At 56.3% G+C, this 57671-nt stretch carries 43 protein-coding genes and 1 pseudogene (1 of these 44 running past the window's edge); 19 read left to right on the top strand and 25 right to left on the bottom strand.

The window, feature by feature from the left end:
* The 7 genes from G6L28_RS14990 to G6L28_RS14960 form a co-directional block, all read left to right on the top strand.
* On the top strand, window positions 1–8328 hold the 3' portion of the coding sequence (locus G6L28_RS14990; protein WP_174064632.1) for a peroxidase family protein. It extends 354 nt beyond the left edge of the window; only the last 8328 of its 8682 coding nucleotides appear in the window; its start codon lies beyond the left edge, outside the window; it ends in the stop codon at window positions 8326–8328.
* A gap of 177 nt (window positions 8329–8505) precedes the next feature.
* A complete protein-coding gene (locus tag G6L28_RS14985) occupies window positions 8506–10236 on the top strand; it encodes a type I secretion system permease/ATPase (RefSeq protein WP_174064631.1) in 1731 nt (576 codons plus the stop codon).
* Window positions 10237–10268: 32 nt separating this feature from the next.
* Window positions 10269–12557, top strand: coding sequence for a calcium-binding protein (locus G6L28_RS14980; protein WP_174064630.1), 2289 nt, complete (start codon window positions 10269–10271; stop codon window positions 12555–12557).
* Window positions 12558–12630: 73 nt separating this feature from the next.
* On the top strand, window positions 12631–13941 hold the full coding sequence (locus G6L28_RS14975) for an HlyD family type I secretion periplasmic adaptor subunit (RefSeq protein ID WP_174064629.1): 1311 nt from the start codon (window positions 12631–12633) through the stop codon (window positions 13939–13941).
* 122 nt (window positions 13942–14063) lie between these two features.
* On the top strand, window positions 14064–15683 hold the full coding sequence (locus tag G6L28_RS14970) for a sulfatase-like hydrolase/transferase (protein WP_234902591.1): 1620 nt from the start codon (window positions 14064–14066) through the stop codon (window positions 15681–15683).
* Window positions 15684–15819: 136 nt separating this feature from the next.
* On the top strand, window positions 15820–17016 hold the full coding sequence (locus tag G6L28_RS14965) for a glucoamylase family protein (protein WP_174064628.1): 1197 nt from the start codon (window positions 15820–15822) through the stop codon (window positions 17014–17016).
* 180 nt (window positions 17017–17196) lie between these two features.
* The gene (locus G6L28_RS14960) at window positions 17197–17619 is read left to right on the top strand and encodes a DUF4112 domain-containing protein (RefSeq protein ID WP_174064627.1); all 423 of its coding nucleotides are present in this window, start codon (window positions 17197–17199) and stop codon (window positions 17617–17619) included.
* A 55-nt stretch (window positions 17620–17674) separates the two neighbouring features.
* Here the strand turns inward: G6L28_RS14960 and G6L28_RS14955 are convergent, their stop codons facing one another.
* Together G6L28_RS14955 and G6L28_RS14950 are read right to left on the bottom strand one after the other, a co-directional pair.
* Window positions 17675–18556 carry an SMP-30/gluconolactonase/LRE family protein gene (locus tag G6L28_RS14955; protein WP_174064626.1) on the bottom strand — a complete coding sequence of 294 codons (882 nt, stop codon included), beginning with the start codon at window positions 18554–18556 and terminating at the stop codon, window positions 17675–17677.
* 141 nt (window positions 18557–18697) lie between these two features.
* Window positions 18698–18949: a SemiSWEET family sugar transporter gene (locus tag G6L28_RS14950; protein ID WP_174064625.1), complete on the bottom strand. Its 252-nt coding sequence runs from the start codon at window positions 18947–18949 to the stop codon at window positions 18698–18700.
* 306 nt (window positions 18950–19255) lie between these two features.
* On the opposite strand from G6L28_RS14950, the gene G6L28_RS14945 reads away from it, so the two are divergent.
* Window positions 19256–19642 (top strand): response regulator, encoded by a 387-nt coding sequence (locus G6L28_RS14945; protein ID WP_174064624.1) that lies wholly within the window; start codon window positions 19256–19258, stop codon window positions 19640–19642.
* Window positions 19643–19691: 49 nt separating this feature from the next.
* On the opposite strand, the gene G6L28_RS14940 is transcribed toward G6L28_RS14945, so the two are convergent.
* From G6L28_RS14940 to G6L28_RS14925, 4 genes are all read right to left on the bottom strand, one after another.
* Window positions 19692–22676 (bottom strand): autotransporter outer membrane beta-barrel domain-containing protein, encoded by a 2985-nt coding sequence (locus G6L28_RS14940; RefSeq protein WP_174064623.1) that lies wholly within the window; start codon window positions 22674–22676, stop codon window positions 19692–19694.
* Window positions 22677–22813: 137 nt separating this feature from the next.
* Entirely contained in the window at window positions 22814–23251 is a 438-nt protein-coding gene (locus tag G6L28_RS14935; protein ID WP_174064622.1) for a pyridoxamine 5'-phosphate oxidase family protein, read from the bottom strand.
* Window positions 23252–23333: 82 nt separating this feature from the next.
* The gene (locus tag G6L28_RS14930; RefSeq protein WP_174064621.1) at window positions 23334–23531 is read right to left on the bottom strand and encodes a hypothetical protein; all 198 of its coding nucleotides are present in this window, start codon (window positions 23529–23531) and stop codon (window positions 23334–23336) included.
* Between the two features lie 80 nt (window positions 23532–23611).
* A complete protein-coding gene (locus tag G6L28_RS14925) occupies window positions 23612–24130 on the bottom strand; it encodes a 2'-5' RNA ligase family protein (protein WP_174064620.1) in 519 nt (172 codons plus the stop codon).
* 90 nt (window positions 24131–24220) lie between these two features.
* Between G6L28_RS14925 and G6L28_RS14920 the strand changes: the two genes are divergently transcribed.
* Window positions 24221–24526, top strand: a complete 306-nt coding sequence (locus G6L28_RS14920) for a hypothetical protein (protein ID WP_174064619.1) — start codon at window positions 24221–24223, stop codon at window positions 24524–24526.
* A gap of 73 nt (window positions 24527–24599) precedes the next feature.
* On the opposite strand, the gene G6L28_RS14915 is transcribed toward G6L28_RS14920, so the two are convergent.
* From G6L28_RS14915 to G6L28_RS14895, 5 genes and pseudogenes are all read right to left on the bottom strand, one after another.
* Window positions 24600–26837, bottom strand: a complete 2238-nt coding sequence (locus G6L28_RS14915) for a glycosyltransferase family 4 protein (RefSeq protein ID WP_174064618.1) — start codon at window positions 26835–26837, stop codon at window positions 24600–24602.
* Window positions 26834–30019 carry a glycosyltransferase gene (locus tag G6L28_RS14910; protein ID WP_234902595.1) on the bottom strand — a complete coding sequence of 1062 codons (3186 nt, stop codon included), beginning with the start codon at window positions 30017–30019 and terminating at the stop codon, window positions 26834–26836. The genes G6L28_RS14915 and G6L28_RS14910 overlap by 4 nt, the downstream gene beginning before the upstream one ends.
* A gap of 73 nt (window positions 30020–30092) precedes the next feature.
* Window positions 30093–31283: pseudogene (locus tag G6L28_RS14905) on the bottom strand (glycosyltransferase family 1 protein); the annotation flags it as partial.
* Between the two features lie 59 nt (window positions 31284–31342).
* Window positions 31343–32497, bottom strand: coding sequence for a glycosyltransferase (locus tag G6L28_RS14900; protein WP_174064615.1), 1155 nt, complete (start codon window positions 32495–32497; stop codon window positions 31343–31345).
* A gap of 256 nt (window positions 32498–32753) precedes the next feature.
* A complete protein-coding gene (locus tag G6L28_RS14895; RefSeq protein WP_174064614.1) occupies window positions 32754–33734 on the bottom strand; it encodes a sugar phosphate isomerase/epimerase family protein in 981 nt (326 codons plus the stop codon).
* Window positions 33735–34022: 288 nt separating this feature from the next.
* Between G6L28_RS14895 and G6L28_RS14890 the strand changes: the two genes are divergently transcribed.
* The 5 genes from G6L28_RS14890 (at window position 34023) to G6L28_RS14870 (ending at window position 39175) form a co-directional block, all read left to right on the top strand.
* Window positions 34023–34964 carry a D-ribose ABC transporter substrate-binding protein gene (locus G6L28_RS14890; protein ID WP_174064613.1) on the top strand — a complete coding sequence of 314 codons (942 nt, stop codon included), beginning with the start codon at window positions 34023–34025 and terminating at the stop codon, window positions 34962–34964.
* Window positions 34965–35030: 66 nt separating this feature from the next.
* Complete coding sequence (locus tag G6L28_RS14885; protein ID WP_174064612.1) at window positions 35031–35654, top strand: DUF2291 family protein; 624 nt, start codon at window positions 35031–35033, stop codon at window positions 35652–35654.
* A complete protein-coding gene (locus tag G6L28_RS14880; RefSeq protein WP_174064611.1) occupies window positions 35651–37195 on the top strand; it encodes a sugar ABC transporter ATP-binding protein in 1545 nt (514 codons plus the stop codon). Before G6L28_RS14885 ends, G6L28_RS14880 begins: the two co-directional genes overlap by 4 nt.
* Window positions 37192–38274 (top strand): ABC transporter permease, encoded by a 1083-nt coding sequence (locus tag G6L28_RS14875; protein WP_174064610.1) that lies wholly within the window; start codon window positions 37192–37194, stop codon window positions 38272–38274. Before G6L28_RS14880 ends, G6L28_RS14875 begins: the two co-directional genes overlap by 4 nt.
* Window positions 38275–38365: 91 nt before the next feature.
* Complete coding sequence (locus G6L28_RS14870; RefSeq protein ID WP_174064609.1) at window positions 38366–39175, top strand: DeoR/GlpR family DNA-binding transcription regulator; 810 nt, start codon at window positions 38366–38368, stop codon at window positions 39173–39175.
* 28 nt (window positions 39176–39203) lie between these two features.
* Here the strand turns inward: G6L28_RS14870 and G6L28_RS14865 are convergent, their stop codons facing one another.
* The gene (locus G6L28_RS14865; RefSeq protein WP_174064608.1) at window positions 39204–39959 is read right to left on the bottom strand and encodes a GntR family transcriptional regulator; all 756 of its coding nucleotides are present in this window, start codon (window positions 39957–39959) and stop codon (window positions 39204–39206) included.
* Between the two features lie 160 nt (window positions 39960–40119).
* Between G6L28_RS14865 and G6L28_RS14860 the strand changes: the two genes are divergently transcribed.
* The gene (locus tag G6L28_RS14860) at window positions 40120–41322 is read left to right on the top strand and encodes a mandelate racemase/muconate lactonizing enzyme family protein (RefSeq protein ID WP_174064607.1); all 1203 of its coding nucleotides are present in this window, start codon (window positions 40120–40122) and stop codon (window positions 41320–41322) included.
* Window positions 41323–41332: 10 nt separating this feature from the next.
* Entirely contained in the window at window positions 41333–42103 is a 771-nt protein-coding gene (locus G6L28_RS14855; protein ID WP_174064606.1) for an SDR family oxidoreductase, read from the top strand.
* 85 nt (window positions 42104–42188) lie between these two features.
* Here G6L28_RS14855 and G6L28_RS14850 read toward each other — a convergent pair whose 3' ends face one another.
* Window positions 42189–42548, bottom strand: coding sequence for a hypothetical protein (locus tag G6L28_RS14850; RefSeq protein ID WP_174064689.1), 360 nt, complete (start codon window positions 42546–42548; stop codon window positions 42189–42191).
* 178 nt (window positions 42549–42726) lie between these two features.
* On the opposite strand from G6L28_RS14850, the gene G6L28_RS14845 reads away from it, so the two are divergent.
* Window positions 42727–43056 carry a DUF2322 family protein gene (locus tag G6L28_RS14845; protein WP_174064605.1) on the top strand — a complete coding sequence of 110 codons (330 nt, stop codon included), beginning with the start codon at window positions 42727–42729 and terminating at the stop codon, window positions 43054–43056.
* 61 nt (window positions 43057–43117) lie between these two features.
* On the opposite strand, the gene G6L28_RS14840 is transcribed toward G6L28_RS14845, so the two are convergent.
* The 9 genes from G6L28_RS14840 to G6L28_RS14800 all read right to left on the bottom strand — a co-directional run bounded on the left by G6L28_RS14840 (window position 43118) and on the right by G6L28_RS14800 (window position 53820).
* The gene (locus tag G6L28_RS14840) at window positions 43118–44305 is read right to left on the bottom strand and encodes a glycoside hydrolase 5 family protein (RefSeq protein ID WP_174064604.1); all 1188 of its coding nucleotides are present in this window, start codon (window positions 44303–44305) and stop codon (window positions 43118–43120) included.
* Between the two features lie 14 nt (window positions 44306–44319).
* Window positions 44320–45678, bottom strand: coding sequence for a hypothetical protein (locus G6L28_RS14835; RefSeq protein ID WP_174064603.1), 1359 nt, complete (start codon window positions 45676–45678; stop codon window positions 44320–44322).
* Window positions 45679–45682: 4 nt separating this feature from the next.
* Window positions 45683–46678: a glycosyltransferase family 2 protein gene (locus G6L28_RS14830; protein ID WP_174064602.1), complete on the bottom strand. Its 996-nt coding sequence runs from the start codon at window positions 46676–46678 to the stop codon at window positions 45683–45685.
* The gene (locus tag G6L28_RS14825) at window positions 46671–47510 is read right to left on the bottom strand and encodes a hypothetical protein (protein ID WP_234902590.1); all 840 of its coding nucleotides are present in this window, start codon (window positions 47508–47510) and stop codon (window positions 46671–46673) included. Before G6L28_RS14825 ends, G6L28_RS14830 begins: the two co-directional genes overlap by 8 nt.
* On the bottom strand, window positions 47507–48394 hold the full coding sequence (locus G6L28_RS14820; protein ID WP_174064601.1) for a DUF6492 family protein: 888 nt from the start codon (window positions 48392–48394) through the stop codon (window positions 47507–47509). The genes G6L28_RS14825 and G6L28_RS14820 overlap by 4 nt, the downstream gene beginning before the upstream one ends.
* Window positions 48391–50511, bottom strand: coding sequence for a hypothetical protein (locus G6L28_RS14815; protein ID WP_234902589.1), 2121 nt, complete (start codon window positions 50509–50511; stop codon window positions 48391–48393). Before G6L28_RS14815 ends, G6L28_RS14820 begins: the two co-directional genes overlap by 4 nt.
* Before the next feature lie 3 nt (window positions 50512–50514).
* A complete protein-coding gene (locus G6L28_RS14810; protein WP_234902588.1) occupies window positions 50515–51651 on the bottom strand; it encodes a glycosyltransferase family 4 protein in 1137 nt (378 codons plus the stop codon).
* 16 nt (window positions 51652–51667) lie between these two features.
* On the bottom strand, window positions 51668–52441 hold the full coding sequence (locus G6L28_RS14805; protein WP_174064600.1) for a glycosyltransferase family 2 protein: 774 nt from the start codon (window positions 52439–52441) through the stop codon (window positions 51668–51670).
* A gap of 116 nt (window positions 52442–52557) precedes the next feature.
* Window positions 52558–53820, bottom strand: a complete 1263-nt coding sequence (locus tag G6L28_RS14800; protein WP_337795769.1) for a polysaccharide biosynthesis/export family protein — start codon at window positions 53818–53820, stop codon at window positions 52558–52560.
* Between the two features lie 696 nt (window positions 53821–54516).
* Here G6L28_RS14800 and G6L28_RS14795 point away from each other — a divergent pair.
* Window positions 54517–54981: a DUF1348 family protein gene (locus G6L28_RS14795; RefSeq protein ID WP_174064599.1), complete on the top strand. Its 465-nt coding sequence runs from the start codon at window positions 54517–54519 to the stop codon at window positions 54979–54981.
* A 2-nt stretch (window positions 54982–54983) separates the two neighbouring features.
* Complete coding sequence (locus tag G6L28_RS14790; protein WP_174064598.1) at window positions 54984–55547, top strand: TetR family transcriptional regulator; 564 nt, start codon at window positions 54984–54986, stop codon at window positions 55545–55547.
* A gap of 33 nt (window positions 55548–55580) precedes the next feature.
* Here the strand turns inward: G6L28_RS14790 and G6L28_RS14785 are convergent, their stop codons facing one another.
* The 3 genes from G6L28_RS14785 to G6L28_RS14775 all read right to left on the bottom strand — a co-directional run bounded on the left by G6L28_RS14785 (window position 55581) and on the right by G6L28_RS14775 (window position 57004).
* Window positions 55581–55838 carry a hypothetical protein gene (locus G6L28_RS14785; RefSeq protein ID WP_174064597.1) on the bottom strand — a complete coding sequence of 86 codons (258 nt, stop codon included), beginning with the start codon at window positions 55836–55838 and terminating at the stop codon, window positions 55581–55583.
* A gap of 63 nt (window positions 55839–55901) precedes the next feature.
* A complete protein-coding gene (locus G6L28_RS14780) occupies window positions 55902–56294 on the bottom strand; it encodes a DUF5615 family PIN-like protein (protein ID WP_174064596.1) in 393 nt (130 codons plus the stop codon).
* Complete coding sequence (locus G6L28_RS14775; RefSeq protein WP_180217677.1) at window positions 56291–57004, bottom strand: hypothetical protein; 714 nt, start codon at window positions 57002–57004, stop codon at window positions 56291–56293. Before G6L28_RS14775 ends, G6L28_RS14780 begins: the two co-directional genes overlap by 4 nt.
* Between the last annotated feature and the right edge of the window lie 667 nt (window positions 57005–57671).

Raw genomic sequence — 57671 nt, 5'->3', positions numbered from 1 at the left:
GGGCCGATTGTGGTGACTAATACAGATTACGGTGTCGTTGGGACACCGACTACTGGCGCCAATGGCGGTCACACCGGCAATGTGGCTGATGCCGATCCTCGCATCATTTCCAATCTCATCTCCGACATGAGCATCAACAACCCCGCCGCCGTAACGGCCTGGTTCAATAATCCGCTGTCGGTTGCGGCATGGGAGGCGGCCAATCCGGGCAAGGTTCCGGTCGCACCGGGCCAGCCTTTGGGCGAGAACGGCCAACATATTACCAATGCCGATCTCGCTTCCATTCTCAACATTTCGCCAGATGAAGGGCTATCGGCACCCTTCAACGCCTGGATGACATTCTTCGGCCAGTTCTTCGACCATGGCCTCGATCTCATCAGCAAAGGCAATAACGGCACGGTCTTCATTCCACTTCAGGCAGATGACCCGCTGGTGGTCGGCCCAGATGGTGCTCCGGGTGGCGGTGATGATCTTCCCGCCCATCTACGTTTCATGGTCATCACTCGCGCGGATCCGATCAGGGGCCCGGGTGCAGACGGGGTTATGGGTACCGCCGACGATACGAGCCATGAAGCACGCAACACGACGACACCCTTCGTCGACCAGAACCAGACTTACACATCGCACGCCTCTCACCAGGTCTTTCTGCGTGAGTATGCGATGGTCGGCGGTGTTACGGTCGCAACCGGACGCCTTCTGGACGGTCCTCCACCGGTTGATTCACCTCCCGGTACACATGGCGGATTGCCGACATGGGCTGATATCAAGGCGAATGCGCAGCAGTATCTTGGCATTCAACTGACTGACGCCGATGTAGTGAACCTGCCGCTAATCCGCACGGACCAATATGGCAATTTCATTCCTGATCCGGTCACTGGCTATGCCCAGCTTGTTACAGGTCTGGGCGCAGATGGCGTACCCAACACCTCAGACGACATCGTCGTGTCGGGAACACCGCTGGCACCGGTCAACACCTTCACGGCTGGCGCATTGCGCATCGGCCACGCCTTCCTCGACGATATTGCACACAACGCCAATCCGTTCAGCAGCCGAGGCGATGCACTCACTGCGGATGCGGACAACGTCATCAACGGCAACGGACCGCTTGCCGTACCGGGGACATATGACAATGAGCTTCTGGACCGGCATTACGTCACCGGCGATGGTCGCGGTAACGAAAACATCGGTCTGACTGCCGTTCACCACATTTTCCACTCCGAGCATAACCGGCAGGTGGATTCGCAGAAGTTGACCATTCTGGAAAGCGGCGATGTTGCCTTCATCAACGAATGGCTTGCAACCGACATCAACGGGCTTCCCATCGGCTTCGACAGCCTGTCGTCGCTGGACAAGCTTGCTTATGCGAAGACATTGAACTGGGACGGCGAGCGCATGTTCCAGGCGGCCCGCTTTGCAACGGAAATGCAATACCAGCACCTCGTGTTCGAAGAATTCGCCCGCAAAATCCAGCCGGCAGTCGACGTCTTCGTCTTCAACTCGATAACGGATGTCGATCCGTCCATCTTTGCCGAGTTTGCCCATACCGTTTATCGCTTCGGTCACTCCATGTTGACCGATGGCATGCCACGCGTCTTTTTGAACGCAGATGGAACGCCGACCGAGGCCGACGAACCGGAGCTCGATCTGATTTCGGCTTTCCTCAATCCGGTCTCTTTCGATCTGGGAAGCACGATCAGCGCCGATCAGGCCGCGGGAGCGATTGTTCGGGGCATGGTCACGGAGCATGGCAACGAGATCGACGAGTTCATCGTCAGCTCTCTACGTAACAATCTTCTGGGCCTGCCCCTCGATCTCGGCGCTATCAACATCGCGCGAGGCCGTGATACCGGTATGCCTTCGCTCAACGATGCTCGCGCTCAGCTTTATGCTGCAAGCGGCTCGAGCTTCCTGAAACCCTATGACAACTGGGTCGATCTCGCATCCAATCTGAAGAACTCGGCTTCGGTCATCAACTTCATAGCGGCCTATGGTACACACAGCACGATCACGTCTGCCACCACGCTTGCAGGAAAGCGCGCTGCCGCAACAGCCCTCGTTATGGGTGGTGACGGCGCACCCGGCGACCGCGTTGCCTATCTGACGAGCACTGGCGCTTGGGCCAATGTCGAAACAGGTCTCGGCCTGATCGATCTATGGATCGGCGGCCTTGCCGAGAAGAAAATGCCTTTCGGCGGGATGCTCGGCTCTACCTTCAATGCGATCTTCGAGCTCCAGCTGGAAAACCTGCAGGATGGGGACCGTTTCTATTACCTGACGCGTACTCAGGGCCAGAACTTCCTCAACATGCTGGAGCAGAACTCCTTCGCCAAAATGATCATGGCGAATACGGATATCGCCCAGCCCGGCGCCGATGGCATCCGTGGTACGGGAGATGATGTGATCGCCCGCCATCTCGGTGTCGATGCCTTCGCCAATTACGATCATGTGCTTGAAATCAACAAAGCCAACCAGGTCGAGGCCGATCCCGAAGGGGACGATCCTATCATGATTGGTCTCGGCCTGAACAAAGTACAGCGCGACGATCTGACCACAGGCGATATCGACGAGAGCGTGGCCGACACCAGTGCCGATCAAAGCGGCGCAACGGGGCACTATCTCCGCTTTACGGGTGGCGAACACGTCGTCGTCGGCGGCACTATCGGCAACGACACGATCATCACCGATTTCGGCGATGACGGCATCTGGGGTGATGACGGCGACGACCGCATTGAAAGTGGCGCGGGCGTCGACCTCGTCAATGGTGGCGCGGGCAACGATATCATCACCGATAGCGGCGATACCGGCGACTTCATCAAGGGCGACGAAGGCGATGACGTCATCGCCAACTCGAACGGTATCGATATCCTGATGGGTGGCACCGGCAAGGATGTGATCTTCGTCGGTGTCGACTCCACCGAAGTCTTCGGCGGCGCTGGTGATGACTTCATTCTCGGCGGTGACGGTGCCGACTTCCTTCTCGGGAATGAAGGCGACGACTGGATGGAAGCAGGCGGCGGCTTCGATACGACCGCAGGCGACAACTCCGAACTCTTCTTCAACTCCGCGATCAAGGGCCACGACGTCATGTTCGCGGGCAATGACGAGCATGATTTCGATGCCGAATCCGGTGACGATATCATGGTGCAGGGTGAAAGCGTCATCCGCAACGAAGGCATGTTCGGTTTCGACTGGGCGATCTTCAAGGGTGTGGAGCGTGATGCCTATGCCGACATGCGCGTGCCGATCTTCACGACAGAGCAGGCGGATATTCTCCGCAATCGCTTCGACAAGACCGAGGCTCTGTCAGGCTGGAAGCATGACGATACTCTGCTGGGCGACGACCGCGTTTTCGGTGAACCTGCACCCGGTGCCACTGTTGCAACGACGGAAGGCATTTTCTTCAACGACGATCTGACGCAGGCAGGGGCCAACCGTATAGAAGGTCTGCGTCAATTGCTGGGCAACCTGATCGCCGCGGCTCCGACGTCAGGCGATCTGGAAAGCGTTGTCGCATTCAACCGCGGTAATCTGCTGCTCGGTGGTGACGGCAGCGACTCCCTGCGCGGCAACGGCGGCGACGATTTCCTCGATGGCGATGCATGGCTCAACGTCCGCATCCGCATCACGGCACCCGGCGCAGATAATCTTCAGGCCAACCAGATCGCTACGGTCGACAGCCTGAAGCACGTCTTCACCGCTCAAGAAAATCCGGCATGGGCTGGAAAGTCGCTCTTCGAACTGATGATTTCACGTACCATCGTACCAAATCAGCTGCACATCGTGCGCGAAGTGGTCACGTCGACCACCTCTGGAAATGTCGATACCGCAGAATTCAACGATATCCGTGCCAACTACTCGATCGTCAAGAATGCGGACGGCACATTCACCGTCACGCACAATACGATTAGTAACGTGGTCGATCCGCTGACGGAAAGAAACCTTGTTTCAGACGGAGTGGATACGCTGCGCAATATCGAGTTCGCTCGATTTTCAGATGGCGTACAGGTGGCTCTGGTCAACGTTCCTGCAACGGGCGTCCCGGTCATCAGCGACACAACACCTACTGAAGGGCAGCCTCTGAACGCGAACACTGCGGGCATCTCGGACCTTAACGGCTTGGGAACGTTCCGCTTCCAGTGGCAGATGTCTGCCAATGGTACGACATGGACAAATGTGGGTACCAATTCGGCGAATTTCACACCGCAACAGGCACAGGTCGGTCAGCAGGTTCGCGTCGTCGTTAGCTTCACGGATGGGTTCGGTGCAGCGGAACAGGTGATATCGGCACCTACCGAAGTCGTTGGTGATTTTATCAATGGCACGAACCAGGGAACCCTCATCAATGGGACTGCCGGTGCAGACACCATCAATGGCAACGGCGGCAATGACGCCATCAATGGCTTGGCGGGCAACGACGCTATCACTGGCGGTACAGGCAACGACACGATCAACGCCGGTGCCGGGGATGACGTCATCACTTGGAACGCGAACCTCTCATTTTTCCCGTTTTTCCAACCAACAGACGGTCGTGACATCGTCGATGGTGGCACAGAAGGAACCGTGGGTGATACATTCATCGTCAATGGAAACCTGACGACCGAAACCTACCGCGTTTACACCCGCGCAGCTGCCATCACGGCAGGCATGACGGGTATCGCCGCCGCCACGGAAATCGTCATCACCCGCAATGGTGTGAATAATGCATCGATCATTGCCGAACTGACGGAGATCGAAGAGATCGTCATCAATACGGGCCTCGGCAACGACACCGTTCTCGCAATCGGCAACTTCTCGCCGACAAATCTCAACTTCAACACCATCACCATCAATGGTGGAGCAGGTGACGAAACCGTCAACATCTCAGGGCTCATGTCCGCACACCGCATTCTCTTCCGCAGTAATGGCGGTGAGGACACGATTGTCGGTACGTTGCGCCCGCAGGATGTGGTCGAAGTCGCGTCCGGCCAGCAGCTTTCGAGCTACACGCTGACCGACAACGGCAACGGCACCAAGACGTTCTCCAACGGCACACACTCTATCACCTTTACCGGTTCCGTGGTGCCGCACTTCCAGGAATCGTCTTCGGGTGAGAACTATAATGACAACGGTGTTTCCGGTGATTTCGAGTATACGGCGAGCGATCTGGCGGGTCTGAAAGCACTTGTGAACGGCCTTTCGCCGGAAGACTCGGACGACGCGGTTCCAACCGGCGTCCGCGAACTTTCCGGTCATGGCAACAATGTCGGAGATCCCGATGCCGGTGCCGTGGACATGCCTTTCATCCGCCTGACCGACGCTCATTACGGAGCGGCGGACGCAAACGGCAACCTGTCGATCAACCCGATCTTCGAAGGGCTAGATCCGCGCAATATCAGCAACATACTCGGCGCACAGGAAGCAGACCTTCCGAAAGCTGAAGATGCCAATATCTTCTTCATGGCGTTTGGGCAGTATTTCGACCATGGCCTTGATTTTCTTGGTAAAGGTGGAAACGGCTCAATCCAGATCGGCGCTCCCGGTAATGGTGCGCCCGGCTCTGGCAACCCTGCAGACCTGACCCGTGGAACCGTCGCGGGTTACGAAAACGGCGTGCCGCAGCACATCAACAAGACGTCGCCATTCGCGGACCAGAACCAGGCTTACGGTTCCAATGATCTGCTGGGTCAGTTCCTCCGGGAAGGTGATGGCTCCGGCGGTCTGGGAGCACACTTGCTGCAAGGCGGTGTGGACCCATCCAATGCCGCCTTCAAGCTGTTGCCGACCTTACGCGAACTGATCCTGCACCATTGGGAAAACAATACCGTCTTCCATTCACTAGGTTTGACCGGTGGACAGGTCAGTTTCCGTGACTACTTCCCGGGTCTAGTCGTTGGCGGCGTTATAACGCAGTCGATGGTTCCGGCCATGGCGTCGAATTTCATGGGAAGCACGCATTCGCTGCTTCTCGATACCAATCCCTACATCAACCTGCTCGACCACTACGTGGCCGGTGACGGAAGAGCGAACGAAAACGTCGCCCTGACATCAATGCACACAATCTGGGCACGCAACCATAACTTCCACGTGGAAGGTCTGGAGGCAGCAGGTTTCGATGGCACGCCGGAGGAATTGTTCCAGGCTGCCAAGATGATCAACGAGGCTGAATATCAGCGCGTTGTCTTTACCGAGTTCGCCGACAAACTTATCGGCGGAATGAGGGGCCTGGGTGACCATGGCTTCTCCGACTACAATCCGGACGCCACGGCGGCGATTAGTCATGAGTTCGCCGCTGCGGTGTACCGGGTTGGGCACTCCCTCATCGGCCAGACGCTGACCGTCATGGACGCTAACGGAAACCCGACACAGGTTGCTCTGTTCGATGCTTTCCTTAACCCGACGAATGATCCATCGGCGTTCAACGTGCCGCTCAGCCAGCTCGCGCAACATGGGTATGTACCGCAAGCGGGTTATGAACAACATGGCGTCAGCGCGATCCTGTCGGGCATTGCAACGCAGCCTGCAGAAGCGGTGGACTTCAACATTGTGGATGCGGTCCGCAACGATCTGGTACGCATCAATGCGGACTTGTTTGCGTTCAATGTGGCACGCGGTTGGGATGTCGGTCTTGGCACGCTCAATCAGGTTCGCATGGATCTGGCTGCCTCCACGGACCCTTATGTTGCCGAAGCAAGAGGCTTTGCAGGAGCCTTGACGGCTTATACTTCCTGGGAAGACTTCCAGGTCCGCAACGCCCTGTCGAACGCCGTGATCGCACAGTTCAAGCAGGCATATCCAGATCTGGTTCTCGATGCCAACGAGATTGCGGCCTTCCGCGAAATCAACCCGGGTATCGAAATCGCCATGCAGCCGAACGGCACGGGCATCGTCAAGGGTATCGACCGTGTCGACCTCTGGGTAGGTGGTCTTGCTGAAAAGCATATCAATGGCGGCATGGTGGGCCAGACTTTCTGGGTCGTCCTGCACGAGCAGTTCGACCGCCTACAGGAAGCCGACCGCTTCTATTATACGCAGCGTTTCGACAACTTCGACTTCTACGAAAACTTCATCGATGGCCAGCAGTTCGCCGACATCATTGCCCGCAACACCGGCCTGACCGACCTTCAAGAAGATATCTTCTCGCCACGCATCGACGACAACGGCGAGGATGGTGAAAACGGTGGAGAGGACGATGACGATGACAACGATGGCGATGACGACGGCCAGACCGGCGGCAATGACGATGATGATGACGGCGACAACAACAGCGGTGGCGGCGACGATAACGACGACGACACCGATGATGGCGAGGACGACGATAATGGTGGCGGCGATGATGGTGATGATGATGACACCGACACAGGCCATTGCCCGAACGATGATGACGATGACGACAATGCTGGCAACGACGATGACGATGATGACGGCGAGGGCACCGTCACGCCTCTCCCTGTCGCAGCCGTTGCGCTGATCGGTACCGCAGCAGGAGAAGTTCTTGCAGGCCAAGGTGGTGACGACACCATCCTCGCCGGTGGTGGTTCGGATATTCTTTCCGGGAATGCAGGCAACGATATCCTGCGCGGCGAAGATGGCGACGACGTTATCGTAGGTGCAGCGGGCAGGGACGTCATAAACGGCGGTGCCGGGGATGACGAGGTGCATGGCGGCGACGGCGATGATCTCGTCTTCGGCAATGCCGGGGCTGATCTCCTGTTCGGTGACGCAGGTAATGACGTCATCGAAGGTGGTGCGGGTGACGACCAGGCATGGGGCGGTGAGGGCAACGACATCGTTCTTGCAACGGCCAATGACGGCAACGACCGTTACTGGGGCGATGCAGGCACCGATACGCTGGACTACTCCGTCGCCACGGCCAACCTGACCGTCGATCTGGGTAACGGACTGATGGGCCACGGCTCGGTATCGAGTGCGACCACCGGAAGCGATACGTTCTACGGCTTCGAAAACTTCGTGGGCGGCTCCGGCCACGACGTGATCACGGCTTCGAACGCCGCGAACGTCATGGATGGCGGGCTCGGTAATGACACCTTCCGCTTCACGACGACAAGTGCGGCAGACGGTGACAGCATCTACGGCTTCCAGCCGGGCGACAAGATCGACTTCTCCGCAATCGACGCCAATACCGGCGTTGCGGGCAAACAGACCTTCGCCATCAACGGGCAGGCATCGCTGACGGCGGTGGGTGGCGTTGCTATCACCCATGAAACACGCGATGGCGAAGACTTCACCGTGATTAGGGGGCACACCGATGCCGATGGAAACGCCGATTTCGAACTGGCGATTTCCGGCAAGCATCACCTGACGACCAACGATTTCACAGGCGTCGCTTAAGAACGCTGACGGCAGGCGGGCAATGCCCGCCTGTTCACTCAGCCCAGTGCCGGTGTGGACCGGCTCCGAGGTTCATCAAGTAAATTAGTAATATCTTGAGTATTCGGCAAAGCGCATTTCAAGACATGCCAGGGTTAAGACGCCGGGTTGCGAGATATTCCGAGGGGGGAATTTCAGATGAGTGGCACCAGCAAATCAGAACACCAGATCAATGGAATGGGCGGTCTGATGACCTTCGTCTTTGGCCTGTCCGGTATCATCAATATTCTTGCGCTGACCGGCGCGTTCTACATGCTCCAGATTTATGACAGGGCACTTGCCAGCGGCAGTATCTCTACGCTCGTCGCGCTTTCGGCACTCGCCATCGGGCTTTATCTTTTCCAGGGTATCTTCGATATCCTGCGATCTCAGATACTCGTCCGCCTCGGCGCCCGCCTCGATACCAGGCTTGCACCGCTTGCCCACAAGGTCGTCATCGATATGCCCCGCTATGGCTACTCGACGGCAGAGGCGACCGAACGCGGGCGGGATGTCGACACAATTCGCGGCTTTCTGGCAAGTCCGGGCTTGATCGCTTTGTTCGATCTGCCGTGGATGCCGATCTACCTCATCTTCGTCTGGCTTTTGCATCCCCTGCTCGGCATGTTGACCGTAGGCGGCGCGGTCGTGCTTGGCCTTTTGACGCTCTGCACCGAACTGCTGACACGCCGCCACGCCAAGGAGATGCTGAAATCCACGGTTCTTCGCAACTCGGTCATCGACTCCAATGCCCGCAACAGCGATATCATGCATTCCATGGGCATCACCGGACGGGCAGTAAACCGGTTTGAACGCGCCAACCGCCGTCATCTGGAAACGCAGACGAAGACCTCGGATATTTCCGGAACGTTCTCCGGCCTTTCCAAGGTTATGCGCATGATGCTGCAATCGGCGATCCTCGGTCTCGGTGCTTACCTGACAATAAAGGGCGAATTGTCTGCCGGTTCGATCATCGCCTCTTCGATCGTGACAGCGCGCGCTTTGGCACCGGTGGATCAGGCCATCGCGCAATGGAAAGGCATGGTCTCCGCCCGCAAGAGCCATGCACGGCTCAAGGAAACGCTCAACGTCATCAACGACGATAGCAGCCTGCTCAGTCTGCCTGCGCCAAAGGAAAATCTGACGGTCGAAGGTATCACGACGGTTGCGCCCCACAGTGGTGCGGTCCTGCTCAGCGATGTCAGCTTCGAACTTAAAGCAGGTCAGGCACTTGCCCTGATCGGCCCGAGTGGCGGTGGCAAGACCACGCTTGCCCGTTCCATCCTGGGTATCTGGCCAACCCTTCGTGGCTCGGTCCGTATCGATGGCGCAGATCTGAAACAGTGGCCGTCGAGCTTCTTCAGCGAACATGTCGGTTATCTGCCGCAGGACGTCTGTCTGATGGATGGCACCATCGCGGAAAACATCTCCCGCTTCTCGGAGGCACCAGAAGCGCGCACCATACTCAACGCTGCTAGGGCCGCAGGCATCCACGACATGATCGTGCGGTTGCCGAATGGCTATCAGACGGAGCTTGGCCCGAACGGAATGTCACTCTCGGCAGGCCAACGCCAGCGCATCGGCCTTGCCCGCGCGCTTTACGACAACCCGTTCCTCGTGGTTCTGGACGAGCCGAACTCCAACCTTGATGCCGAAGGTGAAGAAGCCTTGATGAAGGCGGTGGCTGGCGTGCGCAGCCGTGGCGGTATCGTGGTCATCGTCGCGCATCGCCCTAGTGCGCTCCAGTCGGTGGATATGGTCGGCATCGTGCAGAATGGCAAGCTTGTGGCCTTCGGTCCGAAGGATGAGGTGGTCAAGCCACCAACACCGCAGCTTGTGCGCCAGCAACCGGAGCGTCTGCAATCTGTCGCAGGCATACCAGCCGAATAAAACTCAACACCGCGGATTAAGGGAGGCATAGCATGGAAGAGAAACTTTCACTCGGACTGCCCGATGTGGCAGCCTCCATTGCGCCGAAGAACCGCTTCGAAATTCCGGAAAAGCCAGCGCCGCGTTACTGGCGTGCGATCACCCCGGCGATCATCTTCGCAGGACTTGGTGCCTTCCTCGGCAAGCTGCACTCCGAAACGCAGCCTGAAAAGCCGCATCAGCCGCATGAGCCCTTCGGCGACGCATCGGAGGGTGCGGCGACGGAGATGGCGCAGGCACAGAACGGTGTCGATATCATTCAGCAGGTGGCTGAATATCTGCAGCAGGTCGCGGAAGAGGCCGGACGCCCGGCTCGAAGAGTTCGGTATCTGGCGGAATCGACATCTTTGACGCCTTTTTCGGCCCGCGTGACGATGGAGTTGGGTGATCGCCCGGAAAGGCGCTCAGCCAACGACAATCTGGAGACATTCGAAATCTTCAAGCCTCTGGTGCCAATGGGCAGCAGAAGCCGTAACGATGATTCCGGTTCCGCCGGACCCGGTACAGGTGGGCCACCCGATGGCGGTGGACCCGGACCTGGGCCCGGCCCGGGAGGTAACGACAAAAACCGGCTTCCTGTGGTGAGCGGCAAGGCGATGCTGGGAAGCGGGCTGATGAACCTCTCCGCGCTCATCATGCTCGACAAACTCGCCTCAGCTGCGACCGATCCCGATGGAGATACATTGTCGGTCCGTAACCTGACCGTTTCTTCCGGTGAAATCCGCAGCTACGGTGATGGCGTTTGGCTCTACACGCCGGTACGTGGCTATGTCGGTGAGGTTACCTTCACTTATGGGATTAGTGATGGAACGGGCGTGGTTGGGGCAAAGGCGCTCTATTCCCTCACCAAGGCGCCGCCCAGCGAAATCACCGGTACCGAAGGTGATGATGTTCTCATCGGTACACCGCAGGATGATATCATCGCGGCGCTCGGCGGAGACGATATCGTCTACGGGCGTGAGAAAAACGATGTCATCTACGGCGGCGACGGCGACGACACGCTGATCGGCGGCGATGGTGACGATATCCTCTACGGTGAAGGCGGTCACGACCGCATGTTCGGCGGTGCGGGTAACGACGTGCTGTTCGGCGGCGACGGTAATGACGAGATGTATGGCGAAGAAGGCAATGACATCCTGATTGCCGGGCTGGGTAACGACGTTGCAGGTGGTGGCCTTGGTCATGACCGCCTGTTCGGCGAGGAGGGCAATGACGTTCTGTCTGGCGAGGCAGGCGATGACCTGCTTGACGGCGGCGAAGGAGATGACATCCTTTCCGGCGGCACTGGCAAGGATGCTGTCATTGCCGGTGAAGGCAACGACACGGTCGTCACCGGCTCCGGTATTGAAGAAGCACGAACGGCTGTCACCGCGCCCGCGTCAACGACTGCGCCAACCAGTGATGGAGATGACGTTTATCAAGGCGGCGAAGGTTTCGATACCTATGATGCATCTACAGCGACCGATGACGTTGTCATAAATCTTCTCGCTGAAACCGCGTCCGGTTCCGAAATCGGTACAGATCGCGTCGAGGAATTCGAAGCAGCGATTGGCGGTAGCGGCGACGACACACTAACGGGGGACGAGAACGCAAACCTGCTGATCGGAAATGCGGGCGACGACCGTCTTACGGGCGGCAACGGCGATGACACGGTTGAGGGCGGGGACGGCAACGATACGGTCGTCGTTCTTTATTCCAGCAATGGCATCAATGATGGAAACGACACATATTCCGGTGGGGCGGGCATCGATACCTACGACGCATCCGCTGCCCTTTCCGCGGTTGTTGTCGATCTGGAGAATGGCACCGCGACGGGTGTTGAGATCGGAACGGACCAGATCGAAGGCATCGAAGCAGCCATCGGCGGGTTGGGTGACGACGTGCTGATTGCAAACTCGCAGATCAATTTCCTGACTGGCGGCGCTGGCAACGACGTCTTCATATTCCGCTCGGTGGATTCTCTGTCCAACAGTGGTGCCGGTACCGACAAGATTCTCGATTTCCGCATCGGCGACCGTATCGACCTGTCCGATTTGGCCGACGAGATCGGCGGGCTGATGTTTGACCGGATCATGGATCAGGTCGACGATCACCAGGATATCAGACGCATCCGGCTCTACAGCGAGTTCGATGATGGCGAGAACACCATCGTGCGCGCCGTCATCGATCTGTCTGGTGACGACGACGATCTTGAACTCCTCATCTACGGTCATCAGGCACTGACGGAGGACGACTTTATCCTCGCCCTTCAGGACGATGGCGCGGGCGTGGCGAGAGCATGAGGCTACCGGCAGCTGAGGGGCTGTGACGCATAGGTTATTAAGAGCCGAAAAGGCGAGAGTGGGGAGAACAGAAATGTCGAAGAATGATAAAGCCAAGTCTGTTGGCGCATCCGGGCAAGAGCAGTCGTTCGGCATCGCGTCGCGGGTCGTCGTATCCGGTGTTCTCGCTGGTGCGCTGGTCTTCGGCGTGGGCGGCTGGGCGGCTCAGGCCAAGCTCGCCGGTGCTGTCATCGCGCATGGTCAGCTGGTCGTGCCCGATCAGGTCAAGACCATCCAGCACCGCGACGGCGGTATCGTTGCGGAAATCCCCGTTGCGAATGGCGATGCCGTAAAGGCCGGTGACGTTCTTCTGCGCCTCGATGAAACCCAGACCCGTGTGGAACTGACCATCATCCAAAGCCAGCTCGCTCAACTTCGTGCCATGAAAACCAGACTTGAGGGCGAGCGTGACGGCAGCGACACGATCAGCTTTGCCGATATCGACATCGCTGCGGATCTCGCCGGCAACGAAACAAAGCTGTTTCTCGAAAATCGGCGGATGATCGTTAATCAGAAACAGCAACTCGAAATGCAGATCAACCAGCTTAAGGACCAGATCGACGGCTTGTTCTCGCAGCGCACGGCCAGCGAAGCGGAAAAGGAGATCATCGCCAAGGAGATCGAAGTGAGCGAAAAGCTCGCCAAGGGTGGCCTGATTAAACTGTCGGAGTACCGCGACCTTCAGAAACAGGTCGCCCGCATCGACGGCGCGCGCGGCGAAGTGGTGGCCCGCGTCGCGGAGGCCGAAGGCGAGATCAGCGAACTGCGCATCAAGCTGTTGTCCATAGACCAGACAACCCGCTCTGAAACCCAGAAGGAGATCGTCAACATCGAATCCAAGCTCGCCGAACTGGGAGAGCGTGAAATTGCCGCACGCGACCGCCTTTCCCGCATGGAAGTTCGCGCTCCCGTCGATGGTTACGTTTATGACTTGCAGACGCACACGATCAGCGGCGTGATCAGCGCTGGAGCGCCGATCATGTCTATCGTCCCCACTGGCGATGATATGAAGGTCGAAATTCGTGTTCCCCCTGTCGATATCGACCGCGTCGAACCCGGCCAATCCGCAAGAATGCGTCTCACATCCTTCAACAGCGCCACGACACCGGAAGTCCCGGGAACAGTGGAATTCGTTGCAGGAGCCACCGTTCTCGACAAGTCAACCGGCCAGCCATACTATCTGGCGACAGTTTCCATGGATCTCGAGAAAGCGGGCCTGACAGACCGCAAGCTTATGCCCGGAATGCCTATCGAGGTTTACGTTCATACGGCCGAGCGTTCCGCCTGGTCATATTTGACGAAGCCATTCACGGATCAGGTGATGAAGGCATTTCGTGAGGAGTGATCCTCCACCGACATTAAGAGAACAGAGGACGATTTTCTCATCGTAATCCTGGCCATCGGCGATATATAACAACCTCACATCTTTCACATGCGCTGCACCATGAAGATGAGAGGTTGTTTCCGTTGAATGGAAATGTAGAGGAGAAGCTGTTTCGCCCAATCTGGCTTTGGGGCGCGCTGCTGTTTTCTTTTATAGCCTGGCTTACACTCGTTCTGCCCGATCACCCGGATGCATTGACGCTATCCGGCTTCGCCAGACTTCCTCTCGAATGGCCGCTTCTCTGCCTCGTCGTGCTGCTCGTTCCGAGAAGGCTTCGAAAGCTCGTTATTTTTCTTTGCGGAATTCTCGTCCTGCTCGTGCTTTTGTTGAAACTGGCGGATCTGGGAGTAGAGTCTGCGTTCCAGCGACAGTTCAATCCCTACCTCGATATCAAGATGATGCGGGATGGATGGAACCTGATCTCGGGAACGATTGGAACACCCGGCGCCCTTGCTGCCTTGCTTTTTGCGGCGGTCGCCATTTTCCTGGTTCTCGCCATCTTTCTCAAGTCCGCAAAGTGGATGTGCGCCTCGGAAGATGCTGCCCGCCGCGCCTTAATCGCTTCATTCTCCATCATCGCTCTTGCAGCCTGCATCACACCACTTGCCAATCGCAAGGCCTTCGATTTCCATCTGCCTCAATATCTTGCGGCGCGGCTGTCTCTGGTCGTGAAGTCGGTCGAGGATATACACGCCTTCGAAGCCGAGCTTTCCGCCGGTGTCGGGCTACAGGATGGGACGGGGCTTTTCAAGGCGGTTGCAGGCAAAGACGTAGTTATCGTCTTCGTAGAATCCTACGGACGCTCTGCCGTGGAGAATCCCCGTTATGCCGATGTAACCGTGCCGCGCCTGAAAAGCATCGAGATGGAGATTGCGAAAGCTGGACTGAAATCCGTCAGCGCATGGACCACTTCCCCCACTGTCGGAGGATTGAGCTGGCTTGCCCACGGAACGTTCATGTCGGGCCTGTGGGTCAATAGTCAGGCGCGATATGACCGGCTGATGATCAGCCAGCACCCCACATTGAACCGACTGTTCCGGCAGGCTGGATGGGAGAGCGTTGCGGTTATGCCTGCCATCACCATGGCATGGCCGGAAGCTGACTATTTCGGTTATGAGCAAGTCTTTGCCGCCTCAAATCTGCAATATCGGGGAAAGCCATTCAACTGGGTGACTATGCCGGACCAATACACGCTGTCCGCATTCCAGCGCTTTGCGGTCGCGCCTGCGAGGTCGAAAGGGCATAACGTCATGGCGGAAATTGCACTCATATCCAGCCATGCTCCGTGGACACCCGTTCCCCGCCTTGTCGACTGGAATGCTGTTGGTGATGGTTCGATCTTCGACGGGCAGGCGGTTAGCGGTGACCCGCCCTCTGTCGTCTGGGCAGATGCCGAGCGCGTGCGCAGCCAATATATTCAAACGGTAGACTATTCGCTTGCAACGCTCGGGGAGTATATGGCGCAGCACGGCGACGATACGGTGTTCGTCATTCTTGGAGATCATCAACCGGCGTCCATCATAACCGGGCCGGATGCATCTCGCGCGGTTCCAGTGCATGTCGTTACGGATGACGAGAGTCTTGTCTCACGGTTCAGGGAACATGGCTTCAACGATGGTTTGATACCTGCTCCATCTGGTAAGGAATTTCCAATGAGTGACCTGCGCAGGATATTGATCGATTCATTCAGTCTCCAGCGATGACACCCGCGAGGATAACGCCGAAGTGCCTTGTTATGGACAGCATCGCCGTGTCATGATGCCGTATCGTGTCGGTTAGCTAACGATTACGGATGTGCATAATTCCTTTCCGCTTCCACAATATCCCTCGACAGACCATTTGTTCGACCGTGTCCAGCGCGAGACGTTCGGTTATTTCTGGTATGCGTCTCATCCACTGACCGGTTTGCCCCGTGACCGGCTTCATGCAGATGGTGGAGTGGTTTCGGAAACCACCTCCATTTCCGGCGCGGGGTTCGGTTTGCTATCCTTGCTCGTCGGTGCGGAACGAGGCTGGATCACCCGTCAGGAAGCATTGGATCGATGCAGCTTGATGGTCAACGCCCTTGGCAGGGTGCCGCGCTTTCATGGTGCATTTCCACATTTTATCCACTCCGCTGAATGCACGGTCATCCCCTTCAGTAAAAAGGACGATGGTGGCGATCTGGTCGAAACGACCTTTCTTCTTCAAGGGCTCATCTGCGCTAGGCAATACTTCGACGGAAACGCCGAAAACGAGATTGAACTGCGTGGCCTTTTCGATGATCTGATCCAGTCAGTCGAATGGTCCTGGTACACCAAGGGAGGAAGCGAAGGTCTTTGGTGGCATTGGAGCCCAAAATTCGGATGGGGGCGAAATGTCCGCATTTCCGGTTGGAATGAGGCCCTGCTGGTCTATGTGCTGGCCACGGGAGCAGGCGCCTATTCGATAAGCCCCGCGAACTATCATGTGGGTTGGGCGCGCAATGGAGAAATGGTCAATGGCAAAAGCTACCTCGGTACGACGTTGCCGCTGGGCGAGCCCTACGGCGGTCCCGCTTTCCTTTCGCAATATTCCTTCTGCGGTCTGAACCCGTTTCGTCTGCGTGATCGATATTGCGCATATGGCGAGCAAGTCACAGCACACGCCCGCATCAATCATGATTATTGCCGTGCGAAATATGGCGACAACGCGTTGTGGGGGCTGACCTCCTGTGATGGGCCTTCCGGGTACAAGGCCTATTCTCCTATGCGCGATGGCGGAATTATTGCGCCGACCGCAGCATTGGCGAGCTTCCCGTTTCTTCCAGCGGAAGCAGCGGCGGCGTTGACCGCATTCGCGCAGCACTCGGACGGAAAGCTTTTCGGGAAGTTTGGTTTCGTCGATGCGTTCTCCGCAAAGACGGGTTGGGTTGCAAGCACCCATCTCGCCATCGATCAGGGTCCGATTGTGGTCATGATGGAGAATTACCGATCGGGTTTGCTCTGGCGACTGTTCACGAGTGCACCAGAGGTTCAGCGCGGTCTGGAAAGGCTGGGATTCGAGCTTTCAGCCTAACGTCTTGGCAAGCGTCGCCTCTGAAAAAGGGTTTCGACCCGACGGTTCAAGTCTTGAAACCGGTTCATCTCACCCCAATTCATGTGGTGTATGGAGATCTTCTCCGCGTTGAACCAACTCATCGCGCCTGATTGAAAAATCGATTTCGATTTTACGACGGTGTGCCTGGAGGACTAGACGATGACTGCACGGACGTGGAATGCGCGCGGTTTTGCAGCTGCAGACGGAGCCATCAATGCCGAAGAACGTCTTCGGCGCCTCAGAAGACTTGTCCAGATTTCCCGTCTCATGGACACAGCCATAGGTATACCTGGCACGCGGATGCGTTTTGGCGCGGACTCCATCATGGGCATCGTCCCCGTTATCGGTGACAGCGCCGGAGCCTTGGTAGGGCTTTACATCGTCAATGAGGCGCGCAGGTTGGGCATTCCGCCAGCAAAGCTGAAAAAGATGATGGGCAATATCGCCGTCGACTCGATCTGCGGCAGCGTTCCGCTCTTTGGCGATGTATTCGACCTCTACTTCAAGTCCCATCGCCGTAACGTCGACATCATCCTCGATCATTTCGGCCTTCAGCGTGAGGGCCTGCACAGGGGAAGTTAAAACACCGGATCGTTTCCGGCAAAAGGGCGACGTCGTTTCGTAAGCCGACTGTGCTCTACAGAGAAAACCTATACGCGGCGGTTCCCTCGACCGGTGCATCGAATGCGACCAGCGTACCATGCGTGACGATGCCGTTCGGTTGGGTGACGAGGCTGGTCAGATAGATCTTTTTGAGATCCGACCCACCAAAACACGGCATGGTCGGGCCTTTGAAGGGCAGGGTATACACCTCGAACAATTCGCCGTCCGGGGTGAAGCGATTGAGACGGCCGGCTTGTACGCCCGCACTCCAGTAGCAGCCGTCGATATCTATCGCCGCGCCGTCTGGCCTACCTTCGTCGGGGGCAAAATCGTGCAGGCGGATTGCGGGTCCTATTTCACCAGTCGTCGCATCGAAGTCGAATGCTTGAAAGAAAAGCCCACTACTGTCCGAATGGTACATCCTTTTCGCATCAGGGCTCCATGCCAGACCATTCGATGTCAGCAACCCGCCTTCGATAGTCGTCTGCGTATCGCCATTCGCCGAAACACGATAAAGCCGTGCATTTCCCGTAGGTGGAACCGCTTCATCTCGCGTTCCGACCCAGAAATGCCCGTCAGGCCCAACTTTTCCATCATTGAGGCGACTGTCGGCACGACCCTGATCCGGATCACACAGAAGTTCGAGTTTTGCTGTTGCCGGATCGAAGATATGGACCCCGGTTTTGAGACCCACCACGATCATCCCGCTTTCACAAAGGCCGAGGCAACCGGTGGGAGCAGGCATGGGGAAATGATCGAGCTTACCAGAAGGTGCCAGGCGGAAGATTGCAGGTGCGGTAATATCCACGAACCACACATTTCCAGTTCTGTCGTCCCACACCGGAGATTCACCCACCTGCAATGGGGTGTCGATCAGGTATCGAAGCTTCGGCTCTATCATACGTGGCTTCATCAAAAATCCCCTCCATCCCGTTCAATTCAATGCATATTTCATTGCGGCTCTGGCCCAGAGCGTGTCACATGAAAATGATTCATGCAAAAGTTTACGTCTCTACTTGACGCAAGTCGCTGCCGCCAACCGCTGTGGAGGAAGGTATCAAGCCCTTAGCTTTCGGATCAATATGTATCCGGATAGCAAGAAACAGAATACGTTGGTGAGGATGATCGGCCATTCCTGTCGCATAAGGCCAAAGCTTGCCCATAACGCAAAGCCGACGACCGTCACCGCATACATCCGTGTCGATATCGCAGCCGTATCGCCGGTTTTTACCACCTTGATAACCTGCGGAACGAAGCTCGAGACGGAGCATAGGGAAGCGAAATATCCAACGATCAATGCAGTATCCATGTCTTCTTTCATCGTTGATGCCTGGCGTATGCAGTCGCTAACCACCGCACGCCGATGCGGTTCCGGAAGGGTGATCAAACGATGCCTCTTGGGAGTTATGAAGAGCCGCATTGGTTCGGAAAAAAATATCGATAAAAGTTAGCGCAAAGTGGAACAAATCCGAGGTGAGGGCGTTTAGACGGCCAATGTTGCCGACTTCGTAACGGTATTTCTTTGCTACTCTGTCCGGCATACCGGCGATGATATTGAATCCGAAACAAGCGCCGTGTAGCTCAAGCCTAGATTATATTGCCGGTAAGATCGAATATGACCCACAACACAGTGCTGCTCGTCGAAGACTCGATATTCGTCGCAATCGATCTTCAAATGTCGCTTGAAGACGCAGGGTGGATCGTCGCAGGGCCCTATGCAAGCATCGCGACTGCGAGCGCTTATCTACAAAACAATCTTCCGTCCTGCGCAATTCTGGATGTCAATCTTATCGACGGAGAAGTCTTTGCCGTGGCCGATACCCTGGCCCGCGCAAATGTTCCGTTCGTTTTTCACTCCGGTCATGCCGATGGCGCAGAACTGGCCGGGCGATATCCGACGGCTGCTTTCTGCCCCAAGCCCTGCCTCCCCAGAACTCTGCTGAGGCGCATAGAGGCGATGGTCGAACCGTCTGAGAGATTGCCTCTGGCGGCTGTTGCCTGATTGAAGACAAAATAGCCCGTTGCCGAAAATGAGGTGGTGTAAACTCCTCTCAGAAGTCCACCACCAGATTTGCATTCGCTGCGCTCGACTTGAACCCGCTGCCGAACTCGCCGAAGTAGGTCAGCGTAACACGTGTCGCTTTCGACATTTTCGCGGTAAGGCCCGCTTTAACGACCAGCGTGTCGTTCGGCATGGTCACACCATCAAGCACGAATGGAGAGCCCTGATCGAAACGATAGGCACCTGATGGCGACCGGCCTGCCGTGTGCCGCCAGCTCAGAACACCGGAGGCGACAACAGGAATATCGCCCATATCCAGGTCGGTAGACCATCTTATGCCGATCGTGGATGTCGCAGCACGGGTGGAACTGTCAAATGCTGACAAAGCCGCAGGCCCACCCTTTTCGTTTATGTTGGAAGTATCAAGATCGATGTAGGCAAGATTAATAAACGGCTGGAGCATAGTGTTTTCATTCACATCCAGCCTCCACGAAAGATCGCCGAACACCTGAGCGACATCGGCATCGTAGTCCGTAGAAACCACATCACTGAACGAGCCGAACGAGATCTGCCGCTTGGTCGAGATCATGTTACGGGAATAGATCGTTCCTGCGAGAAGCTGTAGCGGACCGTACTCTCCCCGAGCGTAAAGACCGCCCTGATACGTTTCGATATCGCTCGCAGAGCCGGTCGTCTGGCGGCTGAAGCCGACGACACCGCCAATGCGCCAGTTTTGCGAAGCCGCTGTGTCTGCACCGAACAGCACACCCGTTGTCGTATAGTCGTAGCTGCCCGCAATGCCGTCACTGGAAAAGCGGTTTTGCCCTGCCGATCCGGTCGACCAGAAAGAAACGTCATCACTTCCGGGTAAGCTTGTGCCACCTCCGAAAGCCGCGTTATCGATGGTAGCCTCTCGGGCAAACCGGCTTTCCCAAATCAGACTGCTTTTGATCGTCTCATGCAGTTCGCCATTCAGTTGCGAGAACGCATTTGCCGCCCCCTCTACGTCGAGAGGGAAAACCGCCTGAACCAGAGCGTTCGACAAAGGCAGCGCTTCCACCGCGTCGGCGGTGGTGCGATCATTTCCGCTGCGCGCGACCTGCGAAAAGCGGACGCTGTTTCGATCCAGATCGAGATTTACTCCTGTGCCGCCGTAGGTCACATTTGGCGTGAAGAAAGCGAAATCGCTCGTCACTCCTTCAAAGGTGCCTGAAATGCCGCTGCCTGTAAGTATCGTATAGCTATTCGTCAGGCCCAGAGGGCCGCTTGTCGAAGCGATGTTCAAAGTTCCGCCGTCAAGACGAACGACACCCCCGGCGTTCACCCTGTCCGACGTGCCCATCGAGCCGACATCGACCTGATAAAGCGAGCCCGAGCGGAAAGTCACATCTCCGCTGACGTTGATCGTTTCGATACCTGGTCCCGGTGACAACACGCCGCCGGTGTCGATCAAAAGGCTCCCTGCATTGCCATTGCCAGAGAGGGTGCCTCCCGCAACGTCGACTTGGCCTGCCACGGTTCCCTGATTGACGAACTCGCCGCCGGTGACGGATGCCGTGCCCGTAATCAGGCCGGTGTTGACGGAAGAACCGCCTGCATTGACCAGAGTGGCAACGGTCCCGTCATTGGCAAGGTCACCCTCGTTGCGAACAGTGCCAGCGGATGCCGCGCTATTATTGGTAAGACGTCCGCCGCTGCGGATGTCGACATCGGAAAGGTCGGCATTGTTTACAACTGCGCCGCCGGTTATCCGGGTTATGCCGGTCACTGTACCACCGGTGTTGTTGGTGAAAGTGCCGCTCGAATTATCGAGAGACGCGACTTCACCGGCATTCGTCACCGTGCCGGAATTCGCGACTGCCCCGGCCCGTGCACCGCTATTGTTGACAAAGGCTGCCGCGGCGGCCACGTCGACATCGGTCACGATGAAGTTGTTCGTCACAGTCCCGCCGGAAATCACCGTGTTTCCGGTAATTTCGCCGCCCGCATTATTGGTAAAGGTGCCGCCCTCGTTTCGCAAAGACGCAACGGTCCCGGCATTGGTGGTGGAGCCGGAATTGTGGACATTGCCCGCCTCCGCATTCAGGTTGTTGACGAAGGCTGCGGCTGCGGCCACATCGACATCGGTCACGATGAAATTATTGGTTGCCGTGCCACCGTTCACGGTCGTCATACCTGTGACACGTCCACCGACATTATTGGTGAAACTCCCGGCATGGTTTTGAAGAGATGCGATGGTGCCCGCATTATCCACCGTACCGGAGTTGCGGATGGCGCCCGCTGTCGCGCCACTGTTATTGACGAATGCTGCTGCGGCAGCCACGTCTACGCTTGTAACGATGAAGTTGTTGGTTACCGTTCCGCCTGCGACCGTTGTCGCTCCGGTCACCCTTCCTCCGGCATTGTTGGTGAAGTTACCGGCCGTGTTGTTCACGGAGCCGATCGTTCCGGCATTGGAAGACGTACCCGTGTTCGTCAGAGCTTGCGTCGTGCCGGAATTATTATTGGTGAATGTACCTCCAGAGGAGACCGATACATCTCCAATGTTTCCATTGTTGGAAAGGGCTGTCCCAAGGGAAACATCGGCGCTTCCGGCTTCCCCATTCACCGTCACGCTGCCATTGTTCAGCTTCAGACGGCCGTCGAGTGTTCCGTCCACGAAAAGGCTTCCGCCATTCAGATCGACATCCGACCTTAAAGTGCCGCCCTGATTGATACCCACGCTGCCGGAAGATATCGTCGTTACGTCACGCACCGTCAGATCGCCGCTGTTAGTGATCGTAACATTGCCACCCTCGACGCCGAGGCGCCCGACCGTGGCGGTCGTCGTTACCTGTGGTGAACCTGTAGACACGTTCGCACTGTCGGTAGCGCTGGGGGCGGACGGAGACCAGTTCCCGCTATTGCTGAACTCGTTATCTGTGCTTCCTGTCCAAACCGCCTGAGCGAATGTCGTGCTTGTCAGCGCAAGCGAAGCCAAAGCCGTGAACAGGCCGAGGCCGCGGTGCCATGCCGGAGACAATTGTCTTGTCATTCTCAAACCGATTGTAACGGGTGCCGATTCGTATTCGGCAGACGAACCACGACTCGTAAGCGATCATGGTTAACCGGAAATTAAGTGTCAATGAACTGCGTTGTTCTTATCAACTGATACTCTGGTGGAGTTGGCAATCAGACAAGCGAGACCGTGCCGTTATCCTCGCCGTCCCAATATTCGATGGTACGGGCGTTGACCTGGACGAGCACCACGCCCGGGGTGCCAACGCCGTCGGGGAACCAGCGATCTAGCTCGCTCGTCCAGTGCTCCTCGAACCGAGCCTTGTCGCGAATGAGGCTTGCCTGACCGTCGAGTGAAATGAAAATGCCGGGCTTGCCAAGAATGCTCGGTGGCTCGGTGAATATAAGGGATACGCGATTGTTCGCTTCTATCTCCCTGACCTTCCGTGTATCTTCATAGGAGAAAAACCAGGAATCTCCTTCGTAATCGACATCACCGTTGTTGCTCATGGGTCTGCTTTTGATTTCGCCTGAAGCCGTGTGAGTATTGAACATGCAGAAGTCTATCTTGCGGAGTCGCTTGGATATGTCTTTCAGGTTCATCGACGCCATGATCAGCTCCATATGCGATGCTTATCCGACATCGCCTTTTTGCTTTTTGCCGGGTTGATATTTCCAAGCTCCCAACCGCTTTTCAGGCCATCGATGCCGGATCGCCGATCGGGAGAAGTGCAGGGTTGAGAGGCGGATCGTTCGGGTTCTTGGTGTCGCCAGGGTCTTGGACCGGCGGCTTCGGCGCGTCGTCCTGACGCGGGTTGGGCAAACCGGGTGTCGAACTCGGCCCGCGTGGACCATCGGGAACTGGGGACTGGTTTTTGTCGCTCTCGATCATAACTCGTCTCCTTAGAGTTTTATGTCTCCTACTGAAACGACCCGTGATCTTATCGGTTCCGTGCGAAGACGGAGCGGAAATCATCTCCTCGGCTCAAAAGGCACATATCGTTCGTGTTGCCATGGCCCGCTCAGATACCTCCAAAGATCGACGCCGGTAATGGTTATGTCGCGCGGCTGAAACTCTTTGGCGAGATTCTCGTACAATCGGTCGGCGCTAGATTTGGCGACTTTGTTTTGAACCGTGATATGCGGCCGCCACCCCTGTTTGTCCTGTGGGCCGAGCCATGGCGCAAACTTTTCGCGCAACAATGCCCGCAGTTGGGCCAGCGCAGCGTTTTCGATGCTGTAGGCAACACCAGCCCCCAGATGGCGAATGTTACTGACGGTCGCTTCTAGCGGGATATGATCCCGAACGGCTGACTCCAGTATCGTGATGATCCGATCCTTATATTCCCCCGGAAGTCTGTGAAACATCGTCAGATGAGCGCTTAGGAAATTACGGTCGGGCGGAAAGTGACGCTTCCGCAGTTCATTGAAATAAGCGAGGTCTTCTTCTTCAATTCTGGCCGTAAGTATCAGTGGAAGGCGTGTCTGCATGATCGTCTATCCCTTACGAGCCAAGAGCCTGTTTCGAACTATTAGTCCTGACGCGAGTTAGACCTCAAGACGCTAACAGGAGAAGCAGCAATGGCCGATGATAGCACGACAACCGTAAGGGCAACCTTCAAGACACGACAGGAAGCAGACCTCGCTGTGGAGCACCTCGTTCAGCAATACGGTGTGTCCCGCCCAGACATTTTCATCCAGTCGGCCACTTCAGCAAACACTGCGGGTTCAGAGCCATCCGGAGGCGACGTTACCGGCGATGAAGAGCGCGACGACGCCCCGCTGAACGGCGAGATCGAGGTGTCTGCCGACATTTCCGTGAGTCAGCTCAGTGCGGTACAGCGCAGGATGGGTGAGGCAGGTGCGCTACGCGTTACCGGTCATTGAATGATCACGAAAAGCGCCGTTTTGTTCGAAGCGGCGCTTTCATCCTATCCCAGACAAAACTATTCCCGCCTGCTTATCGTCGTGATTTTTCTATCTCTTCCGCTAGAGGAATGAATACTGCTCGGCCTTCGGCGGATGGAGAGGCGGATAACAGGCCATTTTCGCAGGCACGCTCGTCGTCCCAACCGGGATGATTGACGATTGGATAGAGACACAATCCTTCAAGAGGAACACCCGCCCTTAACGCCTGCTTTGCCTGTCGATAGACGTAGCCAAACCAAGATTCCCTTCGTTCTGCCTCGATACCGGTCTCCGCAATCATGATCGGCTTGCCGTATCTTGCATATGTCTCAATCAGCATCGTGCTGAGCGGCTTGTAGAAAGGATGGCCGACATCGATGGGCGGTCCTCCGTGAATCCACTGGTTGTTGTAGTAGTAATTGACCCCAACGATATCGAGATAGCGTTCGTTACCGCCGATCTGAGGCCACATTCTCCCTGAAATCAAATCCCATCCCTGAAACTGTGCCTGCCGGTGGCCTTCTGCGGCACCGGCTTCCCAGGGGCGCATGGGGTCGGTCACGACATTGATGATGGGATCGCAATGTACGAAGCGGGCTTTGGGCTCCACTTCAAGTATCGCGTCCATGGCGGCTATGGCTGCGCGCGCCAGTTGGACCTTGAGTTCAAACCCTCGCCTCCTTGCAAAAGGGTTGAGATAGCCGGCGTCCCCTCCGCCCCAGGAAAAGAAGGAAATCTCGTTGACTGGACAGTAAAAAGGGATGGCATCGCCTTCTCCTTTGACCATAGTCGCGCAAGCTTTTGCAAAACGAGAGAAACGGTCGACGAAGGCGGGAGACCAGATATCGATATCATCCGGCCAGCCATAATGAAGAAGGTCCCAGATCACCTGCGTCCCCGTCTCTCGTGCTGCTCGAAGCATCGGGAGGATGCTCGACCAGTCGTAATAACCGGCATTGTCGATCAGGTGCCATCGGAAGCCGTCACGCACGGTTCGTATTCCGAAAGTGGAAAGTTGCCGATAATCCTGTGCGGTCAGCTTATCGTGACTGATAGCCCGTATCATATCGAGGCGACGACCTACGTGTTCGCCGTCTTTTGGTCGCAGGCGATGCGTTGAGCATTCAAAGCCACCTTGCAGAAACGATTGAAACAAGCCCGTTGGCATAGCTGGCTTTCTGTCCGCGAGCACATCTGCAAGAACCGCTTCCCATTGCGGAATGACGGCCTCGGCCGAGTAACACGTCTCTATCTTGCGGCGTAACGCCAGACCAGTTTTGCGCCTGCGCTCGGGTTCGGCAATCAGCTGACATATTCGCTCAGCGATTGCGTTGATATCATTATAGGGCACGAAGCAGCCAGAGACACCGTCTTCGATTTGCTGCATGGCACCATTGTCCGGTGTCGCGATCACCGGCAAGGATGCTGCACCCGCTTCGGCAATCACATGCGGCATTCCTTCGCCTCTCGATAGCCAGACGAAGATATCGAATGCGGAAAGCAGCTCTGGAACATCGCTCCGATCTCCAAGAAACTGGAGCCTGCCGCCAAGGCCGCGCTCTTCAGCGAGTTCCTTCAGGCGCGTGGCATAATCGGGCATGAATGCATCTGCCCCGCCGACGATGACGAAACGGGCAGCGGTGTTTGAAGCGGCGACAATCGATGCAGCCTCGATGAAATCTTCGACGTTCTTTTTGGGGTCGAGCCTGCCGACCCATCCGACGACGAGATGGCCGTCTTCTAGTCCCAGATCCGTCCGGATACGATTTCGGCTGTTCGGGTCGAAGGCAGCAAGATCGACCATCGACGGTATTTCAAGCGCGTGATGCTCGCGCCCCGGCATACGGGAGGCTGCCGCGTCCCGGATCGATTTGCACACGCCAACATATCTGCTGGTCAGGTGCTTGGGGCCAGCCAAGGCTTCCGATACCAGGCCGCCATGCTCGATCAGCGGCGGTCGCAGGTGCAGACGTTCGAGCGCCGGATAGATATCCGCAACATTCTGGCAGGATACCACCACGTCATAACTGGGGATTTTCCCGGCCAGATAGGACACTGTGTCCTCAAACGACAAGGTGTAGGGCGTGGTGTCGACATTGACCCCAAGCGCGGTCAGTTGCTCGTGGGTTTGCTGCGGCATTCCCTGCTTATGAAAGCAGGCGACGACATCGATGCGATATCGGCTGGGATCGAGGTTCTTGGCAAGCAGCCTAACCTCTGTTTCTTCACCACCTACGACCAGCCAGGCAAACACGAATAGAATACGAACGGGAGCAGGCTCTGTCGTCATTCGCTCACCTTGAACACGACTTGCAGAAACTCAGGCCGGTTTTCCACAAGGTTGATGAGGAATACCAGCGCATCATCGATTGGCACGACATGAGTGATCATGTGATCGAGAATGGCGCGTTGTTCGTGAATGAGAAGCTCGACTGTTGAAAGAGCCAATCGCCTCCGGTCCCAGAGCGCCGCAAGTCCTCTTGGCACGCGGTTGATCTGCGCGCAGCGCAGGTTGAGGCCATTGTGGTGAAATTCTTCGCCAAGCCGCAACCTGTCTGCGCCACCCTGATAAAATGCCAGATCGATGACGGTTCCTTGCGCACGCAGGGCTTTCATCGCTGTGTGCAGGCTATCGGAATGCGCCCGGGTTTGGAAAACAACGTCAGCGCCGCGACCCATCGCGCCATCATGCCACCTTGCTTTGGCGTGCTGCCAGGCGTGGTCTTCCGTCATGGCAGTGAGCCCCATGGCTTCGGCCTTTTGCCGCCGAAACTCCGAGGGATCGGCGATCACAACCTCTGAAGCACCCAGATGGCGGGCAAACAGGGCCGTCATCAGGCCGACCGTGCCTGCGCCAATGATCATAGCCGGGCGGTCACGGATGCTCGCGCCAAGCCCTGAAACATGCGGCCCGAACGCTTCCGCGTCGGCGTGCAATATCCCGTTTGCTGCAATCGGCCCCATCTGTGCGACGAAAATGCCCAGTATCGGGTCCAGCGTTTCCGGCAGCTTTATCAACAGGTCGTGGTAGGGATCTGCGGTGTGTCCGGTCTTGTGGGCATAAGTGGAAGCGACGATGCTTCCTTCGGAGTAACCCTGTGCGCGGCTCTCGGAAATGCGCGCCACTTCCATATAGCCCAGGAACGGCACCGGATAATGGAGATCGGGCTCGTTTCCTGCAAACACACCCCGTTCGCCGTCGAAGCGCGATTGGAAATAGGGGTTGGTATTCTTCATGAAGGTTAGTTCAGTCCCGGCTGAAAGCCCGGTGTAAAGCGTGTCCAGCCTGATCAGGCCATCAGCCGGTGGACCTTCTTCGTACTCGAAAAAGTACGGCCGTTTCTCGGCCTCGATGCCGAGCGAACGGATAATGCGATGACCTTCGGGCAAGCCGCGCGGTTCATCAGGCTGAGGCTGAAACCGCAGCGGTGCAAGTTCAGGGCGTGGCGTGTCCGGTGGATCGAGCTGGACCGGTCTGCCTTCCTGAATGGATTTTTCGACCGCCAGCGCCAGCCGGTGTGTCTGAAGTGCCTCGCTATACGGGCAGCGAATTCGATTTTCTCCGCCACGAACGGCGTCGATGAGGTCGCGGTCTTCCCGCCATACGGGATCACCATTGGCACCCCTGACGGGCCTACCCCTGCCGACATCCACCATGATTTCTCTGTCGGTGAGTTCAATCGCCAAATTTTCAGCAAAGACGTGAAGCCCGACACGATGACTCCAACCAAGCAGGCAGGTGGAGGCTATATTGGCAACGACCCCGTTCTCAAATGTGAGGTTTGCGGTGCTGGTTGTTGAAACGTCGAGATCCGGAAAGTCGTGCCTGTCCTTGTGACTGGCGCGCCCGTAGACTTCCGTTACCTCACCAACAAGGAAGCGCGTCAGATCCAGCAGATGTGTCGCCTGCTCAACCATCTGTCCGCCCGACTTGTCCTTTTTCCACCACCATTGCGGCGGCGGCGTCGAGTCCAGCCAGTAGCCGGACATTAATTGCGGAGGGTTTTCGGCGAGCAAATATCTCGCCTCGTCGACTGTATCGAGATAGCGCCAGTGATAGCCGACGGCAGTGATCAGGCCTTTGTCCGTTACCGCCTTTGCAATTTCCTCAGCCGTCTGAAGATCAACCGATACCGGCTTTTCCACGAAAAAGGGGATGCCGCGCTCTATGAGATCCCGTTCGGCATCACCATGCGCAAAAGGCGGGATACACACATAAACCGCATCCGGCTTCACGCTATCAAGCATCTCCCGGTGATGCGCAAATGACTTCGCACCAAAACGCATGGCTGCCTGATCGGCGCGACCCGTATCCGGATCGGCAAATCCCACCAGTTCGACCTCTTCGAACCCAGCCAGAATGTCGAGATGCCGCTGGGCGATGCCGCCGGTGCCGATAAAGGCAAGTCGCGTTTTCTGCATGGATTGGTCCTTTTGTGAATTGCGGGCAGGCGCCGCAATAAAACGGCGATAGATATCGGCGGTTTCCGATGCCATTCTTTGAGCGGTAAATTCGTGTTGGAAACGCTTTTGGGCGAGCAAAGCGGATGCTTCTGCTTCCTGACGGTGATCGATGGCATATATGATCGTCTTCGCCAGCGAGATGTGATCGCCCGCATCGGCAAAAAATCGATGATCGGAGCCCAGTGCCTCCAGTGTACCGCTCACTCTGGTAGCGATGATGGGCAGGCCAAGCGACATCGCTTCCAGCGCCACAAGCGGTAATCCCTCGAAGCGTGACGGCAGCACGAAGAGATCGACCATGCTCATCAGCTCTGCGATATCCGAGCGGCGACCCAGAAAATGTATATTTTCATCCAGGCGGCACGCCGTCGCCATCGCTTCGATATTCGGACGCTCTTCACCAGTCCCGACCAGTAGAAGCGTCGTCGCTGGATGCGTCTTCACCACTTCTTCTAGGGCGCGCAACAGAGTCGCGTGGTCTTTCTGGGCGCTAAAGCGCGCGACATTCAAAAGAACGATGCGGTCTTCCAGCTTCAGATTTCTGCGCAACACGTCCGTTTTGCCACCGGCTTTCAGAGGGTAGATCCCATTTTTGATGGTCGACAGCCGCTCTGGAGGAAGGTGCGGTGCATAACTTGCGTACGAGGCCTCCGACACCACGATGTGGTGCGACACGCGCGATGCCTCAACGCCGTAGCTCCGGCGTTGCTCGGGGTCCGTCAGAAGATAAGGCAGGTGTTCGGTGCGAATGACTGGTATATCGGCAGCAAAGCCTGCTGCGACCAGCCCGTGCCCCTCCCATCCAATTCCCGCATGAACATGTAAAAGATCGAATGGCTCGTTCGAAAACCAGCTTTGAAAGTGAGCCGTATCTTTTGCGAGCCTTATCTTCAATCCCAGTCGGGCAGCGCGTGAAAGAACCTTGTCATCATCCGTCGCTATCAGGGCGATGGTGATATCGAAATCCGTTGCCAACGCTTGTCCAAGGGTAAGCATGTGCTCACCCATCCCGGACGGATTTCGACTGTCGGTCGCTAATACTACCTTGGGACGGTCACTCAATTGCGGCATCCACCATTGGCCGCGTCTTGTGTTTCTCGCAAGGTTTCAGCCTGTTAGCTTCAACGGCGTTATCGACAATCATTGCCATGGCCCTGAATGTCCTGTCCCAGGACATGTTGGCGAGAAGGCCATCAACTGGTTCAAGCCAGGCTTTATCCCCGCGTGAAAGCCGTACGGCCTCGTCGCAGAGCCTTGCAAATGAATCTGCATCCGATGCTATGAAAACGCCATCCACCTCCCCATAGGTTTTGACGACATCGTTGATCGGCGTGCTGACGACTGCTTTTCCGGCCGCCAGATATTCGGGAGTTTTCGTGGGGCTGATGAACCGGGTCGCTTCATTAAGTGCAAACGGCATCAACGCCGCATCCCACCCAGAGAGGTAGACGGGTAGTTCACTATAGGACTTCTGGCCAAGATAGTGGATGTTCGCAGCACGCGGTAAGTCCTGTTGCGAAATCTTTACCACCGGGCCGATGAATACAAAGGAGAGATCTGGTCGCAATGCGGCAACCGTGCCGATCAGGTCGAGATCCAGCCTCTCATCGATCACGCCATAATAACCTAGCCGGGGCGCAGGAATATCGGCCTGATCTACCGGCTGAACAAACTCCATTCTCGCGACAAAGAAGTGTGAACTGTCGACGCTGGAAGGGAAGGGGTGGATATTGTCGTGTCTGTCTCTCTTCGCCTCGTAAAGGCTGTGCCCGCCTGTGAACACCGCATCGGCACGCGCCATCAGCGCCTGTTCGGAGACTTTCAAATCAGCGGGCGCAAACCTGAAATTCGCTAACTCGTCCATGCAATCATAGACAACCGCTGCCGCTTCGACATGGCTCGCAAAGTTGTACATGGCTGGTGTGTAGAACCACAATATCGGCGGGCTGCTGCCCATAAGCGCAATTAGTTCATCGAGAAGTCCTGCAAGTGCTGCTTCGCGTTCCTGTTCACTCCACCAATGTGGCACCCTTGGACGCACTGCTTTTACGGTGGTCCCTGCGAATGGGTGGATTTCCAGATAGGCGAGGTGATGATCCGTCGGAATGAATTCCTCGAAAAAGAAGACCTGTCGCTCTGCCGAAAACCGCTGCATCAGATGTTGGGGTCGCTGCAAGACGAAGTCCCAGCGTAGATGAGAAAAGCAAATTATCGGATGATTGATAGCAATAATTTCGTTGGCGGGCGTTGGGAAGGAATTCAGTAGGTTCATCGCGTACCCCTTAAGACGACGCCACCGAACCTGTATGTGATCTTCTTGTTCCGCCAACTCTATTCAAATTTTCGAAAATTATTCGTCAGCTGCGCAAATCGCTTTATCGTGTGAGGCCAGGTCCAGTGTTGAAGCACATGGTCACGCGGTGAAAGTGCTTCGCACCGGTCCAGCAGGTCGAGAATTCCGAGATGGAAATCGTCTTCGGAAGCCGTGCGCCCGGTGGCATCGCTGATATACTGTAGCCCACACCGCAACGCACTGTTGGCCAGCACCGGTATACCGGCAAGCATATATTCCGTGATGATTGCGGGCGCGCCATCATCGACCCCGCAAACCACCCCGATCCGCGATTGGTTCATCAACCGGTTGACTTCCTCGAAGGGTACGCCCGGAGGGCCGATAAAATCGACATGGATATTGAGTTCGAAAGCCTGTCTTCTGAGATCATCGGCCATTTCGCCATATCCGCAAACGCAAACCGTGCGAAGCGTAGTTGGCAGTTTGGCAAGGGCGTTGAAAAGGACATCATGCCGTTTATAGGCCTGTGCCGCTGCGACATAGATAATGTCGTAAGCCTTTGGCAGATCGAGCGGGTGAAACGTGACGTCCGATGCGAATTCGGGTCCGATCGGCATCACACTTGTCTGCATCTTCGGATGACGTGCCTTGACCTCCTGCGATTGCCAGTCCGCTCCTGTCAGCACCAAATCGAAATGACGACTGACATTTGGTGGAATGCGCAGTGCCGGGGCGTCAATCGAATTGTAGATTTTAAAGCTTGGCGTGCAGGCGGCGAGAATGTCTTCGTGAACGCCCAAGCCCCACACGCACAGAACATCTGGCGCACCGAAGGCTTCGATATGCCCCAACATGTCGTTTGAGTTGATAGGCGCATCTGGTCCATTCATGCGAAAGGCACGACGCGTCAGATACGGCGAAACCGTGGTCCAGCTGTGGGGCGGGTTTTCTCCGCGCCAGTGCGTCCATATCTCTGCGCAATCCACAAGCCCGGCTTTGATTGCTGCCAAGGGCAAACGCTCCAGATAGCCGCCATAAACAACAATCTCGTCGGGATGTCCGATTCTGCGGGGTTCTTCCCCACGAGCCCCGCCTGACCACTGGCAACGATAGGCATCAACGTCGGGTAGATGATCTTCGGATGAATGGCCGTCCTGAAAATCACTGATGACGACGAGGCGACGGGCTGTCATGGAGGGCAATCACCGAGACTGGAGGGCGTTTGTCAGGCACGTGTCGTAAACGCCGCTTCTGAACCGAAAACCGAACACCGGAAAGACGATGAGGTTCCGTGAAGCCCGAAAACTCCTTACGTCACGGGTTGAATGCCGCGGGCAACGCCATGCATCAAACGCTGGCGAAAGTTTCATTTGATAGCAAATAATTTCGCTTGCCTACGAATTAGGCAAGCCTAATATCTCGTCTAAAACTAAAAAAGCCGAGCGCCGCCTACATGGCGCCGAACAGGGCCTTCTGCGCGATCTTCAGCGCGCCAATAGCATCGTGGCGGCTTTGTGCTTCCTTCAATGCGTCGACATCAAGTGCATCAAGGCCCTTGTCGGCGGCTTTCAGGAAGTCGATTGCGTGGTTTGCGGTGGCGACACTGTCTTCGCGGAACGGGAACTGGTCCAACTGCCAGACGCCTTCCCATTTGTTCTTTCTGAGTAAGTAGAAGAACTCGAACAGTTCGATAGGGTGGAGGCTGCCCGCAACGAGATCGTCATCCCAGGAGCGATAATTGTCGTTCACGTCCATGCCGAAGAGGCGACCGTAATCGATGGCAAGCTGCGCACTATCGGCGGCGGATTCGCCGCCCATGATGGCGTGACCGAAGTCCAGCAGGATGCCGACATTCGGCAGGCCTATCTTCTCAATACCCAGCAGAGTGCGAGCGACAGAACCGAAGCTCATGCGCACGCGCGGTTCGCGTGGCTTGTACTCGATGACGAACTTCAGGTCCGGGTTCTCGCTGGCAAGTTGGCCGACGCCATCGAGCGAATGCTTCCACAGCGTGCCGTAATCGACCTGGAAGGGGTAGTCCCATCCATCCTGCCCAGGCCATAGTTTGACATAGTCAGCGCCGAAGAACCGCACCTGATCGCATGCGTCCGTCACGATCTCATGTGCCCGTCGCCGAACGCCGGCATCCGGATTGGTGAAAGAGCCTTTGACGAATTCGCGGGTGTAGATTTCGGGCGTAATGCCGATGACGCCGAGATTGTTGCGATCGAGCGCTTCCTTGACCTGAGCGTTGGAAAAATCACCGCCAAAGAAAGGATAGTTGATATCCACCACCGACAGATCCTTGACCTGCCCAGCCAGATCGATGGCATCGATAACGCTTCTTGGAGTGCCGTATCCGTCAGTTGCATAACGATCGAGATACGTGGCGAAATGCCAGATGCCGGCACCAAAACGTTGTGTGGTCATATGCTCCTCCAAGCAGGCGATCAGTTCTTTCGCGCTTCTGATTGCTTTCGAATTCTTTCGATCTTCTGTCATTCTGCACAGGCTTATAATGTTTTCAAGGAAATTTCCTAGATCTTTACTGTATTGCAGTGCAAAAAACATCGTGCATCGCACAAATAGCAATAAAAATCTTCTGAAACGAAAGACGAATACGAGATTTGCAAAAGTATATTGACAAAATTCGAAAGCAATCGATAGTCTGACACTCGAAAAGCTGCTGGAGGGCGGCTTTGCCAACGGGAGGTCTTCATGAAACTGACGAAACGTCTTTTGATGTCCGTCGTCGCTCTCGGCATCGCCGGTGCGATGTCCAGTGCTGCGATGGCTGCGGACAAGATTGCAATCATAACACCGAGCCACGACAACCCTTTCTTCAAGGCGGAAGCTGACGGTGCCGCCGCCAAGGCGAAGGAACTCGGTTATGAGACGATGGTGCTCGTCCATGACGATGACGCTAACAAGCAGAACGAGCTGTTCGACAGCGCGATTGCCGCAGGCGTCAAAGCCATCATTCTTGACAATGCCGGGGCCGATGCTTCGGTCGCTGCAGTCCAGAAGGCCAAGGACAAGGGCATTCCGTCCTTCCTGATCGACCGCGAAATCACGACCACCGGCGTTGCTGTCTCGCAGATCGTCTCCAACAACTATCAAGGGGCGCAGCTTGGCGCGGAGGAATTTGTCAAGCTCATGGGCGAAAAGGGCAACTATGCCGAGCTCGTCGGCAAGGAGTCCGATACCAATGCCGGTATTCGCTCTCAGGGCTACCACGACGTCATCGACCAGTATTCGGAAATGAAGATGGTCGTGAAGCAAACGGCGAACTGGTCCCAGACCGAAGCCTATACGGTGATGGAATCCATGCTTCAGGCGCATCCTGACATCAAGGGCGTTATTTCCGGAAACGATACGATGGCAATGGGCGCTTACGCTGCCTTGGAAGCTGCCGGGCGTAAGGACGTGATCGTCGTTGGCTTCGATGGCTCCAACGATGTGCGCGACTCGATCAAGAAGGGCGGTATCAAGGCAACCGTTCTGCAGCCAGCCTATCAACAGGCACAAAACGCGGTTGAACAGGCTGACAAGTTCATCAAGACTGGATCGACGGGCCTTGAAGAGAAGCAGTTGATGGATTGCATTCTCATCAATGCCGAAAACGCCGGTAAGCTTGAGACCTTCGCTCTGAAGGATTGATCGTGACGACCACCCGGGCCGCGTCCTGGTCCGGGTGGTTTCCGCTTTTCAGAAAGTCGAATAGCCATGAAAATTACCAGCGTGCTTTTGGCAGGCCTGCTCGTCGTGTCCCTCTCCGGCTGCAAATTGGTCAAGACCAAGAGCGCCGAAGATGGCGGGGCCGCTGCCGATCCGATTGCTGAACTCGTCGATACGTCTTTTGATGCGAAGCTCGTTCCTGCCTTGAACGAAAAGGCCGTCGACCTCGCAACCTTGCGCAACGACGTCAAGGCTGGACTGGATGCAGCCGGTGCCAAACATGGCGTGCGTGTTGGCGGTGCAGGTGGTGGCTGGAACTTTGCCGTCAAGGGCAGTGGTACCGTCACGGAAGAAAACCGCGCCTCCAAGGCAGGTGTCGCTGACATTGATCTCGATGGCGATGGCCAGCCGGACGCAAGGCTTCAGCTGGGGCCGGTGATCAAGGGAACATCGCTGCGCGATACCACCACACTCTACGATTTTTCCACGTTTCGGGACCAGATCGAATATGCCAAGCTCGGAAGAGCCTTGAACGACAAGGCCGTCTCGAAGCTACCCGGCGCTGATACGACTTTGAAGGGTAAACGCATCACCTTCCTTGGGGCGGTGACGATCCGCTCCGCCAGCGAAAAGCCCCTCATCATGCCGGTTTCCGTAGAGGTTGCGCCATGACGGGAGAGACGCCTTCAGACCCGCATCCCATCGGCCTGAAAATACGCAACGGCTCCAAGATATACCCAGGTACGCAGGCGCTGAAGAACGTCGATTTCGATCTGCGGATGGGCGCGGTCAATGTACTCGTCGGTGAAAATGGTGCGGGCAAGTCCACACTTATGAAAGTGATCGCTGGCGTTGAGCAACTGAATGGCGGCACGATTGAACTCGATGGTCGGGAAATCACGTTCTCCGACAAGTCGGATGCCGCAAAGCACGGTGTGGGCATCGTGTTTCAGGAGCTGAACCTTTTTCCCAATTTGACGGTCGCCGAGAACATCTTTGTCGGGCACGAAAAGACCCTTGGCGGCATTCATATAGACAAAGGCGCGCAAGTTGCGGCTGCGCGCGCGCTGATGAAGCGGCTCGAGCAGAATATCGATCCTGATGTTCCGCTTGGAAACCTGAGGATCGGCCAGCAGCAGATCATCGAAATTGCCAAGGCACTGGCGGAAAACGCCCGGATACTGATCTTGGACGAGCCTACCTCCGCGCTCTCGGCGGCAGAAGTGGAAGTGCTGTTCCGCGTCATCAACGACCTCAAGAAACAGGGCGTCGGCATCGTCTATATTTCCCACCGCCTGGAGGAGCTGATCAGGATCGGCGACTATATCACCGTGCTCCGCGATGGAGTGATCACCGGCTCCCGTTCGATGAAAGGCGTGGATATCCCGTGGATCGTCGCCAACATGATCGGCAGTGCGTCCAAGGAGTTTCCAAAGACTGTCGCGCATGAAATGGGTGATGAGGTTTTCCGCGTTGAAAATATCTGCCTGCCGAGCCCCGCTGGCGGCTATGCCGTTGATCACATGTCGCTTTCGGTCAAGCAAGGCGAAATCGTAGGGCTCTATGGGCTGATGGGTGCCGGGCGTTCCGAGCTGCTGGAATGCATCATGGCACAACATCCCAACTCCACCGGACGGTTTTTCATCGAGGGCAAGCCGGTCAAGGAAAAGAGCGTTGCAGGCCGTATTCGCCGTGGCCTGGCGCTGATACCGGAAGACCGCAAGCGTGACGGTCTGGTGCAGATCATGACGATCCGCGAAAACCTCACCATGTCGTCGCTGCGTGATTTTACCCGCGGTTTTCACCTCAGTCTCAAGGCAGAAGCCGACAAGGCGAAGGAATTCGTCAAGCGCATGGCAATCAAGATCGCCAGCCTCGAGCATCCGGTGTCCAGCCTTTCCGGTGGCAACCAGCAGAAGGTCGTTATCGGCAAGGCGCTGATGACGAAACCGAAAATCCTGCTGATGGACGAGCCTTCACGCGGCATCGACATCGGGGCAAAAGCTGAAATCTTTCGCACCATGCGACACCTTGCGGCAGATGGTCTCGGAATTTTGTTCGTAACGTCGGATCTGGAGGAGGTTCTTGCACTCTCCGACCGCATCCTCGTCATGGCAAATGGCAGGCTAACGGGGCAATTCCCGGCCGGTGCCAATGCAGCGGATGTCATCTCCGCTGCCACGCCTAATCTTAAAAGGGTTGAAGTATCATGAGCAGCATCGACGCCGCTGGCAACGTCAAGACCATTACCGGAAGCCACAGAAAACGAACGTCCGCGCTCCTCATGCTGTTGCACATGCGGACATTCGTGGCGCTGATCCTTGTGTTCACCTTCTTCGCCATCGCCGCGCCGAATTTCCTGTCAGCCGGTAATATGCTGATTATTTCAAAGCATGTGGCGCTGAACGCGCTTCTCGCCATCGGCATGACATTTGTCATCATCGCAGGCGGCATCGATCTCTCGGTTGGTTCGATTGTTGGATTGTGCGCCATGGTGGCGGGCTATCTCGTCCTCTATGGTATCGACCTCTGCTTTTTAGGCGTTGGTTACAGCGTCCAGTTCAACACTCTGGAAATCTGCCTGATCGTGCTTGTGGTGGGCGTGTTCATCGGCTGGATAAACGGATTGCTGATAACCAAACTCAACGTCGCACCTTTCATTGCAACGCTTGGAACGCTTTACGTGGCTCGCGGCGCTGCATTGCTCTTTTCGGAAGGACGCACGTTTCCCAATCTTTCCGGTAATCCGGAATACGGTTCAGACACGTTCCGCGTCATCGGTTCGGGAACACTATTCGGCTTGCCGGTATCTGTCTGGATCATGGTGGTCGTTGCATTGCTCGCGGCCTATCTTGCAACCAGAACGCCGCTTGGCCGACACATTTATGCGGTGGGCGGAAATGAGCGGGGTGCTGCGCTCTCCGGTGTGCGCGTCGACCGGGTAAAGCTGTTCGTCTATATGTTCTCCGGTGTCTGCGCAGCGCTCGTCGGCCTCATCATCTCATCGCAACTTCAGGCCAGCCATCCCGCGACCGGTGAGACATTCGAACTGAACGCGATTGCGGCTGCGGTGTTGGGAGGCACGTCCATGTCGGGCGGACGTGGCCGCATAGCAGGCACGATCGTCGGTGCATTCGTCATCGGCATTCTCGCCGATGGACTGATCATGATGGGTGTCTCTTCATTCTGGCAGACGGTGATCAAGGGGCTGGTGATCATTGCCGCGGTCGTCGTAGACCAGGTTCAGCAAAAGCTACAGGCGCGCGTGGTGCTGCAGCAGAACGCCAATTGATCATTTGATCGGGTAAACCGATGTTGTAAGGGTTGGGAGAGGAATCGAGCAGTTTCATTTGATCTCGAAACACGGGTTCAGGCAGGGCCACATGGAAGCGAAAGACGAACATATCGCATCGGAAACGATGATCGGCCTGTTGTCCGAACCAAGACGTCGCCGCATCCTCGAATGGCTGCAGGAGGAAGGTTCGGCGCGTGTTAGAGAGCTGGCATCGGCGTTCCGCGTCTCCGAAGCGACCATCCGCCAGGATCTCGAAAGACTTGAAAACGAGGGTTTCATCACGCGTGAACATGGTGGGGCCTACCTTAATACGGCGGCACCGCAGGCGGGCACCATGTCCCTCCACCATCAGGATAACATGGACAAGAAACGCCGCATCGGAGCGCTTGCGGCAAGCCTTGTCAAAGACGGTGAGACCCTCATTCTCGATGCAGGTACGACGACAACGGAAATCGCAACCCGCTTGACCGGTCGCCGTGATCTGACCCTGATCACCAACGCCCTCAACATTGCAATTATTCTTGGTTCGGTGCCAAGCTTTGCCGTTCACATGCCGGGTGGCCAGTTCAAGTCGCCAACGCTCTCGCTGTCTGGCGATAAGTCGGTCGAGTATTTTCGCAACATCTTTGCTGGAAAGCTGTTTCTCGCGACCGCAGGTGTCGCACTCGATGCTGGCCTTACCTATCCAAGCTTTGCCGATCTTCAGCTGAAGGAAGCCATGATCAAGGCGGCGGCGCATGTTTATCTCGTCGCGGATTCGACCAAGATAAACCGCTCGTCATTCACCCGTCTGGGCTCCCTGGACGTCATAAATTCCTTCATCACCGATGACGGCATCTCCGACAGGGATGCGAAGGAATTTGAAAAACGCGGCATCGAGTTGCTTATCGCCAAATGATGCGGCGATTGGCTGCACCCATCGGGCGCTAAATCTTGAAGATTGGCTCGATGCTGCAATCCAGCAGTCGCGGGTCTATTCCTTTTTCCATCTCATCGAACATGGAATCCACGAACCCGATCAGCGCGTCGGTTGCGGAAAGGGCGGTATCGAGATGGCGGTTCGCGACTGCATTGAGTACCGACAAATGGCAGTCGACCGTCTGTGAAAGATCTGCCTTTTCGAGCGAAATCGTGTGGTGGATGAAGCCGATACGGCGATAGATCGTATGCAGCGGGCGTAACGTGTGCTCGAGGAACGGTTCGTTTGCTGCGGCGAGCAGAATCTGGTTGATGCGACGGTCTAGGGCGTTGAATCCGCTTAGCGTGATTTGATCGCGCCGTTCTTTAAGCGCTCGCTCCATCTGCAGCATCTGATTGCGGTGGGAAAGGCTCGCGCGCTCCACAGCCAGCCTCACGACAAACCGCTCCATGTCGCGACGCAGTTGCAGGAGCAGACGTTCCCGCGCCAGATCAATGGGAGCGACCCGCAAGCCATGGCGAGGCAGAACGATAAAAAGCGTATCTGCGGCAAGCTTGCTGACGGCATTGTGGACAGGCGTGCGACCGAGACCGGTGGCTTCCTGCAGTTCCTGCAAGGTCAATTGGCTGCCCGGCTTCAGCTCGCAATTGATCAGCAGTTCCTCGATGCGCTCATAGGCAAGATCGATGAAGTTGACCCGGTTCGCGCGCTTCGGCTTCGTGTCTACCGTCACCGGTTTAGGCTTGGTCTGCTTACGTGCCATGTCCAGTTTCCTTCCGTCGCGGTCAACAATTCAGGGCATCGACCGATATAAATATGTTGTGAAATTTCACAAGCAATATTAGTGTCCATTTCCAAAGCGTGCTGGGAGGTCCGCTCGATAAACGGGATGCACACTACAAGCGGGACCTACGGAGGAACCAATGAAAATTACATCTATCGAAACACTGCGAACGGAGGAGTTTGCGAATGTCCTTTGGGTGCGCGCGCATACGGATGCTGGAGTCATCGGTCTCGGCGAGACCTTTTATGGCGCAGGCGCGGTCGAGGCGCATATTCATGATGTTCTGGCCGGCCGACTGCTGGGTAAAGACCCGTTTCGGATCGAGGCGCTTGCCCGTGAACTCGTGAACCTGCCGATGGCGCAAGCATCGACGGGCGCGGAATATCGCGCCGCATCTGCTATCGATCTTGCTCTTTGGGACATTTTCGGCAAGGCCTGTGACCAGCCGGTCCATCAGATGCTGGGCGGTCTCTGCCATGATCGCATTCCGGTCTACAATACCTGTGCTGGTTACGGCTATGTTCGCTCGAACAAGATCAAACCGGTCGATACGTGGAATTTCCGCGACAGTTCCGAAGGGCCCTATGAAGACCTCAAGGGCTTCATGACGGATGCGGGCGCGTTGGCGGAAAGCCTGCTGGAGCAGGGAATATCGGCCATGAAAATATGGCCGTTCGATCCTGCTGCCATCGAAAACGATGGTCGCTTCATCACCGCAGAACAGTTGCGCACCGCCATAAAGCCGTTCGAGCAAATCCGCGCCCGCGTGGGTGACAGAATGCAGATCATGGTGGAGTTCCACAGTCTCTGGAACTTGCCGACCATCAAGAAGATCGCTCGTGAACTCGAAGCCTTCGACCCGACATGGTACGAAGACCCGATCAGAATGAATTCCGTTTCCGCGCTCAAGGAGCTTGCTGCATCTACGAGTGTACCGATCTGCGCGTCGGAGACGTTAGGCTCCCGCTTCCCCTACAAGGACATGCTGGAAGCTGGTGCCATCGGTATCGTCATGACGGATTTGGTCTGGACCGGTGGTTTGACTGAAGGTCGCAAGATTTCTTCGCTCGCCGACACCTATCATCGCCCATACGCGCCGCATGATTGCACGGGCCCGGTTGCCTACGCTGCCGCGGTTCACTCGTCCTTCTCGCAAACCAACACCATGATCCAGGAGTCGGTCCGTGCTTTCTACACCGGATGGTACAAGGAGCTTGTGACCAACGTTCCCGTTATCGAAAACGGTTATGTGTTGCCGATGGAAGGTCCGGGTCTCGGTACGGAATTACTGCCACAGGTCTTTGAACGTGCGGACCTGACGGTTCGACGCAGTGCGCTTTGAGGTAGGCAACATGAACCACCAGTCGATATTCAATCTTCAGGGCCGTACCGCTCTCGTTACCGGCTCATCGCGCGGTCTCGGTCGTGCCATGGCCGAGGGGCTCGCCGTCGCAGGTGCGCGTGTCCTTATCAATGGCACAGATCCGTCGCGGGTCGCTGAAACGGTCAACAACCTTCGCAAGGCCGGACACGAGGCCGAGGCTGCTTCATTCAATGTCACCTCGGAAGAGGAGATAAAAGCGGCTCTCGCCAAATTCGATGCGGCGGGGATCGCGGTTGATATTCTCGTCAATAATGCCGGAATTCAGTATCGCAAGCCGATGGTCGAGCTGGACACGGCAGACTGGCAAAGGGTCATCGACACCAATCTCACCAGCGCCTTCATGATCGGCCGTGAGGCGGCGAAACGGATGATCCCGCGTGGATATGGCAAGATCGTCAATATCGGCTCACTTACAAGCGAACTCGCCCGCGCGACGGTCGCACCCTATACGGTCGCCAAGGGCGGGATAAAGATGTTGACCCGTGCCATGGCTGCGGAATGGGCGCAGCACGGTATTCAGGCCAACGCCATCGGCCCCGGCTATATGCTCACCGATATGAATCAGGCTCTGATCGATAACCCGGAATTCGACGCCTGGGTAAAGGGTCGCACGCCCTCGAGACGTTGGGGTAAACCGGAAGAACTGATCGGCACCGCCGTCTACCTTTCTTCATCGGCGTCCGATTACGTCAACGGCCAGATCATCTACGTCGATGGCGGAATACTAGCCGTCCTTTGAAACATGCACCAGCGGCCACAAGTCGGGTCCGGCTCTCGAACGATTCGGGGCCGTGTCGATCCAGCTGCTGGTGCGCGCGCAATATCTAGGCCTGCGCGTGTTCTCGAACATCGTCCAGCAGGAAATGCACGACTACATAATGCGTCGTATATTTCTGGCCACTATCGGCGACGCTCTCGACGCTGCCACCATCGGCTGGATGCCATTTCTGATAATGCGGATTGTTGGCAATCAAGGTGATGGCCTTGCCTGATAACCTGCCATCCAGTCGATAGCGCGCTTCCGCCAAAGGCCAGATTTTCTCGAAATCCTCCCGGCGAATACGGGCTTTCAGTGCCTTTCTGCTGTTCGTTTCTGCTGTTGGGTGTTCGCCCGCTCCAGGCGGGACATCCAGAACAACCTCTTCCGCTCCATCCAGCAAAGGCGAAAATTCATCTGGCCACATCCGACGCATGCACTGCTCCTCCCAAAGCTTTTCATCCGGTAGATGCGCCATGATAGCGTCTCCGCCGCAAGAGGCAACGGGAGTTTGAATGCTGTCGCGGATATCCGGCTGCCGTATAGCGGCAGAGAGTGAATGCTGCTAAACGCGAACTATCCCTGTCATGAGAAAGGAACCGGTGATGATCCAGCCCACGGCGTCGTTCAAGGACAATCTGCAACTGCTGCCGCCAGTCGAAGACCTTGCTCGTATCGATCTCGTCGATGATGCTGGCGTCGTTGTCGCAACGATCGAAAATCAGCCGGGCAAGCAAGGATCGCTCGCTGTCTATCAATATCTGCAGCAATCTTTCGGCAAGCTCGATACGAAAGCGGCACAACATGGCCTGTCAATTTTTGCCGAGCATACTGCCGATGCGAAAAATCGTCCCGGCGCTCACCCCAACATCGACCGTTTGTTCGAGATCGCTGACGGCGCTGTTCCCCTGAAGATCCAGCTCATTTCCCGGTAAGGGTTGTGACTGACGTCAATGGTCAGCGCGGGTCTTCGTATTCCGAAACCTGGAATGCTCATCATTTTTCCTGAAGCTTAATGGCGGCGTCGCGGAGCACCTGCCAGGCGTCGCCTCCATCCTTGTGAATATCGAACCGGTCGTGATCGTCTTCAGGATAAAGGCCTGAGTCCTGCGTACTGACCAGCCGCCAGACGACCCAGCCCGCGCAGTTCGATGTGTCGATCGTATTCAGCCAGTTCCTGTACGCATTTGCCTGATCGGGGTCGGATCGTGGAACTCCGAATTCCTCGAGGATCACAGGTTTCCCGATCTTTTTGCCGATACCGCAATATTCACGGATACGGTCATCGAATTCGGAATGGCTCATTTTGACGTAAGACGGATAGCCATGCCACGTACCGAAATTGACGGTCGGGATGTTCATGTCGGACAGCTTCTGGTTCATGTTGCCGTGTCCCGTCGTCACGAGTTGCCTCGGCGCCAGAGATTTGACGTATGCCGACATTTCGGACAGCCAGTCATGCAACAAGGGCTCCGGATGAATGTCCGGTTCGTTGGCGAGCTCCCACGCAAATATCGTCGGATCATCGGAATAGCGAACACCGGTAATCGTGTTTACCCGCGATAGAACGTGCCGCACCCATGCCTTGTAGTCGTTGCGTGTCCGCTGGTCCTGCGCAAAGAATGTGTATTTGTCAGAGCTTCCGTACCATGCGTTCATCTGCTGGGCGCCACCGGTGTAAGCCCAGAAATCGACGAAGGCGATGATCAGCCTGAGATTGCGTTTGGACGCCTCCGCGATGACCCGATCCACCTTTTGAAGGCCGTCCGGTCCGTCATTGGGAACCATCTGGTTGGTTATGGTGTCCCAACTCATCATGTAGACGCCCTTGGTTCCAAGGTTGCTGGAATCTGACGTGCTTTTCGAATTCCATATGGTTGGAACCTTGCCATCCAGAGATCCGATGACAGGCTGAAGAAAGGTGCGCACCACATTCGCACCCATTGCGGTTGCATCGTCCAATACTCGGGTCATTTCCCCTGTCGAACCGAATGTGAGATAGTGATTGTTCACGCCAGCGACGCGAAAAGGCTTGCCGTTCAGTTGAAAGGCATCGCCGCTCGTTGTGACGAAAGCATCTTGATCGGGCGCCTGCGCCCTTGCCGCTTCAGGTGAAACAGTCTGCGAAAGCAACAGCGCGAGGAAGCAGAGAGCGAAATTCCGGATAGGGTCGATAAGCCTCATCTGCCAACTCCTTTTCAGGCCCGCACCGCAATGTCGATCTCGCCTGCATTGTCGATGGAGCCGACAGCCGCAGACATCGCCCCGCTCACCGACGCCACCGCGGGAAATGCAGCCGCGTAAAGTGCCCGGCATAGAATGAGACCTTCGAGCGAAACGGCAAGCACCCAGAAATTGGCCGTGCCCGCGATGCCGGACTGCGCGCCCAACGCGGCGGCGGCGATTTCCACCACGGCACCGCCAGCCAGAACCAGCGTTGCGCGACCGAGATTGCCACGAACCCGCTGAACCGCCAGATAATGATATTTCGCAACGATACCGAAGGCCGCGAAGCCGAGAAACTGCAGGCCATTTCCGGCGATCACCTCATATGCCGGATTGAACACCCACAGCATGAGGCGTGAAAATAGAAGGAAGGTCAATGCCGCTCCCGCGCAGACCAGCGTGGACAGAGCGAGCGAAACGCGCAGACGCGCCGCAAACAAGTCCGGCTCGCGGGTTGCGATGGCAAACAGGACGGAAGCCAGCGACGCAGGAACGAGAAGCGCAACGTTGAGCAGCGTCCATGCGGCATAGAAAGCTGCATTGATCTGCGCCGACAGCATCACCGTTACCACGAAAGGCATCAGCAGAGACGGTGCCTGAACCGCCATGCTGAGCGCGTGATGGCCGAACACCTGTCTGCAAACCGGACGGAAGGAATGAACCTCTGGCCTGTGAAAGACCTGGCTCCCTTTATATGCAAGCAGCCCCGCCACGATGACGAGTGAAATCAGTTGCCCGGCAAACCATGTCGTGAAAATTTCCAGTCCACTGGCCGCCCCTCCAAGCGCCACGCCGAGAGCGATCAGCAGCAATAGCTTCACGCTGGCAAAGACGACATTTCGTATGAGCTGGACAATGCTGCGCAAAAGTCCGACCATCGCCTGATCGAATACGAGCGTCACCCCGGTCAACGCGCATCCGGCGAGAAACAGGAGATCTGTCGCAGAAGAACTGACGATGGGGCCAAGCGGCGTCGATGTATATTCCGCGATAGCCAGATAGATCATTCCCATCCCGGCAGAGGCAAAAAATGCGATGAGAAGTGCGCCGGTCAGAAACGGGCCGGGCCGCTTTTGCCGACCTATCTCTCCCATCAGAAAAGGTCCAAGACCGACTTCACCGAACTGCGCAAGAAGGTTCATCAGGGATATGGCCGCCGCCGCAAGGCCAACTGCCTCCGGCGAGAATGAACGCGCTGCAAACCACCAGTAGACGAAGCCGAGGATCGCGGTCATTAATGTGCCAAGCCCCAGCATCCCCGCATTGAGAAGCAATGCCGCCTGGCTGGTGAGAAAGCTGCGAAGCTTGCTGATGAGAATGGTGAGCGCCATCGAATTATTCCCCTGGCTCGAGAACGGGAGTGGTGATGGTCGACCGCGCGCGGGCGGCACGAACTCGTCCGAGAGCGAAACCGGCAGCGGTCACGGCAAGCCCGGCGAAGATTGCCGCAGCCCGAAGCGCACCACTGGGCTTGCCCCGCAGCAGGTCACCCAGGTTGCGTATGACGCCCTCCGGCAAAGTCTTTCTTACATAGGCCCGCTCGGATTCCAGCGCCGAACCCGGACTTGCTATCAACGAAAGGCTTGCCTTCGAGAGCCCTTCAGCCCAGCATCTTTTCAGGAAGTATGTCCACGTTGCGCGAGAGGCAGGAATGGCGTGGTCGCAGCCGGTTGCTGGTTCGAAAAGAAAATGGCCATGAGGCAGGATTTTCTGAGCCCGGATACAGAGTTCGGTCTCCTCGCAACCCAACGGCAAGGCTTTCGCCGTGCGCCCCAATCCCGTATCGAAACCGCCCGCGAGATCAAAAACCCTGCGGCGTATACACATGGATGCGCCGATGAGATTGCGCACCCGGCCCGGAGACATGCCGCGATAGGTGCAGCCCAGTGTCCACAGAAACTCTTCTGGAAACCAGCCGGGGCGTTTGGTTTCCCAGAGCGGTCGAATGGACGATACCGCCCCCAGCGTCAGCGGATTTTCCATCTTTTTGACGAATGTTGCCAACAAATCCCGGTCTGCCACGGCGTCGTCGTCGAGGAAAAGGATCAACTCGCCGGCGCTGAGAGAGATTCCGCTATTGCGAGCACCGGACAATCCGGCTTGATTGGTGTTTTCGAAAATACTGACTTGGCCGTCAAGGCGCTCACCCTTCAGGCGCAGCGCAAGCGATGGGTTGTGATCGACGATGACTACGACCTCATCTGCCGGGCAGGACTGCTGAACCGCTGAGCGGATGGCCTTCTTAAGAATGTCCCAACGCTTCTCGGAGTAGCAGCAGATGACGATTGACGTTGTGGGTTTGCCGGGTGCGAGGCTCTGGCAACTATCCATTTTTCGTCTCCCGGGCAGGCGTTCCAAAGGTCATTCTGGGCGACGAGACGTCGTTGATCGTAACCCATACCTTGCGATAGATGTTTTCCCTGTTTCCATCCTTGTAGAGCCAGGCTTCCAGACGTGCAGGGGCGTCGGTTTTCTTCGGTACGGAAAAGTCGAAGGTCTGGCTGATGGAAGGGGCGAGCTCGAAATTGGGCATCTTGGCGATCAAAGCGCCGTCCAGAACAAGGTCGATGCTGTAGATCGATGCCGTCTCTTCCGAATTGCTGACGCCGATTGTGACTATATTGTTCGTCCACGCCTGTTTGGGGACCATCCAAAGCTCGGTGAAATGAAAGGGCATTCTCTCAAGCGCTGCGGGACGGGCCAGAAGAACGGCTTCTATGGCAAGAAGGGCGGATGCCGAAAAAATCACGAAGCGTCGTCCCGGTCGCTCCCATTGCATGGCTGATACCGGTCGGGTCGCTGGGCGCAGAATGTTCAATCCCCATGCCAGGATTGCCAGCAGACCCAGCGCGAACACCCACCCTTGCGCATTGAGATTTCCGGTCAGGTTCAGCACCATGCCCAGAAAAATACAGGCGGCGAAGCTGAGGAAGATCGAAAGCGTTTCTTTTGCAGCACTGCCACCCTTAAAGCGTAGGGTGCCCATGATCATGCTGCCGGGAAGATATAGCACCAGCGGCGCACAAAGGACCGCCCCGACCAGCGTTCCCCAGATCGAAGCCGGTTCGGGTATCCACGTCACAACGAGCAAAGTGGATAATATCCATAAAGGCGTGACGGTCAGGATGATGCGGCGCCCGGTAATTGTTCTCATCGGCGTCATCGCGCGTGGGCTCCGGTTTCAGCCCATGCGGTGGAGCCGACGAGTGCGGCTGCGCCCGGATTAACCCTGCCGAGCTTCTGTCGAATGACGTCGGGATTGAACGACTTTTGTACGAGATGAACGATCTTGCTATCCAGCCTGCTCAAGGCAAGTCCAAGGCGGCTATGAATTTGCACCAGATAATCACCGCGCGCATCGCGCACCGTGGGCTGCATGTTCATCGCGTCAAGCACGAAGACGGAGTAGAGTGTCCATTCACCGAACCGGGTCTGGTCGCTGGATGCACTGAGACCCTTCAGCAGCCGGACATAGGGCTCGGAGCCGTATTTGAGAACCATGAACTCTTCAAGTGCGATAAGATAATCCCGCTCGAAGCAGAAGAAATCATTGATGAAATCCACATAATGCAGCGCGCGATCCGGTTCGATTTCGAGAATTCTTGCAACATTTTTCACCCGCTGCCGCTCGAACCGATAATGACGGTCGGAAAATCTATGGCTTGAATAATAGAGTACCGGTTTGCCCTGATCGATGAGATCGGACCTGGCGATAGGGCGCAGCAGCAGCGTGTCTGCACCGAGATTGCAGAACTGTTCGCTCTGGCAAAACCGGAAGGCGCGCAGTTTGATGATTTGCTGCCGAAACCATCCCGGAAGCTCCATTTCCCTGGCGGAAAGCCACTCTCCATCCCCGGTGACGATAGCATTCGGCACCAGCCCCCGGGCGTCAAGAAAGCCTCTCAACGCTGATGGATCATTGGTTATGATGTTGAGCTGACCCTTGTCGGGAAAGTGCTGTTCGTAAGAGCGGAGGGATGCCTCGAGAAGATATTCGACGTCTCTCGAATGAACGCACATGAAAGCATCGATAGGGCTGGCATTCATCGTAACACTCCATTTGGTCGCCCGAAGGATTGTGCGATCTCTCCGCCCGGCTTTGAGGAGAGAGTTGATTTTCCCGTTTTTCCGAGGCGGCGCGTGTCGAAGATGATCATGAAGCCGTTGTCGAAGGTACGGTCCACATCAAGCGCGGAATTGAACTTGAGCAACGCCGAAGAGGAAAGAGGGACGCGATGGTTTCGGTCCTGCGCGCCGCCGTCGAAATAGACGCCAACGCCCGGAAGGGCAGTCGTCATTCGTAGGTCGACCATGACATATCCAATGCCGCCACCAATCAGCAGGTTGCGCTCCGCCGAACCAAGATTGGCTGATGTTATGGCAAGGCTCGTATCGCGCCAGTTCTCGAGCGTCGTTGCAACTTTCTGTCCGCCGTAGGCGGTCAGAAGCAGGCGGTTGATGCGGTCGCTGGCAAAAAGCTGGTTCGGACCGAGCCAATCCTTCGTCCATTTCGCAGCACTGATCCCCATGGGTTCGATCGATGAGGAATCCGACGACACTTCATAACCGGCTGGAACGAGAATACGCGGTCCTTCGGAACTGATGACGCCTGCAATCAGCACCGTGGTTACAGCAGCGGCAAGCACCGTCGCACGAAACCAGCCGCGAGAGGTGCCGTGCCAAAACGCCACGATCGCCACCGCAACCACGACCGCGACACCCAGAAAGGAAAGCGAACCGATCCGGTTGCCGATCTCCCACCCGCTTCTGGTGAGGCGGAAGATAATGCTGAGCGGATAAACCAATGTCAGAAGAACGAGGACAACCAGAAGGCTCGACCGCCATTTGCGCCATCGTGTCGGTGGCCACAGAATGCTCACATTGCGATATTGTCCGTTAAAAACCAGCGAGCGCAAGAAACCGGTCAGCAAGCCGATGCAAATCAGCAGGACGCCTGCAATCGTGAGGTAACGTTGCCAGGCCGGTGCTACAATTCCCGTGTCGGACACGAAAAGCCTACGTGTTCCGGTCGAATTCGTAGCGATATGCACGAGTTCGCGAATGCCGCCCTCAAGTACGGGCAGAATGTAGTCTCCGGTGGGGTCACCAACGATTTTCGACCAGATGACAGGAGCCATGATGGCTGCCATTGCCATCACTATAGCCTGTCTCTTCCGCATGACAGACGCGCCCTGCCGGAGGCATTCCAGCACTGCCGTACTGCACAGAAGGAACATGCAGAAATAGGAGGTGAGGTGGTGTGTCGTTGCAAGCGCTGCGATCAGCAGAACGGTCACCGTAACCATCGGCCACTGCTCGGCGTCGTCGTGGTCCATCCGCCTGCTTTCCGAAGACAGCAGCACCGCAGCGAGCATTGGGATAGCCAGACTTTCATAGGAATAATGAACATCGAACAGCAAGAAGGCCGAAGAGCCCATGTAGACAAGGCAGGCGATGGAGGCGATACGCCCCGAATTGGTGATCTTTTCCAGCACCAGAAACAGCGTCATCATCAGCGCCACGCGTGCCACTGCCAGCACGATGAGGCCCGCTGCAAAGACGGACAGGCCGGACAGTTGAACGAGGGCTGACGTAATGACTTCCAACCCCGGATAAAGCGGGCTGACTGGCAGAAGAGGGTTGGTCTGGAACAGTTTGCCCAGTTCAAGAATGTCGTTCAATGTTGCCCAGTGAAGGAATTCATCATGATCTATGAAGGCAACCGGAGCGCGGATAATCCGCACGACGAATAACGCGGACGTCACGATAAGGATGATCGTCATCCGCTCCAGCCGACTGGCCGCCGGATGAATGATCCGGACCGCAGCTGGAAGAAAAATAGCAGCTATGGCCGCATAGAACATCGGCACAGCCCAATGTCCTCCGGCAAGGCTGGTGTTTGCCGCATAGGCGGCGAGAACCAGCGAGCAGCCGGACGAAAAGGCAAGGGCAGGGGACATTCCCAGCGACGACTGTTCCGCGACGTCCCTGACCAAGCTGTCTTTCCTGCGCACACCCAGAAACGCGGCAAGCCAGAAAAGGATGTGTTTAATGAATGGTCTGCTGCGCGTGTCTCGCCCATGCAGACGATCCCTGTCATTCGCGCTTTCCGCTGGAAATAGGGTGTTATCGGAAGCCAAATCGACCTTTTGCGTGGTCATCATGCCTCAAATCTCCGAACCCACTGGAACAGCCATCGTTTGGGGAGGTGAATGTGAAAGCACGCGCCGATAGACCGTTAGCAACTGACCTGCGCAATCGTCCCAATCGGGCAATGTCGTTTCCATGGAGACCGGTCCCTCATTCATGGCGTCCAGCATCGCGCGGGCCGTCAAGTCTGCCGACGCATCCAGTGGAACAGTCCTGATAAGGCCTTCGGCCGCCAGTTCCTGGAAGCCGGAAGTGTCCGTGGTCAGGACCGGGGCCTTGACGGACAGGGCCTCCATAACTGCGACGGGATGCGCCTCGTAATCACTGAGAAGCACCACTAGCGCCGCAGAAGAAAGAAGGTCGGCCATGGCCGACCGCTCGGCAGCGGGAATGGACCCTATCTCGACCCGGCCTTCCAGTCCGAAGCGGGCGACCTGCTGGCGCAGGCTCGCCTCATAAGGACCTTCGCCAAGCAACCGGAGCCGCAAATCCGGGAACTTCGCCGCCAGCACGTTGAACGCCGCAAGCACGCGATGATGGCCCTTGTATCGCTCAAGTCTGCCAAGCGAAACGATCAGCTTGCCCTCGCCACTGCGCATCCGCTGGGCGTTTGACGTTTGTGGCAGTCGCGCCCCGTTTGGAATGACGGCAAACCGGTCTCTGGCAATTGCCATGTTTTCGCTGAACAGATCCGCTTCAAACCGTGACACGCCGATCAACTGAGCTGCACGGGACGTCAGCGGCGCAAGCACTTTATGCTGGAGGCGCCGCATGGCCGTTCTGAAGCGTGAGGAATGACCGCCGCTGTGAAAGGTGACGACGAAGGGCATCCTGTTGCGGATCGCGGCGATCATTGCAAAGGGCGCCAGAAAGGTGTGGTAGCCCTGGACGTGCATCAGGTCCCAGTTTCCTTCCGCCACCGCCTTGAAAATTCCCGGCGCGAAGCACCAGTCGCGCCCTTTCGGGAAGGTCTCAAGCCTTACCACCTGCACGCCGTCCAGAATTTCCCTCGCTGCAAGATTTCCGTCCGGATTGCCCGTAAGAACCGTGACCGAGTGGCCCTTGCGCGCGAGCCTCGTGGCAACTTCCCGGACATGGGTTTCGGTGCCTCCGGCAAAAGGCAGGTATCGCGCGCTCACCATCACTATACGCATGACGCGGCCTCCGGCCTCAGTTGATGGTCTGCTCCAGACCCTGAACGCTCATGGGCGTGCTGACACGCTCGCGGAAGATGGTTTTCAGCACACGCCAGCCGTCGGGCAGGGCCCGCAGATTGCTGACGCCGAACACGCGCTCCGACTCGAAGCTCGCCACTTCCATGATCTTCAGCTTGTTCTTCAAGGCCCGCAGATTGATCAGCGTCTCGATTTCAAAGCCATCGCAATCGGAGCGGAGCAAGGAAACATGGCGCTTCCAGAAACCCATATAGCCGTAGCAGAGATCGCTGAAGGAGCTGCCATAGAGCATCCGCACCAGCATGGTCAGGCCGAGATTGCCGAACTTGCGGATAACGGTCATGTCGCTCGTGCCGCCACCTTGCATGAAGCGCGAACCTTTGACGAAATCGGCGCCGGAAACCAGAGCGGCGACGAACAGGATGATTTCGTCCGGGTCCATCGATCCATCGGCATCGAGCATCACGATCAGGTCGCCGCTTGCCGCTTCGAAGCCTGTTCTGAGCGCGATGCCCTTGCCTTTCTTCGGCTGAAGCACGACCCTGACATCCTTGCGCAGGCTTCGGGCGATTTCCGGTGTACCGTCTGTCGAACGCCCATCGACGATGATGATTTCATGCACCCATGTCGGTATGCGTGGCAGAAGAAGCTTGATGTTTTCCGCTTCGTTCAGGGTCGGGATGACGAGCGAAGTCTTCGGAATGTTGGACATGAAGCCTTGCGGCGGGACCATGGAATTCAAAGATTGTGAGGCTTCTGCGATTGACATAATCTCTCCTTGGCGGTTCGGGACCGCGGTAAAAGACGAGTTTTTAGGTTGCCCCTCTGCGCGCTTGGCAAAGGAGATGGGACGCTCTCTTCGAACGAAGAGAGTATCAGGGGCGCTCAGCGTATCTTGATGAGATCACCAGGCTGCAGAACCGTTTCTTCGGTCGCGGGTTGTACGGTTACACCGTTCGGTCCTGAGCGAACGATCTCGAATTCGACGTTTGCTGCGTCATTGACCGACGCCATGGATTGGAAAATCTCGAGGTCGCTCTCGGTGGTCTTCAATGCCGAGGAAAGACCTCTTTCGGCATCCGCCGCCGATTTTTCGATCTCGATCTTGCGCTCGATCCCGTCACGCTCGAGGTCCTGCTTTGCGACCGCCAATCGTTGCTTCGCATTCTCGACATCGATGACGGCCTGCTGCTTTCGATCCTCGGATTCGGTGAGCTCGCTCTGCGCTCGCGTCAGCTCGATGCTGGTCACGAGTTTGTTGTTTGCGAGGTTCTGGATGCTGGCGAGACGGTCCTGACGCACGCGGATCGTCGCGTCGTAGTTCCCGACCCGAGCCTGTCGCAGATCGAGATCCGCCTGGGCATTGGCGACGGACTTCTGGTATGCGTCATGTTGCGCGTCCTTGCTCGTCGTCACCAGCTGGCGCTGCCACGCCTCCTCATCCATCAGCCGTTGCGTGTCCGCATCAGCGGCGGCGGCAAGGGCAACTTGGCCCAGGCTGGCGGTTTGCACGGAATCGCGCTCGGCCTTGATGACTTCGGTTCGCGATGCAATCCGCTTCAGGTCGGCCAACCCGCTCTTCAACTTTTCGATCTGCCGCGCTATTTCCACGCGCTGCCACGGCTCCACGCTCTTTGCGGTAATGCCGCCCGCCAGAACCACGGCATGCATAACCGTCATTCCGTCGACATATTTGAACGAACCGGGATTGCGAACCGGACCCGTGATATACACAGGCTGATGCTCGATCTTGACGATGTTCACGAACCCTTTTCTGCCGACCAGGGTTTCGTAGGAATGGAGAAGCGAAGCCTCCACTGCGGCGGGAAGCAGACCGCGAACAGGAAAGCGACCCAGAAGCGGCAGAGAAATCGACCCATCCGCTTCAACGATATATTCGCCTGTCAGCTCTGGCCGCTGGTAAAATCCTCGCGGCGCGGATTCCTGCAAGGTCTTCCAGCGATCCTCTTCGGACCCAAGGCTTTCGTAAAATGCAAGGCTGAGCTTGTCTCCCTGCCTCAGGCTATCTTGCGGAAGTTGAGGTGCGGCTGAAGGCTTGCCTGTGGATGTATTGACGAGATCGCGTGATGTCCTGTCGGGAAAATCCTCAGCGATTGCTGATGCATGAATAAGTGAAACCAAAGTCACGCATAATAGTGATCTATATCGGGAGGCTTTGTTTCTGGATTTATACTGCTGAAATAACGACGATGACATTTGCGAAACCTTCATGTTCCGTAAACCCGTTTCGATGTCGCAACCTACGCCGCCGAAAAATGAAAAGCTAATAAATTATTAAATATAATCATTATTAGCTATAAAATCTGCTATCTAATACTTTTGAACCTCAGTGTAATTTCGTATTAATTTACGTTAAAACTATGATTTACAATATATTTCTCAAGTTAAATTACCTGCTGGTCATTCGCAATAAGAGCCGCGTAACGATTAATCAGTCTGTATATTTCGGTGGCAAATCCCTTTCGTGGTTTCCCGTCAAGATTTTAATGGACTTGATGCGGAACGGCGAATGAACGCCGCCACCTACTGCCGTCCTCACTATTGTTGGCAGTTTTACTTGGCGGGCTTGCTTCAAGGCCCGCAGTTTTTCTGAAACCGCATTCTCTGGAAGGTGCGAAATTGCTCGCCGTTTCTTGCCCGGGCAGATGATGTCTCAAAGATGCTCGTTCTTCTCGACCCGCTGCGCGTGCGAAAATCCACGCGCTTCACACCGCCTCCTCACACGCACATGCGAAAGGCCGCTTGACATGTGAGTTACATAAGCGCACTGTACTAATCGGTAAATTAAGTACCAATCGGTACAAATACAGGAAAGGTCTCATCATGTCTCGTCCCCCACTGCCACCCTTCACTCATGAAACAGCCATCGAAAAGGTGCGCCTGGCCGAAGACGGCTGGAACACGCGCGATGCTGCCAAGGTCGCTTTGGTCTATACGCTAGACACCCGTTGGCGTAACCGCGTGGAATTCTGCAGCAACCGCGATGACGCTCAGGCATTCCTGACACGCAAGTGGAACAAGGAGCATGAATACCGCCTCATCAAAGAGCTTTGGGCCTTCACCGGCAACCGCATTGCCGTGCGCTACGCTTACGAATATCGTGATGATGGCGGGCGTTGGTTCCGCGCTTACGGTAATGAAAACTGGGAATTCGCAGAGGACGGTCTGATGGCGCATAGACATGCCAGCATCAATGAAATGCCAATCGCTGAAAGCGAGCGCCTGTTCCACTGGCCGCTCGGCCGTCGGCCAGATGACTACGCCAGCCTCAGCGATCTGGGTCTCTAATCGTGCCTCGCATGGTCGCCGAAAGATCCGACACATTGGCACCTTTGGCCGAGGTGTTCCGCGAATACGGTTATGAAGGCGCAAGCCTTGCCCTCATCGGCAAGGCTACCGGCCTCGGCAAAGGCAGCCTCTATCATTTCTTCCCGGATGGAAAAGAAGAGATGGTGCGGGCAGTCCTCACCGAAATCGAGCAATGGTTTGAAGATGCCGTATACGCCCCCTTGCGAAACGGAACCGATGCCAATGCCAATGCCGCCATCGAAGCGATGCTCGATGCCGTCACGGATTACTTCAAATCCGGCAGACGCGTATGCCTCGTCGGCGCCCTTGCCGTCGGCAACACGCGAGACCGCTTCTCGCACGCCATCCAAGGATATTTCGCAAGCTGGGTAGAAGCTTTGCAATCAGCGCTTGTCCGTCAGGGCCGGGACGATCATGAGGCGCGCATTCTCTCCGAACAAGCCGTACTTTCCATCCAAGGCGCGATAGTATTGTCTCGTGCGCTGGATGATCCCGGCGTGTTTCAACGCGCCATCGATCAGCTTCGAGGGCGGTTGGTGGTTTGATGAGAGATTCTTGCTTTTGGGCAGTTGGCAAATTCACTGGTGCTTTGCCATCTGCACAAGCCGAGAAATCTGGGCCTCATCAGAAACTCCAGCCTCATTCCAATCTTCGACCATCGCAGCTAGCGCCTCATCCTTCTTGACGCCCTCAATCGCATTGTTGGCGTGCATCTGGCTGATGCGCCACGCAATATCCTTGGCTTTATTCGAGGAGAAACGGTCCATAACCATTAAATCACTTTCTTCTACCAACGCCATTCGATGCACTTCGCAGTCAAAACTCTCTTCGAACACTAGAGAATTCCCGGTCTTTTAGTGAGGAAAAAGTCAGGTTTTAAAAGCTGAACGGATTGCTGATTATATCTGCTTGATACGCGTACTGGACATCGGTAGTTCAAACATCGCCCCACCCTGTACCAGCGCAGACTGAATTTCTATCGTTTGCCACAACGCGAGAATGCGCTCCATCTGCTTGACGAGTGGAGATTTATAAAGCCCCTTTGAAAGGAAAAAGCCAACAAGATGGGAAGCACGAAAGGCATTATACTCCGCCTTGTTACGGGTAATACGGCGATCACCGGATAGAACTACCCACCTGCCTTCGGCACTCAGTTCGTTAATCCACTGCAAATCCGTGACGCCCGGCCCGTATCGCTCGCGGACGTGAATGATTTCGTGTTTTCCATTGAACAAAGCATTAAGGGAGCGAGCAAGCGCAGGAGGAAGATTCTCGTCTACCAGAACCTTCAAGCTGCTCTCTTCAAATCGTTTTCGAACTGGACAGCATCACGCACAACCGAGACCGGCAAATCGTATATCCGCGCCACATCTTCGGCAGAGCCTTCCGCTTCAACCGCTTGAGCAATCACTATCGTCGGAACCCCAAATTGAGACGCGATTGGCTGACCGAAAGAGCGGCTAGGATCAATCACAATGGATTTCTTGCCGTTAAATGGTCGCCAGCGTGCAACCGCGTCATCTTCAATGTCGAGATCTTTAAATGTTCGGTCGATAACCTGCTTGAAGACATATTGCTTTTTCTTGAGGTCCAGCATTTTGGCGTCGCCAACACGCTCAATACTTTCCAGAAAAATCGTCCGTCCATCAGTTTGGAAACGCTGCGTTGAAAACGGCCGGTCATCCCCAGCGCATTCCCGCGCATAGTCAAGGCAGTTGCGAATGGCAAGCAAACCCACACCCGCATCCAGAAAAGCTTTGACGAACCGTAGTTCGATCAGATCACGGAAGCCAATTTCAAGATGCTCCTCAACATTAGCATGTTGCGCGGTCCATAGTGGAGGAACCTGCCGCGCAACATCGTCACGCTTGTATGTGTAGCCGCGCAGCCAACGATTGATGTTGAGGGGGGCCGTTTTCAGCAGACGCGCAGCTTCTGGCGCGGTGTAGGAGCCTACGCCGATTGCGTCCGAATCCAGAGTGCGAGTTTGTGTTAAGGTCATGGTTGCAAGCTACTCAGATATCGAATCTTCGCAAGCAGGATTTCATATGCTGGTATGATTATTTTCACATTGTGGAGGCGTATATTTGATTTTGGATCAGGTTTCGACAGCTTATTGCGTTGTCCTCGATATTTGATGGCGGGCTCGGAGAGAGCAACCTTGGGAATGAACCTATATGCCGTATGTGCCGACTTTGGTTTGAGGTTCGGGCGTATACCTCTTCAACATCGGATCGATCGAAGCATTTTCTCCTTCATACGATCAATTCAGCTTGCCTTCAAGAAAACTCCTAAGCGAGACCGGAGGCAATACTCGCCCGCCAAGTATGTCAAAGATTCTTCCCTCACGAAGGGTCGTTGGAATTCGCAGGGCGCGCCCCCCTGCAGCTTTCCGTCGAGCGCTACTTTCTTCCAACACTGATAGAAGCGCCTTCTGGAAGAACCAGACGTCATATTTTCCTCTAACCCAAAACTTGTGTGATTGCGGTGTGAGTTTGCGAGCCCATGCAAGAGTAGCCTTGATCGGGGGGCTTTGGTTGTTGCCGAGAGAGGTGGCTCGGAAAATCTGCACAGCTAGGATAAGTGGAATTTCTGCCTGACTTCAGCTTAAATGCTGAGAACAGGAGATACCATGACGAGACGACCGCGCCGGAACCATAGCCCGGCTT

Source organism: Agrobacterium larrymoorei (assembly GCF_013322225.1).
Classification (GTDB): domain Bacteria; phylum Pseudomonadota; class Alphaproteobacteria; order Rhizobiales; family Rhizobiaceae; genus Agrobacterium; species Agrobacterium larrymoorei_A.
The sequence above is the reverse complement of the archived record's forward strand: the minus strand, read 5'-3'. Positions and strand labels throughout refer to the sequence as shown.

Excerpts from the sequence above, each read along its gene's own strand:
- G6L28_RS14985 (WP_174064631.1), top strand. The coding sequence starts at position 8,506 with ATGAGTGGCACCAGCAAATCAGAACACCAGATCAATGGAATGGGCGGT.
- G6L28_RS14980 (WP_174064630.1), top strand. The coding sequence starts at position 10,269 with ATGGAAGAGAAACTTTCACTCGGACTGCCCGATGTGGCAGCCTCCATT.
- G6L28_RS14975 (WP_174064629.1), top strand. The coding sequence starts at position 12,631 with ATGTCGAAGAATGATAAAGCCAAGTCTGTTGGCGCATCCGGGCAAGAG.
- G6L28_RS14960 (WP_174064627.1), top strand. The coding sequence starts at position 17,197 with ATGACTGCACGGACGTGGAATGCGCGCGGTTTTGCAGCTGCAGACGGA.
- G6L28_RS14950 (WP_174064625.1), bottom strand. The coding sequence starts at position 18,949 with ATGGATACTGCATTGATCGTTGGATATTTCGCTTCCCTATGCTCCGTC.
- G6L28_RS14945 (WP_174064624.1), top strand. The coding sequence starts at position 19,256 with ATGACCCACAACACAGTGCTGCTCGTCGAAGACTCGATATTCGTCGCA.
- G6L28_RS14940 (WP_174064623.1), bottom strand. The coding sequence starts at position 22,676 with ATGACAAGACAATTGTCTCCGGCATGGCACCGCGGCCTCGGCCTGTTC.
- G6L28_RS14935 (WP_174064622.1), bottom strand. The coding sequence starts at position 23,251 with ATGGCGTCGATGAACCTGAAAGACATATCCAAGCGACTCCGCAAGATA.
- G6L28_RS14930 (WP_174064621.1), bottom strand. The coding sequence starts at position 23,531 with ATGATCGAGAGCGACAAAAACCAGTCCCCAGTTCCCGATGGTCCACGC.
- G6L28_RS14925 (WP_174064620.1), bottom strand. The coding sequence starts at position 24,130 with ATGCAGACACGCCTTCCACTGATACTTACGGCCAGAATTGAAGAAGAA.
- G6L28_RS14920 (WP_174064619.1), top strand. The coding sequence starts at position 24,221 with ATGGCCGATGATAGCACGACAACCGTAAGGGCAACCTTCAAGACACGA.
- G6L28_RS14915 (WP_174064618.1), bottom strand. The coding sequence starts at position 26,837 with ATGACGACAGAGCCTGCTCCCGTTCGTATTCTATTCGTGTTTGCCTGG.
- G6L28_RS14910 (WP_234902595.1), bottom strand. The coding sequence starts at position 30,019 with ATGGGTGAGCACATGCTTACCCTTGGACAAGCGTTGGCAACGGATTTC.
- G6L28_RS14900 (WP_174064615.1), bottom strand. The coding sequence starts at position 32,497 with ATGACAGCCCGTCGCCTCGTCGTCATCAGTGATTTTCAGGACGGCCAT.
- G6L28_RS14895 (WP_174064614.1), bottom strand. The coding sequence starts at position 33,734 with ATGACCACACAACGTTTTGGTGCCGGCATCTGGCATTTCGCCACGTAT.
- G6L28_RS14890 (WP_174064613.1), top strand. The coding sequence starts at position 34,023 with ATGAAACTGACGAAACGTCTTTTGATGTCCGTCGTCGCTCTCGGCATC.
- G6L28_RS14885 (WP_174064612.1), top strand. The coding sequence starts at position 35,031 with ATGAAAATTACCAGCGTGCTTTTGGCAGGCCTGCTCGTCGTGTCCCTC.
- G6L28_RS14880 (WP_174064611.1), top strand. The coding sequence starts at position 35,651 with ATGACGGGAGAGACGCCTTCAGACCCGCATCCCATCGGCCTGAAAATA.
- G6L28_RS14875 (WP_174064610.1), top strand. The coding sequence starts at position 37,192 with ATGAGCAGCATCGACGCCGCTGGCAACGTCAAGACCATTACCGGAAGC.
- G6L28_RS14870 (WP_174064609.1), top strand. The coding sequence starts at position 38,366 with ATGGAAGCGAAAGACGAACATATCGCATCGGAAACGATGATCGGCCTG.
- G6L28_RS14865 (WP_174064608.1), bottom strand. The coding sequence starts at position 39,959 with ATGGCACGTAAGCAGACCAAGCCTAAACCGGTGACGGTAGACACGAAG.
- G6L28_RS14860 (WP_174064607.1), top strand. The coding sequence starts at position 40,120 with ATGAAAATTACATCTATCGAAACACTGCGAACGGAGGAGTTTGCGAAT.
- G6L28_RS14855 (WP_174064606.1), top strand. The coding sequence starts at position 41,333 with ATGAACCACCAGTCGATATTCAATCTTCAGGGCCGTACCGCTCTCGTT.
- G6L28_RS14850 (WP_174064689.1), bottom strand. The coding sequence starts at position 42,548 with ATGTGGCCAGATGAATTTTCGCCTTTGCTGGATGGAGCGGAAGAGGTT.
- G6L28_RS14845 (WP_174064605.1), top strand. The coding sequence starts at position 42,727 with ATGATCCAGCCCACGGCGTCGTTCAAGGACAATCTGCAACTGCTGCCG.
- G6L28_RS14840 (WP_174064604.1), bottom strand. The coding sequence starts at position 44,305 with ATGAGGCTTATCGACCCTATCCGGAATTTCGCTCTCTGCTTCCTCGCG.
- G6L28_RS14835 (WP_174064603.1), bottom strand. The coding sequence starts at position 45,678 with ATGGCGCTCACCATTCTCATCAGCAAGCTTCGCAGCTTTCTCACCAGC.
- G6L28_RS14830 (WP_174064602.1), bottom strand. The coding sequence starts at position 46,678 with ATGGATAGTTGCCAGAGCCTCGCACCCGGCAAACCCACAACGTCAATC.
- G6L28_RS14825 (WP_234902590.1), bottom strand. The coding sequence starts at position 47,510 with ATGACGCCGATGAGAACAATTACCGGGCGCCGCATCATCCTGACCGTC.
- G6L28_RS14820 (WP_174064601.1), bottom strand. The coding sequence starts at position 48,394 with ATGAATGCCAGCCCTATCGATGCTTTCATGTGCGTTCATTCGAGAGAC.
- G6L28_RS14815 (WP_234902589.1), bottom strand. The coding sequence starts at position 50,511 with ATGATGACCACGCAAAAGGTCGATTTGGCTTCCGATAACACCCTATTT.
- G6L28_RS14810 (WP_234902588.1), bottom strand. The coding sequence starts at position 51,651 with ATGCGTATAGTGATGGTGAGCGCGCGATACCTGCCTTTTGCCGGAGGC.
- G6L28_RS14805 (WP_174064600.1), bottom strand. The coding sequence starts at position 52,441 with ATGTCAATCGCAGAAGCCTCACAATCTTTGAATTCCATGGTCCCGCCG.
- G6L28_RS14795 (WP_174064599.1), top strand. The coding sequence starts at position 54,517 with ATGTCTCGTCCCCCACTGCCACCCTTCACTCATGAAACAGCCATCGAA.
- G6L28_RS14775 (WP_180217677.1), bottom strand. The coding sequence starts at position 57,004 with ATGACCTTAACACAAACTCGCACTCTGGATTCGGACGCAATCGGCGTA.